Here is a 56,684-nt window from a genome sequence, read left to right as displayed (position 1 = left end):
CTCATAAGGTGTGCGGATCTTGGTGAGCGGCGCGTTCCAGGCCTCGTCCGAATCGATCAGCGCGAAGGTGAGCGCCTTGAGATCACCGTCGGTCTCCTGGAAGACGCCTGCAAGACGATGGATCAGCGCATCCGGCGGCTGATCGGAGATGAAGTGCCGCGCGAATTTCGCCGCGATAAATTGCGCCGTCGATGGCCTGCGTGCGAGATCGATCAGCACAGCCTCGCCTTGGCCGACGCCATACTGCGGATAGGCGCGTCCAAGCAAAAGCTGGGTGCCAGGCTCATGCGTGTCCTGATTGAAATAGAAGCTGCCCGCCTCGCCTTCCTTGCCCTGCGGCCCCACGGAGGTCCAGCCGGTCAGGATGCGCGCGAGGCTCGTCACATCGTCTTGCGAATAACCGCCGCCGACGCCAAGCGTATGCAGCTCCATGATCTCGCGCGCGAAATTTTCATTGAGCCCCCGCTTCGACTTTAAGCCGATCTTCGACTGCGGCCCGATCGATTGCGCATTGTCGAGATAATGCAGCATGGCCGGATGGCTCTCGACGGCGAACAGCATGTCGCTGAACCGGCCAAGCACATGCGGACGGATCGCCTCGCGCTCGAAAGCGCCGACCGTGATGCGCCCGAATTGGCTCTTATTCGCGCTGATGCAGAAATGATTCGACCAGAAGGCGACGAGGCGTTCGGCAAATCCGACCCGCGCTTCGACCGCGCGGCGCAGGCGCGCGGTTGCTTCCGCCTTATAGATCATGCCTTCCGGCGAAGGCGGCGGCGGCGGTTTTGGCGCCATGTCTTTTGGCGTCATCTCCTTTTGCAGCATATCTTGCGGATGCCCGCTCTCCATGGAGGCCTTTTCCATGGCAGGCTTTTCCCTGGCAGGCGCGGTCATGGCATTGGCGACCATCGCCGGAGATGACGCGGCGGCGGCCATATCCGCCTTTTCCTTTTCGAGCCGTTCGCGTTCGGCTTTCTTCGCAGCTTGATCGGCAAAGAGCGCTTGCACCGCCATGGGCGTGCGCGGCAAAGCGGGGCCGGACAAAAGCGTGATACCCGGCTGCGCCAGCTCGGCCTTTAGAAAGCCACGCGGATCGCTCGCAGCAGCCGCGAGATCGCCATCGCCGCGCGCGCCATAGCCAAACCGCGTCAGCGCGATGAAACCTGCCTTTTCGGGACTGAGTGCCATGATGCAGCCATCTCTTCGGACCCTCGCATTGTCGGCCATAGAAGCTGGCTATTTGATGAATAAAAACGTTAAGCCGAAACATTCTTTTTGGAGAATAACCCAGCCATCGTGCTCCGCGTGCGCGCCCGTATCAAAGCGGCGTTGAGCTCGCCGCCGAAGATGAAGATTGTCCCCAACCAATAGAGAAACACGATCGCGATCATCACCGACGCGAGACCGGCATAGGTCGTCACATAATTGCGCGCGAATTCGGCAAGGTAGGATCCAAAGGCGATGCCTGCGATGACCCAAAGCGCGAAGGTCAGCGCGATGCCCGGCAAAATATCGATGAAGCGGCGGTGTCCACTCGGCAGAAATTTGTGCATGACGAACAGCAGGAAGAAAAGCACGACCGTCGCGACGCCGAAGCGCGCGAAGGTGACGAGCCGATAGAGCGGGGCTGCCGCCGGGGCATAATTCAGAACCGCTGCCCAGATCAAAGGCGCGAGCACGACGAGGAAGGCCAAGGTCAGAAGCCCGAAGGCGCCGAGCAGAACGTAGAAGATCGACTCGATCCGCAACAGCCACCAAGGCCGCCGCTCCTTGACGTCATAGGCGCGATTGAGACCGATACGTAGCGCTTCGATCGCGCTCGAAGAGAAATAGATGGCGAGCACGACACCGATCGTCAGCAGCCCGCCATGCGCATTGGTCAGCACATTATGGATCTCGCCCGCGATGGGCGCCGCGACCTGTTGCGGCCAAGTCTCGAGCAAGATACGCGCGGCTTCATCGGCAAGCTGCTGCGATCCGAAAAACCCGGCAAGCGCAGTGACGAAGATCAGAAACGGAAACAGCGAGGTCAGCGTCGATAGAGCGATGTGACTGGCGATCGCCCAGCCGTCATCCTCCGAGAACCGGAGCATCGCGTCATAGAAAATACGAAAGCAAGCGCGCATGGGGATAATGACACATTAGATCACGATGATTTTGGATTAGTTCAAGTCGGGCAAGCCCGACTTGAACTAATCCAAAATCATGAACGTGATCGATCCTTATAAAGAGCGGGATGCGGGCGGAAAACCGCTTCACACTTTTCCTCATCCCGCTCTACGGCAGCGGAGGCGGAGTGCCTGCCCGCGCGAGCGTCGACCTTAGCCCGGCGCGGCGACCGCAGATAAGCCAATAGATGAAACCGGCCGCGGTTCCGGTCAAAAAGAACAGCAAAGCCAAGCGCAATTCGAGCTGCGTTGCGCTCCTTGCATCGGCAAGGTGGAAGGCCGCGCGCATCAACCAAGGCATGGCCGCGGCGAGCCCGCCCGCGGCGCCACCATACCAGACAAGACTGCGCACGGAGGCGACCTCACCGATCAAAGCCGTGACAACGACCGGCACGACGCAAATCATCAAAGCCGCCCACCAGAAAAATCCGGCAAAGAGCGACACCGCCTGGTCCGGCGGCAGATCGTCCGCGTTCCGGCCCAAAAGATCGATAAAGCCGCCGATGGATGCAACGAGCGATGCGCCGCCGCCGAGCGGATCGAAGAGAACGAGAAGCGGCAGAACCAGAAATGCAGTCGCAATCGCCGCGGCCATCCCGGCCAAGACCAAAAATACGCGGCCGATCGCTTCCATCAATTCACTTTCGCCTTCGGCCGCAGAGCCTGTGCCATCTTACAGTTCAAACCTAATCACGCTTAGCTCAAAAAACCCTCATCCTGAGGAGGGTCCGCAGGACCCATCTCGAAGGATCGAGGGTTTTGGGGGCTATAGAAACGATGCCGATTCCTCGTCCTTCGAGACGCGAGCCATAGGGCGTTGCTTGCGACGGGCGTCGCTTCGCAACGCCCTATGGCTCGCACCTCAGGATGAGGAATCGGCCGGTCTGGCCTGAACCCTAGCTCACGAAGATAAGAGCACAATATGTTCGGAACTTGGGCTTTTATAAAGCTCGGCGACCGCCGCCGCGCGGTTTTCCAAAACGGCGCGCTGGTTGAGCGTCCCCTTGTCGGTGATTTCATGCGCGTCGATCGACGGCGGTTCTTCGAGAAGAAGAAGTCGCGCGACACGGTTCGTCGAGCCGGTCGCCTGTTCGTCGAGACAGGCAAGCCGTGTCTGGAAGGCCATGCGCACGTCTTGATGCGCCAGAACGGCGGCGACGGAGGCATCTTTCGCAAGATCCGGCGCCAAAGCCCGACACGCCTCGACATCCGGGAAGACCAGCATGCCGATTTCGTCCTGATCGTGTCCGGCGACCGCGGCATCCCTGACATAGGGCGCGAAAGCCGCGACGAAGGCGGCGCGCAAGGGTCCGGTCGAGACCCAATTTCCGGTCGAGAGCTTGAAATCCTCGACCACGCGGCCATCGTAGACGAAGCCTTCTTCAGGCTTCTCGGGATCGGCGAAACGCAGCGCGTCGCCGGTGATGTAATAGCCTTCCGCGTCGAAACTCTTCGCCGTCAACTCCGGCTCGCGCCAATAGCCCGGGCTGACGTTCGGGCCTTTCAGGCGGACTTCGAGCTTGCCTTCATTCGGCATGAGCTTCATCAAAACGCCCGGCAGCGGCAGGCCTATGCCGCCGGAGCGCCCGGCGAGCGAAAAGAGCGCGGCGGGCGCGGTTTCCGTCGCGCCGTAGCCGGACAGAACCATGATGCGTTCGCCGCAGGCCTCGACCGACGCGGCGTCGAGCCCATCGAAGACCTCCTGGCTCATGCCCGCGCTTGCCACGAAGCTGAACGAAAGGCTGCCGAAGAAATTCTTGGCGAGTTCCTTATCTTGTTGCAGATAAGGCAAAAGCGCGTGAAAGCCGCGCGGCACGTTGAAATAGAGCGTCGGCGCGACCTCGCGCAGGTTGCGCACGCTTTCGTTAATGCCGGCTGGCAGCGGATTGCCGTGATCGATATACATCGTGCCGCCGTGGCGCAGCACGAGCCCCAGATTCTGATTGCCGCCGAAGGTGTGATGCCAAGGCAGCCAATCGACGAGGACCGGCGGCTCCTCGATCAGGAAGGGCATGAAATATTCGATCATCGCCTGATTGGCGCAGAGCATTTTCTGCGTGTTGATGACGCCTTTCGGCAGGCCCGTCGAACCCGAGGTGAAGAGGATTTTGGCAACCGTCTCCGGCTCGACCGCCTCGTGCGCCTTGTTGAGCTTGACGACATCGGCGTCTTCCTCGATCGGCGCGAGCAAAGGCGCAAAGAGCGTAGCAGCGCGCCCGGGCGGCGGATTCTGCGAGACGATCAATTCGACGTCGGGCGGCACGGCGGCTGCGATGGCACCTGAGAATTTCACGCCGTCGCCGACATAGATCACGCCCGGCGTCAGCAGGCCCAAAACATGTTTGAGCTTGGCGAAATCTTTCGAGATCAGCGAATAGGCGGGCGAGACGGGCGCATAGGGCACACCAATATACATGGCGGCAAGCGCCACCAGCGCATGATCGATCGAATTGCCCGACAGCACAGCGACGGGCCGCTCCGGCGACACGTTGCGATTGAGCAAAGCGAGCGCGATGCTGCGCATTTTCTCATAGGTTTCGGCATAGGTTATATTGTTCCAGCCCGGCGCGCCGGGGGCCGGCCGCTCGGCCAGGAAAATATGGCCTGGCTCGGCGCCGCCCCAATAGCGCAGCCATTGCAGGATATTGTCGGAATAGCTTTGCTCTTCCTCGCTGGCATGGCCGAGGATCGTGCCGTCCTCGCGCTGTTCCAAAACGAGATCGAGCGGGCCGAGTTCGACGTTGCGAACCGGCGCTTCTGTATCGGACATAAACCCCTCCGTATTGCGCCGGGGGTTTAGCACGAACGGGGCCATCGAGCACGGTACGAAAAGGATTGGCGATTTCGCCGCATCGCCAGACGAAAGGGCGCTTTTTAACATCGTCTCGATGGTTTTTATGTCCGATAGAAGTTCCACTTCTGTTCTAGCCAGCTTGAAATCTGCCGATTACCCTTCAGCTCAATAATAGGGCGGCGGAAAGAGCGGTATGGCTGACGAAGATCTTCTCGAAAAGCGATTTCGAAACCGGATGCAATCTGGCCCGATCTCATATTCGGTCGAAATGCGGGAACGGGGGCTCGTCCTTGGAGCAGGCACGTGCCTCGCGCGGATGACAGATGACGCTACACGTCCGCGAGGTCTCGAATTCGCGAAAGACGCGGAACGCATCGTCGCTCTTCTCTCCATCTCAGGCGCTCCACGAAATGGCATCGATTCATTTCAATGCATCAAGGCTGCTTCCGACGACTGGGAACGCGGTGATAAGGCCCTCGCCAACATACGCTTGGCGCAGGCTGCCTTGCCACGCGTGGTCGATGCAGCTGACGCTTATCGTCTATTCCTCGCCGAGGAGCTTCTTGATCAGGGCACTTCGCCGCGCGCCTTAATGAAGGCGCTGGGGTTCGACACGGCAGCTCTTGATCTCATCAGATATGATCCCAATCAGCCGCGTGTGCCAGCAGGCAATGGCCGCGAGAGTGGACGTTGGGGTTCCGGTGGCGAAGGCAATGCGGCTAGCGGCGCTGATCGCCCAACTGGAAACGGCAGCAGCGTCACCTATGCATTCCTCGCCCCAACACCTGCAGCTGAGATTGGTGCTCGCACTTTCCTTGCCGGTGCGACTTCAACCACGATCAGAGCGCTCGCTGTCTTTGCGTCGCGCTTCTTCATGCCCACTGCTGTCCTCGGCGCACTCTTTATTCCTACGCCGAATAGCGGCGGTATCACTGAAGGCACACTCCCGGATGAGCCGGACATTCATTTTAAAAAGGATGGACCGGCAGGCACGCTTCGGATCACGACCAAAGCAGCGGACGGCTCCGACGTCTTTGTCATGGCGCATAGTCGGAATGGCCTTTATGTCGACGCCAGGACAGATCAACCCATCGGGCGCGATCTAGGCGAGCAACTCTATTTCGATTTCGATGCCGTTCATGACGCGCTTCGCGCCGGGCTCGCGCCGGGGCAGCGTCTCGCTTCGGACCCAAACTCAGAACCGAAGGATGACGACCCGAAACTTTGTCCAGAGGCAGAGCGCGATACGCCGCATGGCTCCAGCGAAAAGGCCAAAGATTACGAGGACGATGTGCATGCGCGCGTCAATCCTCTGGCGCCGCTCCCGCGTGAATTCGGCGTCAATCTTCTCAATCCCTTCACGGGCCGGATGGTCTTTTTCGAAGATTGCTTTCGCTATGCCGGCGACCTCATCGATGGCGACATGCAGAAGGGCGATCTCGTCGAGGCAAAAGGCCCGAGATATGCTGCGTTAATTCGCGCAGGCGGCAAGCTGGAAGCTAAAGTGAGAGATGAGTTTCTAGAGCAAGCACAAAAGCAACTCCACATTGCGCAAGCGCGAGGCGTCGGCCTCAAATGGTATTTTGCTGAAAAAGAAGCGGCTGATTATGCTCGCGACTTATTTGAGAAGAACAAGCTTGGCGACATAGTCGTGGCGACATGCCGCCGAGGAGCCGCAAATGACCCGTGCCGCCAGTTACGCCATTTCCGCATTTTGGGGCCCGCGTCTCGAAACGCCCGAGGAACTTGCCGGGCGGTGGATCGAGCTCATGGAGCGCCTCCAAGCGGTCGATCCTCTCCTCGCTCATTGGTATGATTCTGATTCCAGAAATGCTCCCATTGTACCCTATGTCGCGGACAAGGTCCGCGTTACCAAAATGATCGCCGCGGGCGTCGTCAGAGACGACGAGGGCAAACCTGACCCCTTTCACGGCTATCACGTCACCGCCTATACCACGGCTGCCTGGCGGCGGAGCCCGCGGCGCCTCTGCGCAGAACTACTCGCCGGCACCCCGTCACCATATCTCACCAATTCGGCCGGTCTCTCGACGGATTTCGATACGGTGCCAGACCCCGCCATCGTCACCTATAAAATCTTTAAGGGCGCGGTCCTCGCGCTCGCCGAATGTTTCGATGCCGCGGGGGTTCGAGCTTATCCATCGGATCTCTCCGGCTTTTGGACCAAAATCGGGGGCCGACGAAAAGCAATCGACCTCGCTTGGATCAGCTATATCGCACCACGCTTCGCAGCTCAGATAACCCCGCCATCGTCTGCGATCGTCGAACACCAGCCCGACGGTGGGCTCCTGATGGCAGCGACGGACAAGACATTCGTGACGTCCAATCCAGCGCATGTCGCCGTTTCGCGCGAGATCGAAGCCGCCTGCGCGCCGTTCAACGCCTTGTCTTTTCCGCCGGGAGAGAAAGCCGGCTAAATAGGCCGATCATTTGTCAGCGCTCATCGGCTCTTTTCGAAGACCCGTCACGGGCACAAAAAACGCCCGGCCAAAGCCGGGCGTATAGGCACCATCGTCGGGAGCTGAATTCGTTTCACCGCATCACCTGATCCGGAAAGTCTGCGACTTTCCTGAGATGCGAGGTTACGCCGGCGCGGCGGCAGGGGGGCCGATCCGCGGCGGCAGGGATTCGATCTTGGCGACGCCGGCTTTCACCGCCGCCTGGACCTTTTCAAAGGCCCTGACCTCGATCTGACGGACGCGTTCGCGCGAAATGTCGAACTCGTCCGACAATTGTTCGAGCGTCACCGGATCGTCCGAGAGACGCCGCGCCTCGAAGATGCGGCGTTCGCGATCGTTCAAAACAGCGAGCGCGCTTGTCAGTGCGCCATGCCGGTTTGCGCTCTCTTCCTGATCGGCCAGGATCTTTTCCTGGCTCGAGGATTCATCGACGAGCCAATCCTGCCATTCGCCTTCGCCTTCTTCGCGCAGCGGCGTGTTGAGCGAAGCATCGCCCGACATGCGGCGGTTCATATCGACGACATCGGTCTCGCTGACGCCGAGCTTTGTCGCGATCAGTTTCACCTGATCGGGACGCAGATCGCCATCCTCAAGCGCCGAGATCTGGCTCTTCGCCTTGCGCAGGTTGAAGAACAATTTCTTCTGGCTCGCGGTCGTGCCCATTTTCACGAGCGACCAGGAGCGCAGGATATATTCTTGAATCGACGCGCGGATCCACCACATGGCATAGGTGGCCAGGCGGAAGCCTTTATCGGGCTCGAAGCGTTTGACCGCTTGCATGAGACCGACATTGCCTTCGGACATGACTTCGCCGATCGGCAGTCCGTAGCCACGATAGCCCATGGCGATCTTGGCGACGAGACGCAGATGCGAAGTGACAAGCTTGTGCGCGGCATCGAGATCTTCGTGCTCACGCCAGCGCTTGGCGAGCATATATTCTTCTTCCGGCGCCAGCATAGGGAAACGCCGGATTTCGTTCAGGTACCGGGAAAGACCGGCTTCCCCGGAAAGAATTGGAAGCGCAGCAGCCATTGGTATTAAACCCTCCTCTCGGGCCCCTTATAATCAGCGAGCCCGCAAACGCCGCCACCAAGTTCCGTCAACGGCGCAACATCCTCATATAGGGATGATTGCCTGGACTGAAAGTGGCCGGCTGCCGCACACGCATTACAAATTGGCAAGCTTTCGCCGGACGTCGTTCTCACAAATCGATAACGAATAAACTGCCTTTCAGTTTGGGCTTTTTTACGCTCGCCCTATCAAAATCCGTTGAACGCGCCGAAGCGAAACAAGAGCCGGCCTTTAACAACGGGTTAAGTGCCTTTCCGTGATTTTGGACCATCGTGGCGGCTGCAGGCCGGCCCGGCCATGCGCTGGATCAAACCGACGGCGTGGCGGCGCTTTGCGAGCATAGTTCGTAAAGCGAGGCGTGTTGAACCCTCTCCCAGAGGGAGAGGGTGGCGCCGAAGGCGCCGGGTGAGGGGTTAGAGTTTCATCCAGACGAGGCGTAACCCCTCATCCGGCCGGCTCTGCCGGCCACCTTCTCCCACAGGGAGAAGGAAAAAGCGCGCCCAGGATCAAAGCCCCGCCGCCAGCGCTGCCCGCAAGGCCTCGAGGTCTTCGGGCAATTCGCTTTCGAAATAGAGCTCTTTCTGGGTGACCGGATGCGGAAAGCCCAGAATACCGGCGTGCAGCGCCTGCCGGTTGAGGCTCAACAGTAAAGCTCTCGCTTTAGGCCCGAGCAGAGGCTCCTTCGTCTTGAAGCCCTTGGCATAGAGCGGATCGCCCAGGATCGGATGGCCGAGATGGGCCATATGGACCCGGATCTGATGCGTGCGCCCGGTCTCGAGCGTGCAGGCGATGAGGCTCGCGATCGGCGCATCGCGCTCCGGTACGGAGAAGCTTTCGAGCACTTCCCAATGGGTAATGGCGTGCCTTCCCCGCGCCTCCGGCACGACCGCCATTTTCTGCCGATCCGTCGGATGCCGGCCGAGCGCCGCCTCGACCGTGCCGGAGGGACGTTCCGGCACGCCCCAGACGAGGGCGTAATAGGTGCGCTCCAGCGCCAGCGTGCGGCCATGGTCGGCGAAAAGCTTGGTCAGGCCGCCATGCGCCCGATCGGTCTTGGCGACGACGAGAAGACCGGACGTATCCTTGTCGAGCCGATGCACGATGCCCGGCCGCCGGACGCCGCCGATCCCCGACAGGCTTTCACCGCAATGGCCGATCAGCGCATTGACCAAAGTACCGCTCTGATGGCCGGCGGCCGGATGGACGACGAGGCCCGCGGGCTTATCGAGGACGAGAAGATGCTCGTCCTCGAAGACGATATTGAGCGGGATATTTTCAGCCCTCGGCACCGGATCGACGGGCTCAGGCGTGATGAGCGTCACGGTCTGGCCGGCGCGCAGCTTCGTCGCGGCGGTGGCGGGCTTGCCATCGACTGCGACCTCGCCTTGGTCGATGAGGCTTTTGAGCCTGGTGCGGGAGAGCCCGGCGGCAGCCGCCGCGCGCACGAGAAAATGGTCGAGCCTTTCGCCTGCGTCGGCGTCTTTGACAAGATAGACGCCCGCTTCCTCCGGCTCGGCCAAAACCTCGTCCGGTTCGAGCCCGTCCTCCTCCGCTAGGAGCAGGATTGCCGCCGCCTCGGCAGCTTCAGCTTCCACGTCCGCTTTCGATATGCGCTTCGCCACCGATGAACCGTCCAGATATTTCTATGTTTTGTTGCGCATGCTTCACCATGAAGCACGCATTTGCTCAAGAAATGGAAAAATCATCTTTCACAGGCGGACGGCTTCTTGCAAACCATGATCGCGCCGCCAAAGCGAGACTATTCCAGTGCCCCTGCCCACCGAGACTTTCGCTCGATCCCCCATGTCGCTTCCAAGGCTTTATTTACGCGTCATCGCGCTTTTAAGGCCGGAAGCGCGGCTCGCCGTGATCCTGGCCGTCTCCAATCTGTTTTTGGCAACCGCGCAATTCGCCGAGCCTGTGCTCTTCGGACGCATCATCGACCGGCTGACCGCCGCCGCCGCGGCGGCGCGCGTCCCGACTTTGGCCGAGCTCACGCCGCTGCTCGCGGCCTGGGTCGGGTTCGCGCTGTTTTCCATCGCCGCCGCCGTTTTGATCGCGCTTCATGCGGACAGGCTCGCGCATCGCCGCCGCATGGCGGTGATGGCGCTTTATTTCGAACATGTCCTGCATCTGCCGCTCAGCTTTCATTCGTCGATCCATTCGGGGCGGCTTTTGAAAGTCATGCTCGAAGGCGCCGCCGGCCTGTTCGGCCTCTGGCTTTCCTTCTTCCGCGAGAATTGCGCCTCGCTCGCGGCTTTGGTGATCCTGCTGCCGGTGTCGCTCGTCGTGAACTGGCGGCTCGCCTCGCTGCTGATCGTGCTTGTTCTCCTCTTCGGCTTTCTGACGGCCTATGTGCTGCGCAAGACCGAAAAGCTGCAAAGATCCGTCGAGCAGCGCCATAGCACTTTTGCGGAGCGGGCGTCGGACGCGCTCGGCAATGTGCCGGTCATCCAGAGCTTCACCCGCGTCGACGATGAAGTGCGCGCGATGCGCGACATCATCAATGCGGTGCTTGCCGCGCAATTGCCGGTGCTGACGTGGTGGGCGCTCGCCGTGGTCGGCGCCAAGGCGGCGGCGACCTTGACCCTGCTCGGCATATTTCTGCTCGGCACCTGGCTCTATCTGCAAGGTCTCGCCAGCATCGGCGAAATCGTCGCCTTCATGAGCTTCGCCACCATGCTGATCGCGCGGCTCGAACAATTGGTCGCCTTTTTCAACTCGCTGTTTCTGCAGGCGCCGAAGCTGCAGGAGTTTTTCGATGTGATCGATACGGTGCCGCGCGTCGCGGATAGCCCAAACGCGAAGGACCCCGGCCGGCTCAAGGGCGCGGTCACCTTCGACCATGTGAGCTTTTCCTATGATGCGCGGCGTCCCGCCATCAGCGATGTCAGTTTCGACGTGATGCCGGGCGAGACGATCGCGCTTGTCGGTGCGACGGGCTCGGGCAAATCGACGACGCTCAATCTACTGCACCGCGTCTATGATCCGCAGCAGGGCCGCATATTGATCGACGGGATCGATATTCGCGACATGAGCCTTGTTGGCCTCCGCCGCAACATCGGCGTCGTGTTCCAGGAGGCTATGCTCTTTGCCCGCTCGATCGAAGAAAACCTGCGGATCGGCGATCCCGACGCCACGCCCGAGGAGATCGACCTTGCGCTGCAACGCGCCCAGGCCGCCGATTTCGTGACCCATCAAAGCGACGGGCTTGCGACCGCCGTCGGCGAACGCGGCCGCTCATTGTCCGGCGGCGAGCGTCAAAGGATCTCGATCGCACGGGCGCTTTTGAAGGACCCGCCGATCATGATTTTCGACGAGGCCACCTCGGCGCTCGACGCCACGACCGAGCGGCAATTGCAGGCAGCGCTCGAATCCGCGACGCAAGGCCGGACGACCTTCATCATCGCGCATCGGCTTGCAACCATCCGCCACGCGAACCGCATTTTCGTTTTCGATCACGGGAAAATCGTCGAACAGGGCTCCTTCGACGAATTGGTCGCCAGGGGCGGCACCTTTGCCGCGCTGGCCAAGGCGCAATTTTTGGCGGTTGAGGCGGAAAAAGCCGATGGCGAACTGGGCTAATCGGCTCTAGCGTAAGGATTAACCTGCTTGAGTGCACCGCGGTAAAAATTCTTGAAGATTATCCTGGCATTGCTATTGCTTCTAGCAGAGTGCCCCTTTTTCCGGCCAAAGCCGAGGTTAGGCTCCTTGCAATTCGGACAGCCGGATCGCAGATTGAAGTAAAGGCGCTGGAATTTCAGGCAAAGCCGCGGCGCGGCAAGCTTGAGAAGGTCTCAGAAGGGCGGCGTGATCGCCCAAAGCAAGCGGCTCGGCCGTTGTAGGCACCGCGGATCATGTTGAACGAGGGATAAGATGCCAGACCAAGAATCTCCGAACAAAAAGGAATTGCTGCCTTACAGCCCCTCGCCTTTTCGCGCAAAAACGGAAGTGCCCTCGGCCGATCGCGCGCCCTATCGCATAGAAGGCGCCGATCATACCAATCCGGAAAACTTTCCGGTCGGCGGTTGCCAGGGGGCGCATACGGCCTACCGCAAGGAAAACGCCCATGGCGTCTTCGCCATGCGGGCGCGGCCGGTGCCGAAGATCGAGCCTACGGCAATCCCCGAGGAGGCCCAGCCAGCTCCGCCCACCGGCGAGCTCTATGCGATCTGCGACCGCCGCGACATTCGCGACCGCATGGGCAAGAGCTTCCCCCTGATGCGCATGTGGACCGACGGCAAGACCCGGCCTTGGGACGTGTTCATCTGCCGCTTCGGCAAGCAATATTTCGCCTATGAGAACGCCTGCCCGCATTCCGGGCAGCGCCTGGATTGGGAGAAGAACAATTTCTTCGAGCCCAACTATCTGAAGGTGCTTCAGTGCGGCAAGCACGGCGCGATCTTCGACGTCGAGACCGGCGTCTGCACCAAGGGCCCCTGCGAAGGTGAGCGGCTGGTACAGATTCCCTGCATCGTCGATGAGGACGATGTCTGCCTCTTGAACGTCAATCTGGTCTTGCAGAGCGACGAGCCGCCGGAGGAAGAGGGCGAGGGCAAGGATCTCGTGCTCGAGAACGACGGCTTCAAACTGCAGTCGACGAAGCGCACCTTCCTGTAAGGCGCTGGTGGCTGGATCTAGACAACGCATCATGGCCGGGCTTGTCCCGGCCATCTTCGTCTTAGGCCGCTTTAAGCAAAGCGCGAATGGCAGGCAGGCGTTTAGCGGCGAACAGCGTACCTGATGTGCGGGTTAAGCCCGCGCTTGACGGTTGAGAGCTGCGTCCCGCCTGTCAGCACCAATCATGCTATTCAGAGGCGGCCATTCATCTCTTGGCGGCGAGCATGGCGAGCAGATCGCTTTAGTCAATGATCGCTTCGCGACCGCCTGCGGCGGCGGCCCCAAGGGCCGTCATTGACAAAAACGATCCGGCTCGCCGAAAATCTCCGCCATCGGATGAATGACGAAATCTGACGCTTACCGGGGCCGACGCCATCATGGCGGGGCGCAAATCGTTTGCATCCAGCAATGCTGTTCGGCGTCAAGCGCCCGCTTCCAACGGCGCTTGGATGGCCGGGTCAAGCCCGGCCATGACGCTTCCCTTCCATTTGCGTGAAAAAGCCGCCGTTACTCTCCGCCCGCCACATTGGCCGGCGCGATCCGCAAGGCGGTGATCCGGTTGCGGATCTTGCGCAGCACTTCAAAGCGGAAATTGTGGAAGGTGAAGACCTGACCCGATTCCGGGATCGCCCGCGCCTCATGAATCACGAGGCCGGCAATCGTCGTCGCTTCTTCGTCGGGCAGATCCCAGGCCATCACGCGATTGAGATCGCGAATCGGCACCGAGCCCTCGACCATGACGGAGCCGTCGGCCTGCGGCCTGACGCCCTGCACGGCCAAGTCATGCTCGTCCCTTATATCGCCGACGATTTCTTCCAAAATATCCTCAAGCGTCACAAGACCCATGACTTCACCATATTCGTCAACGACGAGCGCGAAATGCGTCTTCCGCTTGAGGAAGGCCTGCAATTGATCGTCGACTGAGGTCGTATTCGGTACGAACCAGGCCTCGAGCGCTATATCGTCAACCTTGAGCTTATCGACATCGCCGCAGACATCGACGGCGCGAAGCAGATCCTTCGCGTGCAGAACGCCGATGATATTGTCAGGCCTCTCGCGCCAGAGCGGCATGCGCGTATAGGGCGAATTCACGACTTCGCGCAAAAGTTCCCGCGGCGGCAGATCGGCATTGATCGTGCGCATCCGCGTCCGATGCACCATGACATCCGAAACCTCGAGCTCGTTGAGGTCGAGGAGCCCGCCGAACATGTCGCGCTCGCCGCGCTCGACGCCTCCCTCACGGTGCAGGAATTCGACCGTGCTCTTCAATTGCTCATGGCCGGACAGCATCGATTTCTGCCGCGTGACGTCGATGCCCATCAATTTGAACAGGCTTCGCACCACGGCCTCGATCGCGAGGAGAACCGGGCCGAAGATCGCGACGAAGACCGACATGACCCTGACGACGATCAGCGATATCCGATCTGGATAATTGATGGCGAGCGTCTTCGGCATGATCTCGGCGAAGACGAGCAGCAGAAAGGTCATGATCAAGGTGGCGTAGACCACCCCATTGTCGCCGATGAGAGCGACAAGAACGCTCGTCATGAAAGCCGAGGAACCGATATTGACGAGGGTATTGCCGAGCAGCGTCGCGCCGATGAGGCGGTTGCGGCGCCTGAGCAGCCGATTGACCAGAGCGGCGCGGGGATCCCCGCTCTTCTCCAGCGCGTACATGCGCGCGCGCGACGCCGCCGTCAGCGCGGTCTCGGATGCAGCGAAAAACGCAGCGAGCGCGACACAGAGCAAGATGATGACAAGCGCTAGCCAGAGATCGACCGGCAAACCATCGCCAGCTTCGCCGTGCATGGATTAAAGTCCCGCGTTCAATTCGTCCTTGAGGAAGGCCAAGACCTCGCCGGGATCGACTGTTTTAGCGACGAAGCATTTTCCGATGCCATGCGCCAGGATGAAGGTCAAAGCGCCATGCTCCACCTTCTTGTCCTGATACATCGCGTCCAAAATCTGCTCCGCGCCAGCATCCCAACCGGCAATATCGCGAAAACGTGTCGGTAGTCCGACAGACTTCAGATGGAGGGCGACACGTTCGGCGTCCTGCGCCGGGCAAAGCCCACGCCGCGCCGAGAAGCGGAAAGCACAAGCCATGCCGATGGCGACGCCTTCGCCATGCACGAGACGCGACCCATCATAGCCGGTCACCCGCTCCAAAGCATGACCGAATGTGTGGCCGAGATTGAGTAGAGCCCGTTCGCCGGTTTCGCGCTCGTCTCTCGCAACGACGCCGGCCTTTGCCGCGCAGCTCTTGGCGATGGCGCGCGACCGCGCCTCACCGCCCGCGAAAACCTCCTGCCAGGAGGCTTCGAGCCAATCGAAAAGGGCCAGATCATTGATGAGGCCATATTTGACGATCTCGGCATAGCCGGCGCGAAACTCCCGCACCGGCAGGGTTTCGAGCGAGCCCGTGTCGGCCAGCACCAGCGACGGCTGATGGAAAGCGCCGATCAAGTTCTTGCCATAGGGCGAATTGATTCCGGTCTTGCCGCCGACGGAGGAATCGACCTGTGCCAGAAGCGAGGTCGGAATCTGGATGAAGCGCATGCCGCGCCGCACGGAGGCCGCCGCATAGCCGGCAAGATCGCCGACGACGCCGCCACCCAAGGCGACGACAAGGTCGTTGCGTTCGATCTTGGCGCCTATGATCTCGTCGCAGACACGCTCGAAGACCGAATAGGTCTTTGAGCCCTCGCCCGGCGCGACAATGATTTTCGCGTGTTTGATCTGGGCGGCGTCGAGACCGCGCTCCAGGGCCGGCAAATGGTGCCTGGCGACATTCTCGTCGGTGACGATGGCGCAGGCGGCGCCGGGCGCCAGCCGCTTGATATGATCGCCCGCCTCCTCGATGAGGCCATCGCCGATCAGAATATCATAGCCGCGGCCGCTGAGCTTGACGCCGATTTTTTCGAGTTTCGACACGTTTTTTCCGGATATTGACTTGCCATATCCCGAAGCCAGATCGGGCGAGGCCAAAAAGGCCTCGAGCTGGGCCATCATCTCATCGACCACGTCATCATGCGAACCTTCATGTGACTGGACGGTGATATCGGCTTGGGCATAGACGGGATAGCGCTCCTCGATCAAGCGGCGAAGCGTCACCTCCGGCTCGGCATTGTTGAGGAGCGGGCGTGTCGTGCGCCGCCTGACGCGCCGCCAGAGCACGTCGAAATCGGCTTTCAGCCAGATCGATATGCCTTCGGCTGCGATGCGCTCGCGGACTTCGGCATTCATGAAGGCGCCGCCGCCGGTCGCGAGCACGCGCGGCCCTTCGCCCAGGAGCCGTGCCATCACCCTTTTTTCGCCGTCGCGGAAATAGGCCTCCCCATGCCGCGCGAAAATATCCTCGATCGACATGGCGGCCGCCTGTTCGATCACGACATCCGCATCGACGAAGTTCAGGCCGAGGCGCTGTGCCAGCCGCCGCCCGGTGGAGGTCTTGCCGGAGCCCATCATGCCGACGAGCACGATCGGGCGCCCGCCAAGCGCCGAGAGGACAGGCGCTGCCCGGCGGTCATGCAGGCGTCCGTCGTCGGAAATCGGGGCCGGGGAAATACCGCTACTCATCCGGCAAGATGTAACATGCCGCCCGCCGGGATTTAAGCCGCACTTCCCGATAAAAGGCGAAAACCGCTCCAAAATAGCGCCTTCGGCCAGATTTGGAGGCCGGGGGCGAGGCCATGATCTTCATGACTTGCAAAGAAGATTCAGCTTATGAAAGGGATTGCCGCTAGGCGAGAATCATGAAAGCCAAGCGCTCTCATAAGACTTAATCGTTTCGATTTCTCCCGCGGGCCAGGTCCCTTGCGCCACGTGCCCAGACCTTTTTGCGATTATTGTTTCATGTGACCGGAGACTGCCTGCGTGCCGAGCCTTTTCCGCTTTTTGATCCTCGTCGGCCTCTTGGCGGGACTAGCCTATGCCGGGATGATCGCGCTCGTGACCTTTGTCGAGCCGCAGCCGCGCGAAATGAGCCAGACCGTCCCGCCCGCTCGCCTTAACAAATGAGGCGGCCCATGTCCGATAGAGCGTCTGACGATAAGGCTTCCCTTTCCCTCCTCGACGGTTTTCTCGACATGATCGCGGCCGAGCGCGGCGCCGCCCAAAATACGCTCGACGCCTACCGGCGCGACCTTACCGATTATGTCGCCTTCCTCGCCCGCGCCAAGAAGAAGGCGCTGACGGCGAACACGGAGACGGTCCGCGCCTATCTGCAAGATCTCGACGCGCGCGGCCTCAAGGCGACGTCGAGCGCCCGGAAACTCTCCTCGATCCGGCAGTTTCATCATTTTCTGGTCGCCGAGGGGCGCCGAACGGACGATCCGACGCTTGTGCTCTCCGGACCAAAGCAGGCGAGGCGGCTGCCGAATTGCCTGACCATCGCCGAGGTCGATCGCCTGCTCAATCTCGCCAAGGAAGGTCTCGACGACGCGAACCGCCCGCCGCGCGAGCGCCTGCGCGCGGCCCGGACCGCCTGCCTCATCGAACTCCTCTACGCCACCGGATTGCGCGTCTCGGAACTCGTCAGTCTGCCGAAGCGCGCCGCCTCCACCCGCGATCCTCTGCTGAGCGTCCGCGGCAAAGGCAATCGCGAGAGACTGGTGCCGCTATCGCCGCTGGCGCGGGAGGCTATGAGTTTCTACCGCAAGCTTCTCGACACCGTCGATGCAGGCGCGGCGACAGGCCCCTGGCTGTTTCCAGCCGACAGTGAAAGCGGCCATCTCACGCGGCAAGCCTTTGCGCGCGACTTGAAAACCGTCGCGGCGGCAGCGGGCATCAACACGTCCCGCATCAGCCCGCATGTGCTGCGCCATGCTTTTGCGAGCCATCTTCTGCAAAACGGCGCCGATCTGCGTGTCGTACAGGAATTATTGGGCCATGCCGATATTTCGACGACCCAGATCTACACCCATGTGCTCGACGAGCGCATGAAGGCCATGGTCCGGGATCTTCACCCGCTCGGAGATGAGGACGCGCGGTTTTAGGCGAGGTTTGCCGCCGGCCGGCCGGCGAGCCAGGCCTTCAAAAAGGCGTCGGACCAGCGCGCCACCGCGCCATCATGCAGGAACCAGCCTTCGAGATGGCGGTGGCGCGGATGCGCATTGGGCAGAATCGTGCGCTCGGCGCCTTGCACCGTCCATTTGCACATCATCGCGTAAGTGACTTCCGGATGGAACTGGAAGCCATAGGCGCAGGAGCCATAGCGGAAGGCCTGGGCCTCGAAATCATGCCCGGCGGCGAGCAACGTCGCACCCTTCGGCAGATCGAAGCCCTCGCGATGCCATTGATAGACTTTTTCGGGAAACGGACAGGGACAGAGGCCATGGCCGTGCTCGGTCGGACGGATCGGATAATAGCCGACTTCGACCTTGCCTTCCGGATGCGGATAGACGCGATGGCCGAGATGTCGGGCGAGCATTTGCGCGCCAAGGCAGATGCCGAGGAAAGGCTTATCCTCGCGCAACGGCACTTTGAGCCAATCCATTTCCCGGCAGAGCCATTCGTCTTCGTCATTGGCGCTCATCGGGCCGCCGAAGACGATCACGCCGGCATGGCCATCTAATGATTTGGGAAGGACGTCGCCGAAACGCGGCCGCCTGACATCAAGTTCATAGCCCTGCGCTTCGAGCAGGCGCCCGAGGCGACCCGGCGTGGAGGCTTCCTGGTGAAGGACGATAAGAACCTGACCGAGCGGCGTCTTTTTCTTGTCCATTTTCTCCGTTGCGTTCCCCATCGAGGGTTTAGGCAGGACGCCGCCGAAAACCCCAATAAAAAGGACGCATCCTCAAGATCATGAATGTCTGTCGATTTGACAGCGGGTCCGCCAACAGCGCGGGACCCAATCGGGTCACTTACCCTTCAGCTTCTGTCCTTGCATATGCGCAACGACGGGCAAAATCAGGGCGTCGGGTAGTAATGGCATGATTATGGTAAAAATTCTATTGATCACACCCGGTACGACCACGCGGCGCTTTGCCACAAGCCCGGCATAGCCCGCCTCCGCCACCTCCATGGCGCTCGCACCCGCGAAACGCGCAATATTTGGGGCGACTTCCATTTTCGCGCGCGCCTGAAATCCCGTCAGGGTCACTCCAGGGCAAAGAAGCGTGACCGTCACCCCATCGCGACGCAATTCCTGCCATAGCGCCCGGCTGAACGAGCGCACGAAAGCCTTCGACGCATAATAGACGGCCATGCCTGGCCCCGGCAGATAGGCGGCAATCGACGCGACATTCAAAATGCCGCCCTTGGCCGCCCGGATGTGCGGCGCGAAGCGGAGCGTGAGCTCGACGAGCGCCCTGACATTGAGATCGACCATGCCGAGTTCGTCTTGCGGATCGAGATCGGCCGCCTCACCCGCAAGGCCGTAACCGGCATTATTGACGAGGATGTCGACGCTGGCATCCGCCGCCTGAAGCTGCGCCGCGACCGCCTCGACCGCGTCTTTTCCGGTGAGATCGACCGGGATTACCAGAGGCCGCGGCCGGCTGGTCGCCGCGATTTCATTCGCCAGAGTCTCAAGCTTGTCCTTGCTGCGGGCGACCAAAGCGAGGTCGTGACCGTGATAGGCAAAGACCCTGGCAAGGTCGGCTCCAATCCCGCCGGAGGCGCCGGTTACCAAAGTCACACGCCTTGCGCTCACGCCTCGCCTCGCGCCGGCTTCGGCGACCAAGGCCCCTCGGGCGCTGCTTCAGAGCGCGTTTCGGCTGCCACTTTCTGGCGCAAAAGCACCCGGTCGCGGTTCGACACGCCGAGGAGTTCGGCGACGCGCCAGACGGTATTTTCCTCGATTTCGTCGACGGTCCCGTCGGCGAAGGCCATATCCCACATCATCTCGATGATCCTGTGGCGGCCCTCGTCATCGAGCTGACGCTTCAGGACATGGGTGAAATGATAGAAATCGACGGCTTCGCGGTCGCTTTGCTGCGCTTCCCGGATCAAGGCTGCGGCCTCCCCGGCGTCGAGGCCGAAGCGCTCCTTGACCAGAGTTTTCAACCGCCGGCTTTCCGCCGCATCGGTGACTCCGTCGGCATCGGCGACATGGACGAGCAAGGCGACGGCGGCAACGCGGTAGTCGTCTTCACCGAACCGGCGCGGCGTCTCGGTTTGGCCGAGATCAGCCAATAGATTTTTCAATGCGGCGAACATGAATCCTCCGTCTCGGCGACGGCCCAATGCAAAGCCAGAACGGGCGCGGCGCGATCGCGCCCAAATCGATATAAGTATGCGCGGCGTAAAATGCTCGCCATGCGGAACCTTAGCGGATCGGCAGACAGGTCCAATCGCCTTCCGGATGATGAAGGGCGCGACGCTGCCCGCTGATCCAACGATTGCAGGCCGCTCTCGACGGAAAGCAGACCTTCTCATCATACCAATCGAGCGTCCGGCCATAGGCCGTGTTGACGAACCGGCCGCCGGCAAAATGCCCGAGCCAGATGCTCGGCCAAGGCAGCGAAATCGTCGGCCCCCAATCCTCGAAAACGCAGGGAGCCCCGTCCGGCGGGACAAAGGCGCCGGGCACGAGGGTCACATCCGGAACCTGTCCAAAGGCAGCGGACAAGGGAGCCACTGTTGAGCCAAGCATCGCCGCGAATGCCAAGGCGCGCGCCATCTGTCGCATGGATCCCCCCTGTCCTACTCAATCCCCATGCGCTTCAAGCGCGAAAGACCCTGGAGGGCAAGCAGAAAGTGCGGCCGGCCCATAACCATTGCGCGAGCCGCAAAGGAGGCCATCAGGGAAAGTAAACCGGAGAGTAAGTGGGAAAGGGACAGCAGGTCGGCCAGGGCGCCAGGCTCCGCGCCCAATATTCCGAATTTGGCACTGAATAGTCCATCGGGGAGATAGGCGCATAGGGCGTGCCGGGGAACTCGACCCAACGCCATACGCCGTGAGCCCGGTCCCGATAGGCATGCGGATAGGGATGCTTAGCCCGATATGGACCATTGGCGGCGTGAGCCGGAACCAGCATGACCCCGGCCATCAATATATACGCGGCGGCGCGCAGCATTTGTCGCATGGATCCCCCGTCCGTCTCGTCGCGCATGTGCTTTAAGCGCGAACGATCATGAAAGACGAGCGGAAAGTGCCGCCGCCTCATGATCATTGTGTGACAGTCACGGGAAGGAGGGAATGTAAGGGTAGTAGGGATCGGGGCAGCAATTGGGGAAAACCTCCCAGGCAGCAGGCGGCGGGAGCGGCGGTCCATAGCCCGCCGGCAGATAGGTCACCCAGCCATAGCCCGGATAATAGGGAGCCGGATATGGATAGGGCTCCGGGTATGCAGGCGGAGGCGGCGGATTCGCGCGCGGTGGCGCATATAAAATATCGGCGGCGTGAGCCGGAGCGAGCGTCATGCCCGCCATCAATGCGAATGCCGCGGCTCGCAACGTCTGTCGCATGGGACCATCCTTCGGTGCATCTTCAGGCGCGATACACGATCGCTTCTGCGGCTCAGTTTCAACGACGGATGTTAATCGCGCTTTAAACCCGCGGGCCGACGAAGCGCGAAAGCATGAGATGACGCAAACTGCTTACCAGTGGAAGAACGGATCCGACTGCCAGGACTGGACCGTGTTCGGCGCGTAACCGGCCGGAGCATAGGCCAAGCCGGCTTGCGGCTGGTGGTGCGAGCGCGCCGCATAATGGGTGCCCGCATGGGTCCGATGCGCTTTCGCAAACATGGTGCTGCGCGGCGGCGCGCCCGAAATCGAAATCGAGGCGCCTTCGGCCTGGACCATTTGATAGAGCTGTTGCGCATGGCCGGGCGAAAGGCGGATGCAACCATGCGAGGCGGGACGGCCGAGCTGCGCCACCGAATAGGTACCATGGATCGCATAGCCGCCGGCGAAGAAGATCGAATAGGGCATCGGCGACATGTGATATTTCTTGGAGTAATGCATCCGCTGCAGACTATAGGGCGCGAAGGTCCCGTTCGGCGTCACATAGCCCGAGCGGGCCGTGGACACCGGCCAAGTGTAACTGCCGCTGTTCGAGGTGACATTCATGGATTGATGGGTGAGGTCGATATGGACCTGGACAGTCGCTTGCGCGCTCGTCATCCAAAGCGCGCTGCACATCATTATCAAAACGCCAATCACGCTACGCATCGTCAACTCCTACACGCGTGGGTCGCTGAATATCCACCGTCCATTTCAAGATGATTACCGTTTTGACGGCGCGGGTAAACGACGAAGTTAAAACAAGGTTGACGCAAGTGGTTTATGACAAGGTCGCAAAATCAGATGACTTGAGTCGATAGAAGCTGCTTTTGCTGAATTCCGTTCGGGCTTACTTGTCCGTTACTCTACGCCGTCGATCGATTCATGAAGGGCTCGTCATGCGCCGTCACATGCTGTTGATCCAAACCTGTCTGATCGGTCTCTGTGCCGTGACGGCCCTTGGTCTTCCTTCAAGCGCGAAGGCGCAGGACCGCGGCACGCTGACACCCGTCACGCTTCCGCCGCTGCCGCATCCAAACGATCCGTCGACGCCTGCCAAGGCCGTCTTCGGCCGCGAGACCGCGCCGGCTCCGCTTGCGGCGCGAGCCATCGGCTTTTATTCGCGCGGCTGCCTCGCCGGCGCCAAGGCGCTCTCGGTCGATGGACCGACATGGCAGGTCATGCGCGTGTCGCGCGACCGCTATTGGGGCCATCCGGACCTCATCGCCTTTCTCGAGCGCTTTTCGAAGAAAGTCGCGCAGGTCAGTCATTGGCCGGGCATTCTCGTCGGCGACATGTCGCAGCCGCGCGGCGGTCCGATGCTGACCGGCCATGCCTCGCATCAGATCGGGCTCGACGCCGATATTTGGCTGACGCCCATGCCGGACCACCATCTGCCGCGCGAGGACCGCGAGGAGATGATGGCGACCAATGTCGTGCGCGCGGACCGCCGCGACGTCGATCCGGCGAAATGGACTCCGGATCATCTCGCCGTCATCAAGGCCGCGGCGCAAGACCCGGAGGTCGAGCGCATTTTCGTCAATGCCGCGATCAAGAAAGCGCTGTGCCGCGAAGCGACGGGCGACAGATCCTGGCTCGCCAAGGTCCGCCCCTTTTGGGGCCACGACTATCATTTCCACGTGCGGATCGTCTGTCCCAAAGGCAGCGATGCCTGCGAAGATCAAGATCCGGTTAGCCCCGGCGACGGCTGCGATGCCTCGCTCGCCGGCTGGTTTAAAGAGTCGATCCTGCATCCAAGGCCAAGCCCTACGCCGCCGAAACCGCGGCCGCCTCTGACGCTGGCGCAACTTCCGGCCGCCTGCCGCAGCATCGTCGTCGTCAAATAAAAAACGCTTCACCATCGGGTGAAGCGCCTTTTTGTTTCATCCGACGAAGGCTGCCCCGCTCCTCGGATACGGGGCCGCTTTTCGCCTCAGCCTCACATGTGAGGATGATGATGCGGCATATGCGGTTGATGATGCATCAGCATATGAGGATGATGGCGGCGATGGACGACGACGGCCGGATGATGATTACGGTGCACGCTGCGCCCGGTCGTCATCTGCTGATCCTTCATAGACGTCTGTCCACTTGTGGCGGCCTGCGCGGCGGTGACGCTCAAAAAGCCGCAAGCGGCCATGATCGCGAGTGTATGTCCGATTTTCATGATGGTTTCCTCCACATCCTGATGATTCAATATTTAGGAAGAGTCGCGGCTCCCTTGGGAGACGGGAGTTGTCGAAAGGCCTTCTGTCTCGGACGCGAGTTTCCCCCTTTTGGCGACGAATAAAATTCGCCCCGCTGACAACGCCGCAGCAATGAAAACGTTGCCTTAGGTATTGGCCGTTCGATGCGGCATGCAGAGGCGAGGCGCCTCAATGCTCTTCCGTCTTGTCGGCCGGCCCGGAAAAACGATCGGTCAAGGCGAGAAGAAAAGCCGATACGACGAAGACCAAATGAATACCCACATACCAACCGAGATCGCGATCCGACGTGTCCTTCACACTCATGAAGGCGCGCAGCAATTGGATCGCCGAAATCGCCACGATCGACGACATGAGTTTCAGTTTCAGCCCGGCGAAATCGATTTTGCCCATCCACTCGGGCCAATCCCTATGTTCGGCCTGAGTGATCCGCGAGACGAAATTCTCATAGCCCGAACAAATCACCAGCACGATGAGCGATCCCGTCAAAGTGAGATCGATGAGGCCGAGCACCGCGAGAATGATCGACGATTCGCTGGCGTCGATGGCGTGCGGGACGGCTTCGGCGAAAGCCCAAACAGCTTTCACCGCCAGAACCGCGAGGCTCAGCGCCAGGGCAATGTAGAAGGGAATGAGAAGCCACCGGCTGGCGAAGAGAACTTTTTCGAGCGTGCTTTTCAGCAAGGATCAATGCCCCACATGCGGACAGGGCGGCACATGGTCAATCCAAGTGCCGCTAGAGCGGGATGAGGAAAAGTGTGAGCGGTTTTCCGCTCGCATCCCGCTCTACATTTATGAAATCGATCACGTTTTATGATCTATGCGCCGCGCGGAGATCTATTCCGCCGCGATGCCCGTTCCGATGGGGCAGGAAACACCTGTCCCGCCAAGGCCGCAATAGCCATCCGGGTTCTTGGCGAGATATTGCTGGTGATAGGCCTCGGCATAATAGAAGGGCGGCGCGTCGAGGATCTCGGTGGTGATCGGCCCGAATCCCTTCGCCTTGAGAGCCGCGCCGAAAGCCGCCTTGCTCGCTTCGGCCGCGGCGCGCTGCGCCGCATTGGCGACATAGATGCCGGAGCGATATTGCGTGCCGACATCATTGCCCTGCCGCATGCCCTGCGTCGGGTCATGCGCCTCCCAAAAGGTCTTCAACAGGGTTTCATAGGAAATGCGCTTCGGATCGAAGGCCACAAACACCACTTCGTTATGGCCGGTGAGACCGGAGCAGACTTCCTCATAGGTCGGGTTCGGCGTCAGACCGCCGGCATAACCCACGGCGGTCGCATAAATGCCGTCGCCCAATTGCCAGAATTTGCGCTCGGCGCCCCAGAAACAGCCAAAGCCGAAAACTGCTGTCTCGATGCCGTCTGGAAACGGCGGCTGCAGCGGATTGCCGTTGAGGAAATGACGTTCGGCGGTCGGCATGGCCTCCGCTCGTCCCGGTAAAGCCTCGGCGGCGGAGGGCATCGCAAGATGCTTGCGGAATGAAAACATGGCGGCGTCCCATACAGGAAACAGGATTTTCCCTTAAATAGGGCTTTCCGGCGCCAGTATAAAGAGCAACGCCCCTAACGCGTGGCCTAGTCCGCCCCAGCCGCCTTGGCAGCCTGAAGCGGAAGATGCTCGCCTCGAATCGGTCCGGTGCTCGTAAGTCTTTTTATTCGCATCGGATTGGTCCGAAAACCGCTTCGCACTTTTCGGTCCGATGCTCTACCGGTTGGAATAGCCGATCTTGGGTGCCGGTTTGCGGGTGAGCGCCAGAAGGATCAGGCCGCAGAGACCGACAATCAGCCAGGTCGGCATGAGAAACAGGGTGAGCAGGACGGGATCCCAGAGAAAGGGATGAATATTCCGCTCGACCGCCGGCTTCAGCAGCGGAAATTGATGGGGAAAGAAGGAAATCACCGTCTGCCCGAACGGCGTCAGCGACAGCGCGCCGCCGGCGATCGATCGCGTCCCGTCGATGATGAGCGAGGCAAAAGCCGCAGCGACGGCAAGAATACCCATGAATCGGAAGAGCAAACGCAGCATTGTTCGCCTGAGGAGACGTAAGAGCATCGGACCCAAAAGTGGGAACCGGTTTTGGGACCAATCCGATGCTCAAACAAAAAGAAAGAGCGGTGGCAGCCATCCTATCTTGGCCTGGACGACATTACTCGCAGAAAAACCACGGGAAAATCAATAAGGCGCATGCCCGGAAGGGGGCCGGATCAAGACTTGCGCTCAGGTCTTTCGTGACTATAGTGCGCGCACATTCGCGAGGCGTGACATCGCGGCCTTTTTCGCGAACAGTTCGGTCTCGAACCTTCCTCGCAAATGAATGGCCCGGCGCGCGAAAGAGCGGCTTTTCCAGGCCGCTTAAGCGAGTTCCCGGAGGGGTGGCCGAGTGGTTGAAGGCGCACGCCTGGAAAGTGTGTATAGGTGAAAGCCTATCGCGGGTTCGAATCCCGCTCCCTCCGCCAGCTAATTTGAAGCTACTAAATGCTTTATAGACCACTTAGTTAAGTAGACGCTTTTTGGGCGATACCCCTCACGCGCCCCTTACATTATACCCCTCACCGTTTCTTTGCTGTGACCGCTGTCTATGTCAGCTTGCTGCAATGAACTCAGCTCGGGTAAACGAAATGCCGCTTCCTGATGGCCGCGCTTCCCGCTTCTCCCAAATCTATATCGACAGAGGCGGCGCTCTACGCGATGACGCAAGGATGCGACAGCGACTTAGCGCAAGCCTGCCAGAAAGAGGCATCGATAATTTAGCAAAAGAACTGCATTCCGAGCTTGGAATCGTCGTGCGCTTTGGCCCCTATGGCGTCTACTGGAACGACTTCTATGAGGAAGCAGAATTACGTGATGTGCTGGATAGTGTAACCCTTATATTTAACATCCTAAACCGCGATCACTTGTTTGAGAGACGAGCGAAAGATTATCTGAAAACCGTTTCCCGAATTTTTGCTGAGCAGAATGTTGGCTATAAGGTAGATGATCTGGGGGTCGTTCATTTCGTTGTTGATGAAGAATTTGAGCGAGGTCGGAACACGTGCATTGCTGCTTTGCACTTGCCTCGCTATGTCGCTGTAGCTGCCAACCTCGACAAGGCGTTTTCTGTTCTGGATACTACGCCACCCGACGGAAAATCCAGCGTGCGTTCGGTATTCGACGCATTAGAGGGTTTGTTTCGGCTTATGTTTACTAACGCCCATCGATTAGGGGGAAGCGAAATTGATCAGTATCTCCGGCCCGCGATTGCGAGAACCTATATGCCGGGGTCTGCTGATTTACGGGCTGCCGGAAAGTTTTTGGATTCGATGAAGGATTGGGTAGAGACCGCACATTTCTACCGGCATGAGCAAGGCAAGGAAGAGCCCGCCCAGCCGCCCCTTGATATTGCTGTTGCTCTAATTAGCACCGGGACAGGCTTCCTTCGGTGGCTCGCGGAGCTTGATCAGAGAGGTAGTCCGAATACCTAGGGAAGTATCTGGCTCAGTTGGTGATCTGTGAGCGCGCTTTAAATGCGCCCCGATTTGAAGCGATTTGAAAGAGGTGTCACTGTGGCATTAATCAAAAATTTCACGCGCAAAGACCGCGATCGGGTTTCTCTCCATGAAGAAATCCAAGCGACTTACACAAGTTTTGAACGGGACGGTCGGGTTGTCCTGCAAATCGACACCTACGGGCGAGATACTCGTCAGGTCCCCGGCAAGCAGAGCCAAACGATACAACTCGATCATGACGGGGCCGAGGCGCTTTGCGGCATCCTAAAGCGTGAATTTCATTTCTGATTGATACCGTATGGGATCAATCAGACACGACTCAAGCTTCTCGCAAGCGCCTGCCAGTGCGGACGTATCAAACATTCCTCACGGGCTTCCCAAAATATAGCGGCGATTGCGCTCCTGAATGGGCCGCGCGTTCATCGCATAGATCGTTTTGAAGGCGTCGATATCGGCCTGCGCCACGTCGATCGGGTCGGCATAGACGATCCAATTGACGATCTCCGAACAGGGCGGCGTCGTCAGCGAGCCCTCATAATAATAAGTGCTGCTTTTGCCCGGCAGAAAGGCTTTCGGGTCGATGTCGGATTTCGCAAGCTGGCTGCCGGCCTGCTTCGGCGCCTGCGCCATGACGGCGGCAAAAGCGTCGTTGGATTTGCCGGGTTTGAGAAAGACGCCGATGACCGCGAGCTGGCCGTCCGGCCCCGCATGCACGAAATGCGCTTCCATCGCCGTGCGCACGCCGGCGACCGTGTGTTCGCTTGGCGCGTGAAAGTGAAACTGTTTCAGCTCGAATGTTTTGCCGTCGAGCACCAGACTGCCTCCTGGCGCGGCGTCGGCCTGGATCGTATGGCCATTATTGGCGATTTTGAAGGGCTGGGGCTTCCAATCGATCTTGAGCGCCGGCAGCTCCGCGTGGATCGCGTTGGTCAGGTCGATCGGCGATTGCTGGCGGCCGGTGGCGCAAGCCTCGAAGGTCTTATCGAGTTCGCCCCATTTCGGCGCCTCCTCATAATTCCAATGCGGGCCTTCGGCACGCGCCGCCATCGCGCAGACCGGACAAGCGAATAAGCCTCCAAGCATGGAGCGGCGCGACAGCGGCATGACAATTCCTCCCATTGAGTCTTGATATCGATTTTTTAGGGTCACTGTGATTTCGGATTGAATCAATCCCAAATCACAGTGACTTATTTTCATGGTTTAGAGGTGGGCTGATGCAATCAAGTTGACGCAAACTCCGTCAACTTGATTGCATCGCAAAACCGCCCACACCTTGTCCCCATCCCGCTCTAGCATGATTGAGGGCGAGATTGCAGCCGCGCTTACGATGCCTTTGTCCTTTGTATGTGTCATGACATGCTGCCGGTTCATTAGGTGGAAGAGCGATTCGCCTCGGAGAGGACCAATCCCATGACTTTGAGCCCTATCGGCCCCCGAGCGGTGATGGCCCTTTTCGCGCTCTTCGCCTTTCCGGCCTTGGCAGAGGAGAAAAGCCCGGATCAGGCGCAAGCCAGCGGCAAGCAAAGCCCTTCGGTCTGGGCCATCCCAGGCATCAACGCGCTGCCGGATGACGCGCATGGCAAGCTCGTGCGGCGCGGGCGCGACCTCATCACCATGACCTATGCCTTCATAGGCCCCCACGCCCTCGACAAGGACAATCGCTTTGCCGGCAACGATCTCGCCTGCGGCAATTGCCATCTCCAGGCAGGCACGAAGAAATTCGGCCTGCCTATCTATGGGCTCTATTGGGATTTCCCGCATTACAGCGGACGGACGGGCGCCAATATTTCGATCGAGGACCGTATCAATTCCTGCATGACGCGGAGCATGAACGGGCGCCCGCTTCCCGTCGACTCGCCGGAAATGCAAGCGCTGACGGCATACGTCAAATTTCTCTCGACCGGTCTCACGAAAGGCGACCAGCTCGCGGGGCACGGCGCGGGCAGCATGCCGGAACTCGATCGCGCCGCGGACCCGAAGCACGGCGAGTTGCTCTATACGGGCTCGTGCCTCGACTGCCACAATATCAACGGAACAGGCATTGCCCGAAGCAAGCAGGCATTGAGCCTCGGCTATGCCGTGCCGCCGCTGTGGGGCGACGACAGTTTCAACGACGGAGCGGGCATGGCGAGGCTCATCACGCTTGCGAATTTCCTTCATTCCAACATGCCGCATGGAGCCGATTACCGAAACCCGAACCTGACGATAGAAGACGCGTGGGATATCGCGGCCTATGTGGAATCGCAGGCGCGGCCGCATAAATCAGGGCTCGAACACGACTTCTCCGACGACCTCCTGAATAAACCCGTCGACGCGGCCTATGGGCCTTACGCCGATCAGTTTCCGGAAGCGCAGCATAAATACGGACCCTTCGCTCCGATCCGCGCGGAATTGGCGCGTCTGAAAGCCGAGGAAAAACGATCGCAGGATGCAAAATGAAGCGGTTTGAACGGAGCTGGATCGGCAGTTCTACTTAGCGGCCGCTGTGGATTGTTTCGCTTCAAAGCCGATCCAGTCGATTTTCACCGATCGTGCAATCGGCCGTCAACTTTTGGGTGCTTGGATGGCAGCTTAACACGCGTGTGTTTTGCGGAACGGCGTTTGGGATGGCCATGTTCAAGCTGCGCGACCTTGTGCGTCCTCGTGCGAAGCGGCCGGAGCCTCATCCGGCGGATGCCGAACAAGCAGCAAATTTGAATCGCAGAATCTCGAAACTGCTCAACACCAATAAAACACCCTCCGCTATCGCGGAAAGAACGATCGAAACAAGAAGCGAAGAACGCTTCGTTCCTCTATGGACAGCGACATCGTTCACTTTGAAAAACGGCAAGAGATATGATGCGCGCATCATGAACATGTCGCGGTTTGGCGTCGCACTCGATGCGGATTTTTCGAACATTCCGGTCAGAGATATTACCTTTGTCGGAAAGCACGCCGTGACGCATATCCGCAGCCTCAGACCGGGCGCGGTTTTCAAGTTCAAAATCCCGCTTGAAGACAAGCACTGCGACCCGTCGATCATTCTTTGAATGCTTGCGCGTGGGCAAGGCAGAGATGACGCTTCGGCTGTCTGGTATCAGCTTGCCGTATCCATGCATTCATCCGCTTTTTCAATGTGAAGATCTGACGAATTGTCGACATCCATCTGTCGCGCTAAAGCTGCGTCATTCGCAAACATGTATCGGTCCGGCCACAGGTCGCGGATATCGAACGGCGCATACATCCGTAAAACTGCTTTCTGATGGATTCAGATGGGTCGACATGGCAGCCTCCATTTCAGTGGATTGGGGGATTTATTATGATCCGACATTTGCTTTTATCTTCGATTGCCGTTGCAGCTTTGACGGGCACCGCTTTGGCTGCCGACCTTCCCTCTCGCAAGGCGCCGCCGGTTTTCATACCGCCGCCGATCTTCACTTGGACCGGCGTCTACATCGGCGGTCAGATCGGCTATCAATGGGGCACGACCAATCCGAGCGAATATGGCCCGGGAAGCATTTTTGTCTCGAGCCTCTCGAGCTATAATGCGAGCGGCGTTGTCGGCGGCGCGCATGTCGGTTTCAATTATCAAGTCAGCCAATTTGTTTTCGGTCTTGAAGGCGATGTCGACGGGACGAGCTACTCGGGTTCCAGCAGTTTCTTCGGAGCTGTCCCGGCCGCCTTCACTTCCTACAACTCACGCATCAACGCCGAAGGGTCGATTCGCGGCCGCGTCGGCATTGCTTGGGATCGCGCGCTCTTCTACGCGACCGGCGGTGTTGCCTTCGCGAATATCCGCACGTCCTATGCGTCAACCGGCACGCCTGGCGTGCCGGCTCCTCTTGGTGCACTAGCCTTGCCAGCTATCCCGGCCACACCGCCCGGAGTTGACTCGTTCTCAAACAGCCGCACGGGCTGGACCGTTGGCGGCGGTATCGAATATGCCGTCACCAATAATTGGTCGGTGCGCGCCGAATATCGCTATACTGATTTCGGTCGCCTCACTGATGGCCTCGCAGCGACCTATGCGGGATTTGTCGTCCGCACGCATGTCACCGACAATGCGGTGCGCGCCGGCTTCAGCTACAAGTTCGATTGGTATACGCCGCCGCCGCCGGTCGTCGCCAAATATTGAGATTCTCTCTCGAGCCGAGGTCCGTCTCGGAAAACTTGCGCCGGCAGTTGCGACTGCCGGCATTTTCGTGCCGGGTTCGTTGGCGGAATGGCGTTCGGTCGATGTTGGCGCGGGTTTGGCACCGGGCGGCAGCACTCGGCCAAGCTGAGTGCCAAGCTGGCGGCGGCGAAAATCCAAAGCGTCCCCAATCCCAGAGAAATTAAGCCCCGCGCCCCCTGTTTTACCGGCGGAAAATAAGTATATTTATGGATGCGCCTTTTGCTGTCCTCGGGGTGCTGAGATTTCTACCTTTATGGCGTTCGGCACCGCCAATGGAAGCAGGGGTGGTGAAAAGGTCTAATCCCATCGCCCAAATCATCCCGAAAATGCGTGAAAATCCCTTCGTCCAGTGTTCTCCTGCCGGGCAGCGTGCATCTGCCGATGCCGCGGGTGCTGCTCAGAAGGTGACTGCCGGTGGCGGCCAGGCCGCGCAAAAAGACGCGAAGCAACGGCGGCAAATCCAAGATACCGCCAGTTTGTTCTCGGCCATCGTCGAATCGTCGGATGATGCCATCATCAGTAAGACGCTCGCGGGCATTATCACGAGCTGGAACAAAAGCGCCGAACGCCTTTTCGGCTATAGCGCCGACGAGGCCATCGGCCAGCCCATAACGATACTCATCCCGCCCGATCGTCTCGAGGAAGAACCGAGAATCATCAAGCGCATCGAGGTGGGCGAACGCGTCGATCATTTCGAGACGATCCGGCGCCGCAAAGACGGCAGTCTGCTCGATATTTCGCTGACCATCTCGCCCATTCGCAATGACGAGGGGATGATCGTCGGCGCCTCCAAGATCGCGCGCGACATCACCGACAGCAAGCGCGGCCAGGAGAAACAATTGCTCCTGCTCCGGGAGATGAACCACCGCGTGAAAAATCTTTTCGCGCTCGCGACCGGCCTTGTGACCCTCAGCGCCCGCTCGGCCGAAACGCCGGAGGCGCTTGCCGCCGCGATCCGGGAGCGGCTATCGGCGCTCGCCCGTGCGCATGATCTGACCTTGCCTAGTCTTCAGGCAGACGAGGTCAAGCCCAATCGGGAAACCACGCTCACCGCGCTCCTGAAAACGATTCTCGCTCCCTTCCAAACGGAGGGGCGCCTTATTCTCATCGATGGATGCGATGCGGCGGTCGGCGAATCGTCTTTGACGAGCCTTGCCCTGCTGCTGCATGAATTCGCCACCAATTCCGCAAAATATGGGGCGCTGTCCTCGCTTAAGGGCAAGTTGCACGTGCATCTCGCCGCGGCGGATCAGGACATTCACGTGATCTGGACGGAGTCCGATGGACCGCCATTGCCGGAAAAGGCCGGACCGGAAGGTTTCGGAAGCAGGCTCGCGCGAGCGACCGTCCAAGGCCACTTGCAGGGCACGATCGATCACGAATGGAAACAGGAGGGGCTTGTCATCAAGCTCCGCGTCCCGATGGAGCGCTTGGGCGCATAACCCGGGCACCTGATCTCGCCCAGGCGAAATATGCACGGCGGCAGGGCCGGCAGACGCCGATCACCATAAATTGTCGAAATCCAAGCGATTTAAGCGCTATCCGCCCAGCGGGCGATAGGCGTTTAGGACGGCTTTTGGTAGTTTGAGGCTATATCGCGCATGGCAGACCCGTCCTGCGCCCCCGGGCATTTCGTCAATGGCAGTCCAAGAGCCGCAGCCTTCTTCCGCACTCATCGCCGGGGACGCGGACGGCTTCCTCGCCATAGAGGCGTCCGGCCTCGGCACGTGGCGCTGGGATCTTGCGAGCAATCTCGTCCATCTGTCGGGGCGCGCGCGCGAATTGATCGGCACTTCCGACGCGGCCTTAGCCTATCCGGCCTTTCTCGAAAGGCTTTATCAGGACGACCGCAATGGCATCGATCATGCGCTACGGCAAAGTTTTGCCAAGGGCGAAAGTTTTGATCTCGATTTCCGAACCGTGCCCACCGATGGCAAGAGCCTCTGGCTTCGCATGCGCGGCGCCAGCTTTCCGGCGCGTGGCGAGCAGCGCGGGATTCTGATCGATATCGTCCAAAGGAAAGCGTCGGAAGAAGCCAATAGCAGGCTTGCCGCCATCGTGGCTTCGTCGGAAGACGCCATTATCGGCAAATCGCTCGACGGCATCGTCACCGATTGGAACCGCGGCGCCGAGGCGATTTTCGGCTACGGTGCCGACGAGATCGTCGGCCAATCGATCTCGATTCTTCTGCCTCCCGGACAAGAGGGCGAAACTGACATCATTCTCGACCGGATCAAGCGCGGCGAGCGGGTCGAACATTTCGAGACGCGCCGGCTTTGCAAGGACGGGGAGATCATCGATGTCGCGGTGACGGTCTCGCCCGTCTGGGATCATGCCGGACGCCTGCTCGGCGCATCCAAGGTCGCGCGCGATATTACCGCTGCCAAACGCGCGCAAAGCGCGCTAGCCGAGCGCGAAGCGCATTTGCAATCCGTCCTCGACACGGTCCCGGACGCCATGATCGTCATCGACACGGCGGGAATCATGCAATCCTTCAGCGCCACGGCCGAACGGCTATTCGGCTATTCGGCGGCGGAAGCCATCGGCCAGAACGTCAGCGTTCTCATGCCCCAGCCCTATCGCGAACAGCATGACGGCTATCTCAACCGCTACCTCCTGACCGGCGAAAAGCGGATCATCGGAATAGGCCGCCTTGTGGTTGGTTCACGCAAGGACGGTTCGACCTTTCCGATGGAATTGTCGGTCGGCGAAATGCGCTGGGGCGAGCGCCGCTTTTTTACCGGATTCGTCCGCGATCTGACGGAACGGCAGCAGACCCAATTGCGGCTGCAGGAATTGCAGGCCGAACTCATCCACATGTCCCGGTTCTCGGCGCTGGGCGAAATGGCCTCGACCTTGGCGCACGAGTTGAATCAGCCGCTGACCGCCGCGGCGAGCTATTTGAACGGCGCGCGGCGGCTTATGGACGGCGGCCAGGCCGAGACTCTGCCGACGGCGCGCGACGCCATCGAGCACGCCGCCGAGCAGGTCTTGCGGGCGGGCCAGATCATCCGCCGCTTGCGCGACTTCGTGGCGCGGGGCGAAAACGAACGGCAGATTGAAAATCTGCCCAAACTCGTCGAAGAAGCCAGCGCGCTCGCGCTCGTCGGCGCCAAGGAAACCGGCGTCAGGGTCATGTTCCAGCTCGACGCGCGCGCCGAATTCGTTCTGGCCGACAAGATCCAGGTCCAGCAGGTTTTGCTCAATCTGATGCGCAATGCGATCGAAGCCATGCAGGAAGTGACGAAGCGCGAACTGACGATCTCCACTCATGCCTTGGACGGCGAGACCGTGCGGATCGACGTGGCTGACACTGGGCCGGGCATCGCCGAGGAGATCGCGAAACAGCTTTTTCAACCCTTCGTCACGACCAAACGCGAAGGCATGGGAGTCGGGCTCTCCATTTCGCGGACGATTATCGAAGCCCATGGCGGCCATCTTTGGGCCGAACCTAATCCGGGCGGCGGCACCATCTTTCGCCTGACCCTCAAGACCATCGGCCCGGAGGAGCTGGACGATGGCAAGTAGTGCTGTTGTGCATCTGATCGATGATGATGAAAGCGTGCGGCAGGCCTTGGCGTTTCTGTTGACGACGGCCGGGCACGCGGTGCGGGTCTACGAATCGGGAACAGCCTTTCTCGATGCGCTCGCAACCCTGCAGCCCGGATGCATCATCAGCGATGTGCGCATGCCGGGCATCGACGGCCTTGAACTGCAGCGGCGTCTGAAGGGCCTCGATATCAACCTTCCCTTCATCATCATGACGGGCCATGCCGACGTGCCGCTCGCCGTCGAGGCGATGAAGGCGGGCGCGATCGATTTCATCGAAAAACCCTTCGACGACGAATTGCTGCTATCGGCAATCAACACGGCGCTCGCCCGCTTTTCCGAGGCGGGGCATCGCGAGGCGGAAATCGCCCAAATTCAGACGAAACTTCAGTCTCTGTCGGCCCGCGAGCGGCAAGTATTGCAAGGGCTCCTCGCCGGGCATCCGAACAAGACCATCGCCTATGACCTCAATCTCAGCCCGCGTACGGTCGAGGTCCATCGGGCCAATGTCATGACGAAAATGGGCGCGACCAGCCTTTCCGATCTCATCCGCATGTCGCTTCTCGCCAAAGCCCTCCCCGGCGATTAGAGCATGACCCCATAAAGTTGCAGACTTTTTGGACAAGATCATGTGTTAAAACAAACGATTAGAACGTGACGACGATTCAACTCAAAGCGGTCACGTTCTGAACCCTCCGCCCAATCCCGCATTGTCCGGTTGCGCTATATCAAGGCGCCCACCCCCGCTCTTTCTCTAAAAAGCGATTTGCGAAAAAAGTGCGGCTTGCGGCGGAGTTCCCCAAATCATGGCCCCAAGATTATGACTCACGGTCAGGAGATAGTCCTTGTCGTCGACGACGACTTGGCCGTCCGCGAATCACTTAAATTCGCCTTGGAGCTGGAGGGACTCACCGTGCGCGTCTGCGGCAGCGGCGAAGAATTGCTGAATCACCCGGATCTGCCGGCGGCGCGCTGTATCCTGCTCGACTATAAAATGCCGGTGATGGACGGGCTCGAAGTTCTCGAGCAGCTGGCGGCGCGGAAGACGCCGGTTCCCGTCATTCTCATCACGAGCCGCGCCACCAATGCCATTTTGCGCCGCGCCAAAGCGGCGGGCGTTCGCCGGATTCTGGAAAAACCGCTGCTCGATGGGGCCCTCCTCGACAATATTCAGGCTGTTTTGGGTGGCGCCGACCCCCTCTAGCCGACCCTGCGGCAGGCTGCCCTAGGTAGAATCCCTAGGTGGCAAAGCGTAGGACCTAACCGAATATTCTGGGGGTGGAACACCCGATAGACAGAACGGGTCAACCTTGCACGCCAACGAGGCCCCCGATGTCAGCACAACTCGCCATCCCGTCCAATCCTGTTTCCACGGCCGATCAAGCTCTGCTCGCCCGCACGTCTTGGTTAAAAACGGTCGATGGCGGGGCGGCGAGCGGCGGGCTTCAGCCCTCGGGATCGGTTCAGCATTTTGCCCAGGACCGGGAAATTTACGGCGAAGGCGACAATGCCGGGGTTTTCTTCAAGGTGGTTTCGGGTGTCATTCGGACCTGCAAATTCCTGAGCGACGGACGCCGCCAGATCGACGCTTTCCACGTTGCCGGCGATATTTTCGGCTTCGAAATGGGCTGGGAACATACGCTTTCGGCCGAGGCCGTTTGCGATTGCACGGTGATCCCCTATCGCCGCCGCGGCATCGAAACCGCCAATGACGAAGTCCTGTCACAGCAGCTTTTCACTTATGCCATGCGCAGCTTCACCCGGGCGCAGGAACATTCTCTGCTGCTCGGCCGCAGAAGCGCCGTCGAGAAAGTCGCCGCCTTCCTCATCGAATGGGCTGAACAATCCCCCGCCGGCACCGTTGTCAGCTTGGCGATGACGCGCCAGGACATTGCCGACTATCTTGGCCTCACCATCGAAACCGTGTCGCGGACGCTCTCACAGCTTGAGCGCGACGCGCTGATCGAACTCCCCACCGCCCGGCAGATCCGGCTGAAGGATATGGCCGCGCTGCAACACATGAACGCCTGAATCACGATTGGTTTGGATTTGAATCGATCCAAACTTTGAACGTGAAAATGTCATCAGACTCACATCGACGAGGTGGAGCATAACCTGACCGGACGTCGGATCTGGACGATGTCCGGTCTGGTTATGCTCCCGCCTTGAGCCGGAACCATCGTTGCGGATAAGGCTTCCTGATCTGACCGAATCGAGAGGGACGGCAATGACGACGGGTCTCATTGACATGCCGGATCGAGACGCAAAGCCGCTATCCCAAGACGAACTCGATCTCATCCAGGCTTGGTGGCGCGCGGCGAATTATCTGTCGGTCGGCCAGGTTTATCTTCTCGACAATCCGCTGCTACGCGAGCCGCTCACGCTCGCAGATGTCAAGCCGCGCCTGCTCGGCCATTGGGGCACGACGCCTGGCCTCAATTTCATCTATGCGCATTTGAATCGCCTCATCAAAGCACACGATCTCAACGTGCTTTTTATCGCCGGCCCCGGTCATGGTGCGCCGGGCGTCGTGGCCAATTGCTGGCTCGAGGGCACCTATAGCGAGGTCTATCCCGAGATTTCGCAGGATGAAGAGGGGATGCGCCGCCTTTTCCGGCAATTCTCCTTCCCGGGCGGCATCCCGAGCCATGCTTCGCCGGACACGCCCGGATCGATCCACGAAGGCGGCGAACTCGGCTATTCCCTCTCGCATGCCTTCGGCGCGGTCTTCGACAATCCCGATTTGATCGCGGCTTGCGTCATCGGCGACGGCGAGGCCGAAACGGGGCCGCTCGCGACCGCTTGGCACGGCAATAAATTCCTTAATCCCGTGAGTGACGGCGCAGTTCTGCCGATTCTGCATTTGAACGGCTATAAGATCGCCAATCCAACCGTGCTCGCCCGCATCAGCCATGGCGAACTCGATGCTTTATTGCGCGGCTATGGCTACGCGCCGATTTTCGTCGAAGGCGACGATCCGATGCTGATGCATCAGGCCATGGCCGCGGCTTTGGATAGCGCGGTCGCGGCGATAGAAGCCATTCAGCAAGAAGCCCGCGCGGGCGGACCGGCGGTAGGACGCCCGATCTGGCCGATGATCGTGCTGCGCAGCCCCAAAGGCTGGACCGGACCCAAAACCGTCGACGGATTGAAGACCGAAGGATTCTGGCGCTCGCATCAGGTGCCCTTCACGCTCGATAAGCCGGAACATTTGAGCCTGCTCGACGACTGGATGCGAAGCTATAAGCCCGACGAGCTCTTCGACGAGAAAGGCGCCTTGCGCGCAGAGATCGCGGCGCTCGCACCGTCCGGCACCCGCCGGATGAGCGCCAATCCGCATGCCAATGGCGGCGCTTTGATGCGGCCATTGCGGCTGCCGGATTTCAGCGCCTATGCCGTCACCGTACCGCATCCGGGCGAGCCCGAGGCCGAAGCCACCGCCGTCATGGGCGCGTTCCTGCGCGACGTGATGCGGGATAATGCCACCGCCCGGAATTTCCGGGTGTTCGGTCCGGACGAGACCGCATCGAACCGGCTGCAAGCGCTTTTCGAAGTCACCGACCGCGCCTGGGATGCGGAGACGATTCCCGAGGACACTTATCTCGCGCCCAATGGCCGCGTGATGGAGATTTTGAGCGAGCACACCTGCCAGGGCTGGCTCGAAGGCTATCTGCTCACCGGCCGCCATGGCCTGTTTTCCTGCTATGAAGCCTTCATCCACATCGTCGATTCGATGTTCAACCAGCACGCCAAATGGCTGAAAACCTCGCGCGAAATCGCCTGGCGTCGGCCGATCGCATCGCTGAACTATCTTTTGACCTCGCATGTCTGGCGGCAGGATCACAACGGCTTCAGCCATCAGGACCCGGGCTTCGTCGATCATGTCGTGAATAAAAAGGCCGATATCGTCCGGGTCTATTTTCCGCCGGACGCCAATACCCTTCTCTATGTCACCGACCATTGCCTCAGAAGCTGGGACCGCATCAATGTCATCGTCGCGGGCAAACAGCCTTCGCCGCAATGGCTCAACATGGACGCCGCGATCAAACATTGCACGCAGGGCATCGGCATCTGGGAATGGGCGAGCAACGATCGCGGCAGCGAGCCGGATGTCGTCATGGCCTGTGCCGGCGATGTTCCGACTTTGGAGACCCTGGCCGCGGTCGATCTTCTGCATCAGCATGTGCCGGATCTCAAAGTGCGCGTCGTGAACGTCGTCGATCTGATGACTCTGCAGCCGAAGAGCCAGCATCCGCATGGCCTGGCCGATAAGGATTTCGACGCGCTCTTCACCAAGGACAAGCCGGTGATCTTCGCCTATCACGGCTATCCCTGGCTCATTCACCGGCTTGCCTATCGCCGGACCAATCACGGCAATATGCATGTCCACGGCTACCAGGAAGAAGGCTCGACGACGACGCCTTTCGACATGGTGGTGCGCAACGAGCTCGACCGCTTTCATCTTGTCGCCGATGTCATCGACCGGGTGCCGAAGCTTGGCGCCGCGGCCGTCTATGCCAAACAGGCGATCCGCGACAGGCTCATCGAGCACAAGCGCTATATCGCAGAGCACGGCAAGGATATGCCGGAGATCAGCGACTGGCGCTGGCCGCACGAAGCTTAGACAATTGCATGAACGAATGGCGGTGTGCTCACCTTCTCCCCTCGCGGGAGAAGGTGCCGAGCGAATGCGAGGCGGATGAGGGGGCAGCATCTTAACCCTCACCCGGTCGGCTCCGCCGACCACCCTCTCCCGCAAGGGGAGAGAGTTGGTACGGCCTCATTAATTGGCCGTCCGTAGAGCCGCAGACTTCCATAACCCCCGATCACGCGCCGTTGATCGCCAAATTGCGTCAGGTCAAAGCCGCGATAAGGGCGAGGTTCCAGGCTCGAAATCTCGAAAAGGGAGATCGACATGGAATTGATGGACGCAATAAGGCATCGCCGCTCGGTCCGCGCTTTCACCGATGCGCCGGTTCCGAAAGAGGTTTTGCTCGGTCTCGTGGATGCCGCTACCTTGGCGCCCAGCGCGAATAATGCCGAACACTGGCACTTTACGATCATTCAGAACCAAGCCTTGCTCGATCGGATTTCCGACGCGTCAAAGGCACATATGCTGAAGGTGACGGATTTGGCCTCTGCCGGAAGCCGTGTGCGCGAGCATTTGACCGCAGCGTCCGACTTTCACGTTTTCTACCATGCCCCTGCGGTTATTCTGATTTCCACGCTCAGCGGCGATTTCGCCATTGAAGATGCCGCGCTCGCCGCCGAGAATTTGATGCTCGCCGCGCGTGGTCAAGGCTTAGGGACATGCTGGATCGGTTTTGCTCAAAAATGGCTGGAGACGGCCGAAGGCAAACAGGCTGTCGAACTCGATCCGCATTATATTCCGGTTGCGCCAATCATCGTGGGTACGCCGAAGGGCGAGACGCCGCCTGTGCCGCGCAAGACGCCGGCCGTGCATTGGATCGATTGAGGCCGCGGAAGACCTAAATCCGAACCGGCGGATCTCAGCCGGTTCGGCGGCAGGTATCCGCCCTACGACTGTATATTCACGAATGCTTAGGCGGCTGCCGGAAGCTGTCGGCACAAAGCTTGAAGAGCTGCCATCCGCAATCGAAGACGAGATCGTTGATCGTCCGCATATGGCTGATCAGCTTTTTGGAATTCTCTTGCATTTGGTTGCCGAAGGCGGAGAGCGCCGCGCCGGCGTCCCCGTCGAATTTGACGGGCGTGAGAGCTTTCGAAGCCTGTTCCGCTTCCTGCTGCAGAAATTCGGTTTGGTTCTCTCCAATGGCTTTCGCGGTCTTGGCCACGATCTCATTGGCCGACGTCAGGATTTCGGCATTGCGTTCCTGCACCTCGAGAAATTTTGCCGGAAACGAACCGTCAAGGCCCGGGACTTTCGTTTCGAATTGCGATGCGTCGGTCATGTGCTTCTCCTGCGCATCGCGTGACGACATAGGGATGTCACCATCTCAGCGTCTGATGCACGCGCATGCACGCACATAACCGATGCAACCGCCTTGATCCTGATCAAAACAGCACACATCGGCCGGCGTCGGAGCCTTTCCTTCGCTGTGTTTGACTCCGATCAATGGAAATGAACCGCGCCGCGCCTAACTTTCAAGAGACGGCAGCGACCGTCCTTCCTCTTCGTGCGCAGCCTCGCGGACGAAGAGGTTTTCTCCCCGCAGGAGTTCGCATGCTCGATTTAATCGCTGCCGATAAGCGCTTCAGCCTGACATACCAGCCCGATCATCAAAATGAAGCCGGTTCCGCGCAGCTCGCGCCGGAAGCAAAGATTGAAACGGACAATCAGTCAGGCGGCAATACACTCGACCGGCTTTTGCATGCCGCGCAGGCGCGTTTCACCGGCTCATTGTCCCCGGTGTCGCTGACGCTTGCCTATCTCGACTGGGGCCTGCATCTCGCCAATGCTCCCGGACGGCAGATCGAACTCGCCGAAGAAGCGGCCCAGCAATGGGCGCGCCTCGCATCGCCGGCGCAATGGACGACACCCAAGCCGGAGGACCATCGGTTTCAGGACGCAGCTTGGTCGCAGCCGCCATTCAACTTTATCGCGGAGGCATTTCTTCTCGGCGAGGAATGGTGGCGCGATGCGACCACCGGCTTGCCGGGCGTTGCAAAATCACATGCAGACGTCGTGTCTTTTGCCGCGCGGCAGATGATCGACATGTTTTCGCCGTCGAATTTTCCCTGGATGAACCCAGAAGTGTTGCGCGCGACGGTTAGCCGATCCGGCTGGAACTTCGTCAAGGGCGAACGCAATTTAGCAGAAGATCTGCGCCGCACCGTCAACCACCAGCCGATGGAGGATGCAGGGAGCTTCGTCGTCGGCAAGGATGTCGCGGTCACGCCCGGCAAAGTGGTGCTGCGCAACGAACTCATGGAACTCATCCAATATGCGCCCGCGACAGAGCAGGTCCGGCCCGAGCCGATCCTGATCGTGCCGGCCTGGATCATGAAATATTATATTTTGGATCTCTCGCCGCACAATTCCTTCATCCGTTATCTCGTCTCGCAAGGTTACACGGTCTTCTGCATTTCGTGGCGCAATCCGGGGCCTGAGATGCGCAACACAGGCTTCGACGATTATCGCCGGCTCGGCGTCATGGCGGCTTTGGACGCGATCGAGGCGATTTGCAAAGATGCGCCAGTTCATGCCTGCGGCTATTGCATCGGCGGCACATTGCTGTCGATCGCCGCGGCGGCCATGGCGCGTGACGGCGACAATCGCCTGGCAAGCGTGACGCTGCTCGCGGCGCAGACGGATTTCACCGAAGCAGGCGAGCTGCAGCTCTTTACAGATGAAAGCCAGCTTGCGCTTTTGGACGATGTGATGTGGAAGCAAGGCTATCTCGACAGCAAGCAGATGGCCGGCGCCTTCCAAATGCTGCGTTCGAACGATCTTGTCTGGTCGCGGATCATCAAGACCTATCTTCTGGGCGAACGCGAACATCCCTTCGATCTGATGGCCTGGAACGCCGACGCCACGCGCCTGCCCTATAAGATGCATTCGGAATATTTGCGCGACATGTTCCTCAACAATGATCTCGCCGAAGGCCGCTTTATGGTCGAAGGCCGGCCGATTGCGATCTCCGAGATCAGGCTTCCGATCTTTTCGGTGAGCACGGAGACCGACCATGTCGCGCCCTGGCACTCGGTCTATAAGATCCATCTTCTGAACCAGGGCGACATCACCTTCGTGCTCACCTCCGGCGGCCATAATGCCGGCATCGTCAGTGAGCCCGGTCATAAGAACCGGCATTACCGCATCGCTCGCCGCAAGCCCGGCGCGCCTTATCTCTCAACCGAGGATTGGAAGGAAGCCGCCACGCAAGAGGAAGGCTCCTGGTGGCCCAAATGGGTCGCCTGGCTCGATGCGCGATCGAGACCGTCGATCGCCCCGCCGCCGCAAGGCGCCCCGGACAAAGGCTATGCGCCGATCGCCGATGCGCCCGGAACCTATGTGCGCGAAAGCTGAGCGAGGAGACCCATCGTGAATATTCAGAGCCCCCTCGCATCCCAGGCGATGATCGAGAACAAGACGTTCGACGAGATCGCGGTCGGCGATAGCGCCAGTCTCACGCGCGTGACGACGCAGCAGGATATCGACCTCTTCGCGGTCATCAGCGGCGACGTCAATCCGGCGCATATGGACAAGGCCTATGCCGACACCGACATGTTCCACAAGATCATCGCGCATGGGATGCTGGGCGCCGGCCTGATTTCCAGCGTGCTCGGCACGAAACTGCCCGGACCCGGCACGATCTATCTCGGACAGGACCTGCGCTTTTTGCATCCCGTCAGCATCGGCGACACGATCACGGCCACTTTGACGGTGACGGAAAAACGCCCGGAGCATGGCGACCTCACGCTCGATTGCCGATGCACCAATCAGAAAGGCGAAGTGGTCATCAGCGGCACCGCGCATGTGCGTGCGCCAAAAGAGAAAGTGAGACGACCGCGCGTCGAACTTCCAGACGTGCAATTGAGCCGCCACGAACGGTTGCGCACGTTGCTCGCGAGGACGGCCGGCGGCGAACCCATGCTGACCGCCGTCGCACATCCTTGCGACGCCAATGCGATTGGCGCCGCGGTCGAGGCGGCACGTGTCGGCCTCATCACGCCAATCCTGGTCGGCCCGAAGGCGAAGATCCTCAAGGCAGCCGAAGACGCGAAGGTCGATATTTCGCCCTTCCGCCTGATCGACGTGCCACACAGCAATGCCGCGGCGGCGATGGCTGTCGATCTGGTGCATAAAGGCGAAGCGGCGCTTTTGATGAAAGGCTCGCTTCATACGGACGAACTGCTTCACGCCGTGCTCGCGCCGGAAGCCGGTCTTCTCACCAAGCGCCGGCTGAGCCATGTCTATCTGATGGATGTGCCAACCTATCCGCGGCCTTTGCTCGTGACCGATGCGGCGGTTAACATCGCGCCTACACTCGAAGACAAACGCGACATTGTGCAAAACGCCATCGACCTTGCGCATGTCATGGGAATTGAGATGCCGCGCGTCGCGGTGCTTTCCGCCGTCGAAACGATCAACCCCAAGCTGCGCTCGACGCTCGATGCCGCCGCGCTCTGCAAAATGGCCGATCGCGGACAGATCACCGGCGGTCTTTTGGACGGACCGCTCGCCTTCGACAATGCGATCAGCCCCGCGGCCGCGGCGGAAAAAGGAATCATATCGCAAGTGGCAGGCGTCGCCGATATTCTGGTCGTGCCCGATCTCGAATCCGGCAATATGCTGGCAAAGCAGCTTATCTATCTTGCCGGCGCGGATGCCGCCGGCGTCGTGCTCGGCGCGCGCGTTCCGATCATCCTGACAAGCCGCGCCGATGGCGAACGCACCCGCATGGCCTCCTGCGCCGTCGCGGTGCTGATCGCACGCGAACGCGCCAAGGCAGCGCAAACGGCCGTCGGAGTCTGAGCATGGCCGACGCTATCCTGACGCTCAACGCGGGCTCGTCGAGCCTTAAATTCTCGCTTTTCGAAATCGGGGCCTCGGGGGCTCTGACGCTCGTTTCGCATGGCCTGTCGGAGCTTGACGGCAAGGAGCAGCATTTTCTGGCCAAGGATCCATCCGGCAAAGTGCTCACCGAAGAGCGCTGGACTCCCAAGGATCAGCATTTCCAGCCTGTCCTCGAACATCTGATCGAGTGGACCGAAGGCCATCTCGGCCAGGACCACCTGATCGCCGTCGGCCATCGCGTCGTCCATGGCGGCCCCGATCACGACCGGCCCGAACTCGTGACGAAGCCTCTGCTTGATGCGCTGGACCGTCTGGTTCCGCTCGCGCCCTTGCACGAACCACATAATCTCGCACCGATCCGCGCCATCATGGCGGCCCGTCCGAACCTGCCGCAGGTCGCCTGTTTCGATACCGCCTTCCATCACACGATGCCGGTCGTCGCGACACGCTTCGCCTTACCCCGTGAATATGAGGAAGCGGGCGTGCGCCGGTACGGCTTCCACGGCCTCTCCTACGAATATATCTCCCGCCGCCTGCGCGACATCGCGCCTGCCCTCGCCAATGGTCGTGTGATCGCCGCGCATCTCGGCAATGGCGCGAGCCTCTGCGCCATGCAAGACGGGCGCAGCATGGATACGACCATGGGCTTCACCGCGCTCGACGGGCTGATGATGGGCACGCGCTGCGGCGCGCTCGATCCAGGTGTCATTCTTTATCTTGAGCAGGAACGCGGCCTAACGGCGAAGCAAGTCGAGGATCTGCTCTATAAGCAATCTGGCCTGCTCGGCGTCTCCGGCGGGATAGCAAGCGATATGCGGACTCTGCTCGCCAGCAAAAATCCTCACGCGGAAGAGGCCATAGAGCTTTTCGTGTTCCGGATCGTGCGCGAAACCGGTGCGCTCACAAGCTCGCTCGGAGGGCTCGAAGGCATCGTCTTCACGGCGGGCATAGGCGAACACGCGCCGGAAATTCGGGCGCGCGTTTGCGCGCGACTTGGCTGGCTCGGCGTCGTTCTCGATGAAAAAGCCAATGCGCGCGATGCCGATCTCATCAGCGCGCCGCAAAGTCGCGTCGCGGTTCGTGTCATTCCAACCAATGAGGAAGCCATGATCGCGCAACATACACTGGATACGATCAAACAGGCTGCGCCGGCCGGACTTTAAGGACCTCACGCATGACACATGAAAGCGAACCGACTTTAGCCGCGCCTCTCGTCGACCTTCGCGGCAAGCGCGGCTTGATCGTCGGCATTGCCAACGATCAGAGCATTGCGGCCGGCTGCGCCGAAGTTTTCGCTCAGGCCGGTGCAAGACTCGCCGCGACCTTCCTGAACGCGAAGGCCGAACCCTATGTCCGCGCCGTCACCGACAGGCTCCAATGCGAGATCGTGCTGCCCTGCGATGTCCGCGAGACCGGTCAGCTCGAGGCCGTCTTCGACGCGGTCAAGGCGCAATGGGGCGGTCTCGACTTTCTATTGCATTCGATCGCCTTCGCGCCGCGCGAGGATCTGCATAGCCGCGTCACGGATTGTTCCATGGACGGCTTCGACATTGCGATGAACATTTCCTGCCATTCCTTCATCCGCATGGCGCATCTGGCCGAGCCCTTAATGCCGGATGGCGGCTGCCTGCTCGCCGTGACCTTCTACGGCTCAGAGCGCGTCGTCGAACATTATAATCTCATGGGTCCGGTCAAGGCGGCGCTCGAAAGCAGCATGCGCTATATCGCGGCCGAGCTTGGCCCCAAGGGCATCCGCGCCCATGCGATCTCGCCCGGTCCGATCAAGACGCGGGCTGCGAGCGGCATCGAGCATTTCGACGAGCTTTTGGCGGAGGCGGCTTCGCGCGCGCCCGAACATCACCTGGTCGAGATCGCCGATGTCGGCAATCTCGCGGCCTTCCTCGTCAGCGACGCCGCGCGCCGCATCACCGGGACGATCATACCCGTCGACGGCGGCGAACATCTCGCAGCTTGACACGGTTTTATCCTACGGCTCAGCTTGTTGACGCGGATCAAAGCGGCGAACCTATAGGCCTATTATCGTTGCATTTTAACGGTCGAAGGATCGAGTTTCGACAGGAGCAACTATGAGCTACGCGACATTGATGGTCCATTTGGATCTGAATGCATCGAATGAAGGAATTTTGCAGTTAGCCGGCGATCTTGCCGAGCGTTTCGAGGCGAGCGTGATCGGCATCGCCGCCTGCCAGCCTTTGCAGATGATCTATGGCGACGGCTACATGCTGGCCGATATCGTCGAGCAGGATCGCGTTGAGATGGAAAAGGAGATGCTGGCGGTGGAAGATCGCTTCCGGGCGGCTCTCCACAACCGCGCCAAAGAGATTCACTGGCGCTCGACCATGACGCTTGCGCCAATCGCCGATTATATCGCGCATCAGGCCCGGGCGGCCGATCTCATCATCATCGACCCCAAGGGCGGCGATTCCAAACTCGACCCGTCGCGCCGCGTCGATGTCAGCGATTTCGTGATGCGCGTCGGCCGTCCCGTGCTGCTTGTGGGCACTGGCGAAACGACGCTCAATCTGCAGAACGCGCTCGTTGCCTGGAAGGATACGCGCGAAGCGCAGCGCGCCGTTGCAAACGCTTTGCCGCTTTTGAAGAAAGCCGCGCATGTGACCGTCGTCGAGGTCGCCGCGGAAGAGGATTTGGCGCATGCCCGCGAGCACGTGAACGACGTGAGCGAGTGGCTGAAGCACCATGGCATCGCTGCGGAGCCTTTCGCCGCCGTCACCGGCGAAGACGATGCGGGTCGCCTCGAAATGATCGTGAAGGAGAAAGGCGCCGGACTGGTGGTTGCCGGCGCCTATGGGCACAGCCGCGTCCGCGAATGGATCCTCGGTGGGGTCACCCGCGACCTGCTGATGGGCAAGGGCCGCAGCACTTTGGTCTCGCACTAGGGCCTATATAAAACGTCTGGCGCATCCCTTCTCCCGCTTGCGGGAGAAGGTGCCGAATAAAATGAGGCGGATGAGGGTGCCCTCAACCCGCAACCACCCCTCATCCGTCATGCTTCGCATGCCACCTTCTCCCGCTTGCGGGAGAAGGAACGCGCTCAATCGTTGAGGCTGTCATGCACGCCATGGTGCTGAAGAAACTGCGCACGCCGCTGGAATGGACCGAGCTGCCCGACCGGGAGCCCGGGCCAGGCGAGATCCGCATCAAAATCACGGCCTGCGGCGTCTGCCGCACCGATTTACATGTGGTCGATGGCGAATTGCCTCACCCGAAACTGCCGATCATTCCGGGCCACGAAGTCGTCGGCAGAATCGACGCGATGGGCGCTGGCGTCGAAGGCTTGCAAATGGGCGAGCGCGTCGGCATTCCCTGGCTCGGCCACACCTGCGGGGTCTGCTCCTATTGCGTCTCGCAGCATGAGAATCTCTGCGATCATCCGCTCTTCACCGGCTATACGCGCGACGGTGGCTTTGCCACCGCGCTGATCGCCGATGCGCGCTTCGCCTTTCCGCTCGGCGAAACCGGCGATGATGTCGCGCTCGCGCCTCTGCTCTGCGCAGGCCTGATCGGCTGGCGCTCTTTGGTCATCGCGGGCGAGGGTAAGAAATTGGGCCTCTATGGCTTTGGCGCCGCCGCCCATATCATCGCGCAAGTTGCGATATGGCAGGGACGGCAGGTCTTTGGCTTCACCCAGCCGGGCGATGTCACGACGCAGGCTTTCGCGCGGCGTCTGGGCGCCGTCTGGGCCGGGGGCTCGGACGAGAGCCCCCCCGAACCGCTCGATGCCGCGATCATCTTCGCACCCGTCGGAAGCCTCGTGCCTGCCGCGCTGCGCGCCGTCCACAAAGGCGGCCGTGTCGTCTGCGCCGGCATTCATATGAGCGATATTCCGAGTTTCCCTTATGAGATTTTGTGGGAAGAACGCCAGCTCGTGTCCGTCGCCAATCTCACCCGCCAGGACGGCATCGATTTTCTGAAGCTCGCACCGCAGGTCGGGATCGTGACCGAGACGACGCGCTATCCGCTGCAAAAAGCCAATGAAGCACTGGCCGACCTGCGCGCCGGACGTTTCGACGGTGCCGCTGTGCTTGTGCCTTAGGAGACTGACTCAAACGATAGGGCGCCGTTCCTTCTCCCCTTGCGGGAGAGGGTTTGCATACGTCGATTTCGCAATGTTCCAATCCAAACGCATCATGCCGAACCAATCAGCGCCAAAGCCTCAGCCTTAAGTACCTCCGTGCTCTTTGAAGCATCGAGTCTGTGCCACGTGATGTCGCCCAAATCTTCTTGCGCCTGACCGGCGACGACATCGGCCGTGGCATCCGAGGCATCGCCCCGCCGCTCATTTACACGTTTCGTCAAAAGATCGAGCGGCGCCTCGAGCCAGATACCGGTGAAGCAAAGGCCAGCCGCGGCCGCGAGATCGGCCAAAACCTTCCGGCCTTCCGGCTTCGTATAGGTCGCATCGAGGATAACGCCGCGCCCAGCTTTCAACCCCGTTTCTGCGAGCTGTTTCAGCCGCTCATAGACCTGGGCTGAGATTTCGGACCGGTAGGCTTCCGCCGGCAAGCGCTCCATTTCGTCGCCGCCAAACATGTTCTTCCGCTCAATGTCGCTGCGCAAATGGAGCGCGCCTGGCGCCGCGCCGATCGATGGCGCGAGCGCCGCGCAGAGCACGCTCTTGCCGGTTCCCGAGAGACCCCCGACCGCGACGAGACATGGCGCGACGGGATCGAGGAAGCGGCCCGCGGCCTCCAAATAGGATCGCGCATTGTCGCGCAGGCCTGTCTTTGCCGGGTCGAGCCTGCTTTGCGCGGCCATGACGATGGCGCGTATCGCCGCGCGAAGGGCGAGGAAGAGCGGCAAAAGTGCCAAGCCTTCGATTTCGCTTTGCGCGTCGTCTGAGGCCCAAAGATAGCGGTTCAACAGGAGATTGGCGTCGGCGGCAAGGCCGCGGTGCCATAGATCCATGATCAAAAAGGCAAGATCGTAGAGAATATCCGTGACGGCGAGGGCTTCGTTGAATTCGATGGCGTCGAAGAGTACAGGCGCGCCGTCGATCAAGACGATATTGCGCAAATGAAGATCGCCATGGCAGCGCCGCACCTTGCCTTTGCCACCACGCCGCAAAAGCAGCGGTTCGCCCTGATCGAAGGCCGTGATCAGCCGCGCCCGGAACGCACCTGAATCATCCTCCGATGCGAAGACGTCCGTGCGATCGCAAAGCTCGTCTACTGTCGCAACCAAGGCGCGCCGCAGCGCAGCCGTCGCAGCCTCACCGTCGCGAATCGGCGCCTGCCGATGCGCGGCGCTCACGGCCGCGGCAAGCCGCGCGAGAAGCGTGGACTCAAACGGCCCTTGTTCCGCGAGACGATCGAGCGTCGCTTCCTCATTGAAACGGCGCAGATGAACGGCCCATTCGACGGGCTCGCCATCGCCGCCAAGGTGAAGCCCATGCGCGGCGCGCGTGATGGGCACCGTTTCAAGATAGAGAGCCGGGGCATTGTCGCGATTGACCGCGATCTCAGCTTCGCAGGCCGCCTTTCGTTTCTCGAGAGTCGAGAAATCCATATAGGAAAAGTGGACCGCGCGTTTCACCTTATAGACGTCGTCACCCGCCAGAAACACGACGGCTCCATGTGTGTCGATGCGCTTGATCGGCGCAGACAAGCCATAGGTCGCGGCATCGCCGAGAAACGCAAAGACGGCACTTTGATCCGCGGTCTCGGCTTTATCTGGCGGCTGCATCTGTCATCACGCCATCTCATGGAAGAACCAGCGCCGGACGATATAGACGAGACCGAGATAGGCAAGAGTCGTTAAGGCCAGCGCACCCAGAAGCCCGGCGGATAAAGGCACGAAGCCAAACCAGGCGCCAAGCGGCGTGAAGGGGACCAGCACGGCGAGGCTGACGGCGGCAAGCGAGCTGAAGGCCAGCGCCGGATGCGGCAGATTGCGGAAGGGCTGCGCCGTACGAATGATGAAGATGACAAGCACCTGCGTCGCCATAGATTCCACGAACCAGCTCGTATGGAACAAGGTTTCGTCCGCCTTGAAGACGTGCAGCAAAAGCCAAAAGGTGACGAAGTCGAAAATCGAGCTCAGCGGCCCGACAATGAACATGAATTTCCGGACCGCCTTCAAGTCCCAGCGCCGCGGCTTGGCGACCATGGCCTCGTCGACATAATCGAGCGGGATGGTCGTTTCCGAGAAATCGTAAAGCAGATTGTTGAGGAGGATTTGAATCGGCAGCATGGGCAGGAACGGCAGAATGATGACGCCGCCGGCCATCGAGAACATATTGCCGAAATTCGAGCTCGTGCCCATCATCACATATTTGAGGATATTCGCGTAGGTCCGGCGGCCTTCGCGCACACCTTCCGCCAGCACGTCGAGATCCTTGCGCAGCAAAATCATGCTCGCCGCTTCCTTCGCGACGTCGACGGCGGTATCGACGGAAAAACCAACATCGGCCGCGTGCAGCGACGGCGCATCATTGATGCCGTCGCCGAGATAGCCGACGACATGGCCTCTCGTTCGGAAAGCGGTAATGATGCGCGATTTCTGTTGCGGCGTGACACGGCAGAACAAGGTCGTGTCGTCGAGCCGTGCCGCAAGCGCCTCGTCGCCAAGCTTGTCGAGCTCTGGCCCCGTCAGCGTCCCTTTGATGTCGAGGTCGAGGTCGCCGCAGACATGACGCGTCACCTGCTCATTGTCGCCGGTCACGACCTTGACGGTAACGCCAAGCCCCGCCAATTCGGCGATAGCGGCTTTGGCACCCGCTTTAGGCGGATCGAGAAAAGCGAGAAAGCCCACGAAGGTAAGTGCGCTCTCATCTCCAACGCGGGCATGGCAGCAAGTGGCTTCGACATCGCGCGACGCGACGCCAAGAACGCGAAAGCCTTCCTTGCTAAGCGCGGCAAAGGTTTGCTCCGCGATTTCACGCGCCACGGCATCGAGTGGCAGCAACTGAGAACCTTCAATCGCATAATGCGATGAAAGACGCAGCACGTCTTCGGGTGCACCCTTGACGACGAGAAGCCGGCGGCCAGCGTTTTCGAGCAAAACCGAGACACGCCGCCGCTCGAAATCGAACGGCACTTCATCGATCTTCGTCCAGCCTGAAAGATCGGCGACTTTGGCCGCCAGGATCGCTTCGTCTAGAGGGCTTTTGATCCCGGTCTCAAAGGCGGCATTGAGCTCCGCCATTTGCATCACGCTGTCGCTCTCATGCCCGGCGAGATCGACTTCACGCACGAGCTTGATTTTGGCATCGGTCAAAGTGCCGGTCTTGTCGCTGCACAAGATATCCATACTGCCGAGATCGTGAATGGCAGAGAGGCGTTTCACGATCACCTGCTTGCGTGCCATGCGCATGGCGCCATGCGCGAGCGTGACCGAGATCACCATGGGCAAAAGTTCGGGTGTCAGTCCGACGGCGAGCGCCAAGGCAAAAAGAAAGGATTCGAGCGGCGGCCGGTGGAAGGCCAGATTGACGAGCAGCGTGAAGAGGACGAGAAAAATCGTGATCCGGACGATCATCAGCCCGAAATCGCGGACCCCGATTGCAAAGGCCGTGGGCGGCGGCGGTTTTTGAAGCGCGCCTGCGATCGATCCCAATTGTGCATTTTTCCCGGTCACGACGATCAGCGCCTTGGCGGTTCCGCTGACGACCGAGCTTCCCATGAAGACTTGATGACGCGGCAGCAGCGCGGCTTGCGCGTGATCGGCGGCGCCCGCGACCGCTTCCTTTTCGGCCGGATAGGGTTCGCCGGTGAGAAGCGCCTCGTTCACATAGAGGTCACGCGCTTCGATCAGGCGGCAATCGGCCGGGATCAGATCGCCCGCCGCGAGCGAAATGACATCGCCCGGCACGAGATCGCATGCCTCCACCTCTATCTGGCGTCCGTCGCGAAAGACCTGCGCGGTGAGCGACACCTGTTTACGCAGCGCCTCCGCCGCGTCCTCGGCACGGCGCTCCTGCACGACATCGAGAATGACCGACATCAGAACGATGACGGTGATGATGACGAAGCTCGGCACATCGCCGGTCAGGGCCGATACCCCGGCCGCGGCGATGAGGATCAAGACCAGCGGATTGCGGAAGCGGCCGAGGAATTTGATCAGCAGTCCCGTCGGCCCGTGTGTCGCGATGACGTTTTGACCGTAAGCGGCAAGCCGCGCCGCAGCCTCGGCACTGCTGAGACCAGCCTGGGACGTCCGCAGCTCACGCAGAAGCTCGGGGAGCGCCAGGGCCGCGGCATCGGAAGACGCCGGCGGCTCCGCTGCGCCTGGCGCAGACGTGGTGCCAAAGAGAGATATGCCCGGTTTTGCGCGATCGAACCAATGAAACATGAGGGCTCCAAACGAACCGGCGCGCTCCTGGCAAGTCCGGCATCCGTGCGGCAACAGGCAAAGCATAGAGCGGATTTGTAACAATCCGGCATTGGCCAAGAGCCGTCAGCTTATCCGCTTTGAGGCCGATCAGCTTGATTCTCATCAAAAGCATTCATCATTCCGAGATATCGGCAGGCGAAACTATTCCGGTGGATTGTCCGCATCGGCGTGGAGCGGAGAATGTTCAACTTGAATCAATTCACCACGCCATGTCTTTATGAACGCATCGAATTCTTCCCAAAGCCGGTTTTCAGCTTTGGGTTCGGTGCTTGGCTTACCGGCATTGACTTCGGTCAATCCATCGAATTGGCTTTGGAATAGGTTCAACGACAAACGTGAGCTGGAGCATGTCATGACATCAACCGACAAATTTGAATCGGCCGCCCCATGGTCCGCAATCACTTTCGATGAGATCCATAGAGATCTTTCACGCAACTGGTGGGCCGTAGGGCTTCGCGGCATTTTCGGCATCCTCTTCGGATTGGTCGCCTTCTTCATGCCGGCCGTGACGATGCTGTCGCTGGTCCTGGTTTTCGCCGTCTATCTTCTGGTCGATGGCGTTTTTGCCATCGTTGCGTCCGTGCAGGAGGCACGGCGCGGCAGGCCCTGGGGCTGGCTGACTGTAGAGGGTATCGTTGATATTTTGACGGCCACGGCCGTCACCACATGGCCTGGAGAGACGGTATTGATCTTCGTGCTGCTCGTCGCGGCTTGGGCGCTTGTCTCGGGCGGATTCATGATCGCCGCGGCCGTCCGGTTGAGACAGGATCACGGCCGCTGGTGGCTTCTCGCTGGCGGTATCGTCTCCGTGCTTTACGGGATCTTGCTGGTGATCGCGCCCATCATCGGCGCCATCGTGCTGACTTGGTGGCTCGGCGCCTATGCCATGGCTTTCGGCTTCTTCCTTCTGGGTCTCGCCTTTCAGCTGCGCTCGCAGCACAAAAAGGCGACCGCGCCTGGAGCAGCGCCGGAAGCCGCCCATTCCGCGTAAAGACACTGGAAGCTCGGCTGCCACCTAGCTTTTTCAAAATATTGTGAGAGCGCCATCACGGCGCTTTCGCATGCGATGCACTATCTTCGAAATGTTACAGCTGAAACATTCGAAGCAGAGCGAAGCAAAATGCCCCAGCCCAATGCAGCGAAATCCGGCACGTTCAAAATTGCCGGCGAAACGGAAGTCAACCGCCTCGGCTTCGGCGCGATGCGCCTGACTGGCTCCGGCATCTGGGGCGAACCCCTGGATCGTCCCGAGGCGATCCGTACCTTGAAGCGCCTGCCGGAGCTTGGCATCAATTTTATCGATACGGCCGATTCCTATGGACCGGATGTATCGGAGCGGCTCATCTGCGAAGCGCTTCATCCCTATAAGGGCATGCTCATCGCCACGAAGGGCGGCTTGGCACGCACCGGGCCGGATGTATGGGTGCCCTTGGGGCGGCCCGAATATCTCGTCCAGCAGGTGCACAAAAGCCTGCGCAACCTCGGCGTCGAACAGCTCGGCCTTTGGCAATTGCACCGGATCGACCCCAAAGTCCCGCGCGACGAGCAATTCGCAACGATCAAGTCGCTCCTCGACACGAAGCTCATCCGCTATGCGGGCCTGAGCGAAGTCTCCGTCGAAGACATCGAAGCCGCCTCGAAGGTCTTCAAGGTGGCGACCGTGCAGAACCGCTACAATCTCGTCGACCGGAAAAGCGAGGACGTGCTTGCCTATTGCGAACAGCATGGGATCGGTTTCATCCCTTGGTACCCGCTGGCCGCCGGCAATCTCGCCAAGCCCGGATCGATCCTCGACGCCATTGCGAAACGCCACGGCGCCGCGCCCAGTCAGGTCGCGCTGGCCTGGGTCTTGAAGCGCAGCCCGGTCATGCTTCCCATTCCCGGCACATCGAAGGTCTCGCATCTCGAAGAGAATGTGGCGGCCGTCGATATCGCGCTGACCGACGAGGAATTCAAAATTCTCGATCGCGAAGGCATGGCCGAATCGACAGTTTGACGGCAGATCGACCCGCGCGCCGGGCTGTCGTCTCGGACAGCCCGCGATGCTTTTAGCTGCAATGTCTCCGTCATAAATGCCGAGGGTCTTTGATTCTCGGCAAAAACATTTCAATTTGAACCGGCCCGAACCCAAAAGGAGCCGGCTCAATGCTTTATGGACACCAAGCCGGCACGATCGTCAGACTGCGCCGGAGTCTTGCCACCCTGTTCGACGATAATGCGCGGCAGAACAGGGCCACCCGATATTTCAATGCCGCATTGGCATTCCTGATCATCGTCAGCGTCGGCGCCGTCATCCTTGAATCGGTCGAGCCCATTCGCGCGCGCCATCCGAGGCTCTTCATTTATATCGAGCATATCGCCACGGCGATTTTCGTTCTGGAATATGCGCTGAGGGTCTGGACCGCGGTCGACCTGCACAAAGGCCCCGTCCCGCACCCCTTGCGGGACCGGCTGCGCTATATCACCAGCTTTTTCGGCCTCATCGATCTGATTTCGATCCTGCCGGCCGCGCTCGGTTTGCTCGGCGCCGGAGATTTCCGTGTGCTGCGCCTGGTGCGCCTGTTGCGCATGCTCAAACTGACGCGGCATTCGACTGTCTTTGCGATGATCTGGAACGTATTGCGCGAGGAGGCCCATGCGATCGGCGCTTTGGTGTTCATCCTTTTCCTGACCGTGACGATCAGCGGCGCGCTCATGTATATGATCGAGGGCGAAGAACAGGCGACGCTTTTCACGTCGATTCCGGTCTGCATGTGGTGGGCGATCGAAACCCTGACCACGGTCGGCTATGGCGATATGATCCCGGCGACCGCCGCCGGTCGCATCCTCGGCGGCGCGGTGATCATCGTCGGAATCGTGACGCTCGCGCTTTTCTCCGGTCTCATCACCGTGAGCTTCATCGACCAATTGCGCCTGCGCCGCGACCGGCCGAATGTGAAGACCACATCGACCGAAATCGAGATCGTACAGATCGATGCCGGCGGCGCGACATGCCCGCATTGCGGCGGCACGTTGCGCCATGGCGAGGTGTAAGGCATCGCGCCATGCGATGCCTCTGCATGGCGAAACGCCGAAGACGTCAGACTGGCCGCACGGCAGCGCGGCCGGGCCCGTGGATTACGCGGGCGATCTCCTGCATCGTTGATGTCGGGAGCGGAAAGTCAGGCGTCGGGCCTGGCTTGCTCGGCGTATAATCGCCCTTCGCCCAGCGCGCCAACTCCGCATGCGCTGCTTGCGCGGCAGTCTCGTAGATTTCCAGTTCCGCTGGCGGATCGCAGACGAATTCGAGCAGCATATTGTTCGGGTCGCGCACATAAAGCGAATAGCAGATGCCGTGATTCATGCCACAACAGGCGAGACCGAGATCGTCGAATTTCGTCTTCAACGTATTGATGTGGTCAAAGTTGCCGACGGAGACCGCAATGTGATGATCGATGCCGTCCTGCGGCAGTTTGTTCGCGGGCCCGTAGGCATCGGGCAGAAATTGGAAGAAGGCCAGAAATCCGCCGTCACCCATTTCGAAGAAGCAATGCAGAAAAGGTATCTCGCGATCGCCGGTCGGAAGCATTCCGCTCATCGCGACCGTCATCGGCATGCCGATAATGTCTTCATAGAAATGCCGGGTCGCCTCCATATCGTCGGTCCTGACGGCATGGTGATGCAACCGGCAAACCTGATTGCTGTTGCGCCGGATGTCGCGGGTCGCCTGCAGGACAACGCGCTTCGCCACATCGGCCTCAAACTTTTTTAGATTCGCGTTCAAACCCATCCTGAATCTCCTCCTCAATCGAGACATCTCGACATTGGAAAGAGCGCGTGACCGCGTTGTTG

At 60.2% G+C, this 56,684-nt stretch carries 52 protein-coding genes and 1 tRNA gene (1 of these 53 cut by a window edge); 29 read left to right on the top strand and 24 right to left on the bottom strand.

Features of this window, described 5'->3' with window-relative positions:
* The 4 genes from A3OQ_RS0104125 to A3OQ_RS0104110 all read right to left on the bottom strand — a co-directional run.
* Positions 1 to 1,188, bottom strand: the 5' portion of a protein-coding gene (locus A3OQ_RS0104125; RefSeq protein ID WP_020174091.1) for a DUF1800 domain-containing protein. It extends 345 nt beyond the left edge of the window; only the first 1,188 of its 1,533 coding nucleotides appear in the window; its start codon is at positions 1,186 to 1,188; its stop codon lies beyond the left edge, outside the window.
* A 68-nt stretch (positions 1,189 to 1,256) separates the two neighbouring features.
* Complete coding sequence (locus tag A3OQ_RS21305) at positions 1,257 to 2,126, bottom strand: YihY/virulence factor BrkB family protein (protein WP_020174090.1); 870 nt, start codon at positions 2,124 to 2,126, stop codon at positions 1,257 to 1,259.
* Positions 2,127 to 2,277: 151 nt separating this feature from the next.
* On the bottom strand, positions 2,278 to 2,805 hold the full coding sequence (locus A3OQ_RS23365) for a hypothetical protein (RefSeq protein ID WP_152428312.1): 528 nt from the start codon (positions 2,803 to 2,805) through the stop codon (positions 2,278 to 2,280).
* Positions 2,806 to 3,069: 264 nt separating this feature from the next.
* On the bottom strand, positions 3,070 to 4,938 hold the full coding sequence (locus A3OQ_RS0104110; protein WP_020174088.1) for a feruloyl-CoA synthase: 1,869 nt from the start codon (positions 4,936 to 4,938) through the stop codon (positions 3,070 to 3,072).
* A 529-nt stretch (positions 4,939 to 5,467) separates the two neighbouring features.
* Here A3OQ_RS0104110 and A3OQ_RS24625 point away from each other — a divergent pair.
* Complete coding sequence (locus tag A3OQ_RS24625) at positions 5,468 to 6,778, top strand: hypothetical protein (protein ID WP_161607299.1); 1,311 nt, start codon at positions 5,468 to 5,470, stop codon at positions 6,776 to 6,778.
* Positions 6,666 to 7,397, top strand: a complete 732-nt coding sequence (locus A3OQ_RS0104100; RefSeq protein ID WP_341872092.1) for an Imm52 family immunity protein — start codon at positions 6,666 to 6,668, stop codon at positions 7,395 to 7,397. The genes A3OQ_RS24625 and A3OQ_RS0104100 overlap by 113 nt, the downstream gene beginning before the upstream one ends.
* A gap of 165 nt (positions 7,398 to 7,562) precedes the next feature.
* Here A3OQ_RS0104100 and rpoH read toward each other — a convergent pair whose 3' ends face one another.
* Both rpoH and A3OQ_RS0104090 read right to left on the bottom strand, forming a co-directional pair.
* Positions 7,563 to 8,471, bottom strand: coding sequence for an RNA polymerase sigma factor RpoH (rpoH, locus tag A3OQ_RS21295; RefSeq protein WP_051116014.1), 909 nt, complete (start codon positions 8,469 to 8,471; stop codon positions 7,563 to 7,565).
* Between the two features lie 545 nt (positions 8,472 to 9,016).
* Entirely contained in the window at positions 9,017 to 10,030 is a 1,014-nt protein-coding gene (locus A3OQ_RS0104090) for an RluA family pseudouridine synthase (protein WP_051116076.1), read from the bottom strand.
* A 283-nt stretch (positions 10,031 to 10,313) separates the two neighbouring features.
* Between A3OQ_RS0104090 and A3OQ_RS0104085 the strand changes: the two genes are divergently transcribed.
* The gene (locus A3OQ_RS0104085; RefSeq protein WP_020174083.1) at positions 10,314 to 12,095 is read left to right on the top strand and encodes a glucan ABC transporter ATP-binding protein/ permease; all 1,782 of its coding nucleotides are present in this window, start codon (positions 10,314 to 10,316) and stop codon (positions 12,093 to 12,095) included.
* A gap of 291 nt (positions 12,096 to 12,386) precedes the next feature.
* Positions 12,387 to 13,130, top strand: coding sequence for a Rieske (2Fe-2S) protein (locus A3OQ_RS23360; protein WP_020174082.1), 744 nt, complete (start codon positions 12,387 to 12,389; stop codon positions 13,128 to 13,130).
* Positions 13,131 to 13,637: 507 nt separating this feature from the next.
* Here the strand turns inward: A3OQ_RS23360 and A3OQ_RS0104070 are convergent.
* Both A3OQ_RS0104070 and aroB read right to left on the bottom strand, forming a co-directional pair.
* Positions 13,638 to 14,939, bottom strand: coding sequence for an HlyC/CorC family transporter (locus A3OQ_RS0104070; RefSeq protein WP_020174080.1), 1,302 nt, complete (start codon positions 14,937 to 14,939; stop codon positions 13,638 to 13,640).
* 3 nt (positions 14,940 to 14,942) lie between these two features.
* Entirely contained in the window at positions 14,943 to 16,709 is a 1,767-nt protein-coding gene (gene aroB, locus A3OQ_RS23935) for a 3-dehydroquinate synthase (protein ID WP_020174079.1), read from the bottom strand.
* Between the two features lie 297 nt (positions 16,710 to 17,006).
* On the opposite strand from aroB, the gene A3OQ_RS0104060 reads away from it, so the two are divergent.
* Both A3OQ_RS0104060 and A3OQ_RS0104055 read left to right on the top strand, forming a co-directional pair.
* On the top strand, positions 17,007 to 17,150 hold the full coding sequence (locus A3OQ_RS0104060) for a hypothetical protein (RefSeq protein ID WP_020174078.1): 144 nt from the start codon (positions 17,007 to 17,009) through the stop codon (positions 17,148 to 17,150).
* An 8-nt stretch (positions 17,151 to 17,158) separates the two neighbouring features.
* On the top strand, positions 17,159 to 18,127 hold the full coding sequence (locus tag A3OQ_RS0104055; RefSeq protein ID WP_020174077.1) for a site-specific tyrosine recombinase XerD: 969 nt from the start codon (positions 17,159 to 17,161) through the stop codon (positions 18,125 to 18,127).
* On the opposite strand, the gene A3OQ_RS0104050 is transcribed toward A3OQ_RS0104055, so the two are convergent.
* The 6 genes from A3OQ_RS0104050 to A3OQ_RS21280 form a co-directional block, all read right to left on the bottom strand.
* Positions 18,124 to 18,855 (bottom strand): glutamine amidotransferase, encoded by a 732-nt coding sequence (locus A3OQ_RS0104050; RefSeq protein ID WP_020174076.1) that lies wholly within the window; start codon positions 18,853 to 18,855, stop codon positions 18,124 to 18,126. The genes A3OQ_RS0104055 and A3OQ_RS0104050 overlap by 4 nt on opposite strands.
* Before the next feature lie 135 nt (positions 18,856 to 18,990).
* Entirely contained in the window at positions 18,991 to 19,785 is a 795-nt protein-coding gene (locus tag A3OQ_RS0104045) for an SDR family NAD(P)-dependent oxidoreductase (protein ID WP_026595471.1), read from the bottom strand.
* A complete protein-coding gene (locus A3OQ_RS0104040) occupies positions 19,782 to 20,291 on the bottom strand; it encodes a tellurite resistance TerB family protein (protein WP_020174074.1) in 510 nt (169 codons plus the stop codon). The genes A3OQ_RS0104045 and A3OQ_RS0104040 overlap by 4 nt, the downstream gene beginning before the upstream one ends.
* A gap of 109 nt (positions 20,292 to 20,400) precedes the next feature.
* Positions 20,401 to 20,763 (bottom strand): hypothetical protein, encoded by a 363-nt coding sequence (locus A3OQ_RS0104035; RefSeq protein ID WP_026595470.1) that lies wholly within the window; start codon positions 20,761 to 20,763, stop codon positions 20,401 to 20,403.
* A 494-nt stretch (positions 20,764 to 21,257) separates the two neighbouring features.
* Positions 21,258 to 21,542: a hypothetical protein gene (locus A3OQ_RS21285; protein ID WP_020174070.1), complete on the bottom strand. Its 285-nt coding sequence runs from the start codon at positions 21,540 to 21,542 to the stop codon at positions 21,258 to 21,260.
* Between the two features lie 132 nt (positions 21,543 to 21,674).
* The gene (locus A3OQ_RS21280) at positions 21,675 to 22,250 is read right to left on the bottom strand and encodes a L,D-transpeptidase (protein WP_152428311.1); all 576 of its coding nucleotides are present in this window, start codon (positions 22,248 to 22,250) and stop codon (positions 21,675 to 21,677) included.
* Positions 22,251 to 22,480: 230 nt separating this feature from the next.
* Between A3OQ_RS21280 and mepA the strand changes: the two genes are divergently transcribed.
* Complete coding sequence (gene mepA / locus A3OQ_RS0104010; RefSeq protein ID WP_020174068.1) at positions 22,481 to 23,428, top strand: penicillin-insensitive murein endopeptidase; 948 nt, start codon at positions 22,481 to 22,483, stop codon at positions 23,426 to 23,428.
* A gap of 92 nt (positions 23,429 to 23,520) precedes the next feature.
* Here mepA and A3OQ_RS0104005 read toward each other — a convergent pair whose 3' ends face one another.
* From A3OQ_RS0104005 to A3OQ_RS0103990, 4 genes are all read right to left on the bottom strand, one after another.
* Complete coding sequence (locus A3OQ_RS0104005) at positions 23,521 to 23,748, bottom strand: hypothetical protein (protein WP_152428310.1); 228 nt, start codon at positions 23,746 to 23,748, stop codon at positions 23,521 to 23,523.
* A gap of 208 nt (positions 23,749 to 23,956) precedes the next feature.
* Positions 23,957 to 24,469 carry a TIGR00645 family protein gene (locus A3OQ_RS0104000; RefSeq protein ID WP_020174066.1) on the bottom strand — a complete coding sequence of 171 codons (513 nt, stop codon included), beginning with the start codon at positions 24,467 to 24,469 and terminating at the stop codon, positions 23,957 to 23,959.
* A 153-nt stretch (positions 24,470 to 24,622) separates the two neighbouring features.
* The gene (msrA, locus tag A3OQ_RS0103995; RefSeq protein ID WP_020174065.1) at positions 24,623 to 25,282 is read right to left on the bottom strand and encodes a peptide-methionine (S)-S-oxide reductase MsrA; all 660 of its coding nucleotides are present in this window, start codon (positions 25,280 to 25,282) and stop codon (positions 24,623 to 24,625) included.
* Positions 25,283 to 25,498: 216 nt separating this feature from the next.
* On the bottom strand, positions 25,499 to 25,819 hold the full coding sequence (locus A3OQ_RS0103990; protein WP_020174064.1) for a hypothetical protein: 321 nt from the start codon (positions 25,817 to 25,819) through the stop codon (positions 25,499 to 25,501).
* A 341-nt stretch (positions 25,820 to 26,160) separates the two neighbouring features.
* Here A3OQ_RS0103990 and A3OQ_RS0103985 point away from each other — a divergent pair.
* The 3 genes from A3OQ_RS0103985 to A3OQ_RS23930 all read left to right on the top strand — a co-directional run bounded on the left by A3OQ_RS0103985 (position 26,161) and on the right by A3OQ_RS23930 (position 27,567).
* Positions 26,161 to 26,250: transfer RNA gene (locus A3OQ_RS0103985), tRNA-Ser, on the top strand.
* Positions 26,251 to 26,412: 162 nt separating this feature from the next.
* A complete protein-coding gene (locus A3OQ_RS0103980) occupies positions 26,413 to 27,255 on the top strand; it encodes a hypothetical protein (protein ID WP_020174063.1) in 843 nt (280 codons plus the stop codon).
* A 42-nt stretch (positions 27,256 to 27,297) separates the two neighbouring features.
* The gene (locus A3OQ_RS23930; RefSeq protein WP_244427089.1) at positions 27,298 to 27,567 is read left to right on the top strand and encodes a methionyl-tRNA formyltransferase; all 270 of its coding nucleotides are present in this window, start codon (positions 27,298 to 27,300) and stop codon (positions 27,565 to 27,567) included.
* 78 nt (positions 27,568 to 27,645) lie between these two features.
* Here the strand turns inward: A3OQ_RS23930 and A3OQ_RS0103970 are convergent, their stop codons facing one another.
* Positions 27,646 to 28,383: a carbonic anhydrase gene (locus A3OQ_RS0103970; RefSeq protein WP_051116013.1), complete on the bottom strand. Its 738-nt coding sequence runs from the start codon at positions 28,381 to 28,383 to the stop codon at positions 27,646 to 27,648.
* Between the two features lie 339 nt (positions 28,384 to 28,722).
* On the opposite strand from A3OQ_RS0103970, the gene A3OQ_RS0103965 reads away from it, so the two are divergent.
* The 10 genes from A3OQ_RS0103965 (at position 28,723) to A3OQ_RS0103915 (ending at position 40,457) form a co-directional block, all read left to right on the top strand.
* Positions 28,723 to 29,718 carry a c-type cytochrome gene (locus tag A3OQ_RS0103965; RefSeq protein WP_020174060.1) on the top strand — a complete coding sequence of 332 codons (996 nt, stop codon included), beginning with the start codon at positions 28,723 to 28,725 and terminating at the stop codon, positions 29,716 to 29,718.
* A 167-nt stretch (positions 29,719 to 29,885) separates the two neighbouring features.
* Positions 29,886 to 30,308, top strand: a complete 423-nt coding sequence (locus A3OQ_RS0103960) for a hypothetical protein (protein WP_020174059.1) — start codon at positions 29,886 to 29,888, stop codon at positions 30,306 to 30,308.
* Positions 30,309 to 30,577: 269 nt separating this feature from the next.
* Positions 30,578 to 31,393: an outer membrane protein gene (locus A3OQ_RS0103950; RefSeq protein WP_020174057.1), complete on the top strand. Its 816-nt coding sequence runs from the start codon at positions 30,578 to 30,580 to the stop codon at positions 31,391 to 31,393.
* Positions 31,394 to 31,719: 326 nt separating this feature from the next.
* Positions 31,720 to 32,874: a PAS domain S-box protein gene (locus tag A3OQ_RS0103945; RefSeq protein ID WP_244427087.1), complete on the top strand. Its 1,155-nt coding sequence runs from the start codon at positions 31,720 to 31,722 to the stop codon at positions 32,872 to 32,874.
* 196 nt (positions 32,875 to 33,070) lie between these two features.
* Positions 33,071 to 34,960 (top strand): PAS domain S-box protein, encoded by a 1,890-nt coding sequence (locus A3OQ_RS0103940; RefSeq protein ID WP_020174055.1) that lies wholly within the window; start codon positions 33,071 to 33,073, stop codon positions 34,958 to 34,960.
* Positions 34,950 to 35,570: a response regulator FixJ gene (fixJ, locus tag A3OQ_RS0103935; RefSeq protein ID WP_040579864.1), complete on the top strand. Its 621-nt coding sequence runs from the start codon at positions 34,950 to 34,952 to the stop codon at positions 35,568 to 35,570. Before A3OQ_RS0103940 ends, fixJ begins: the two co-directional genes overlap by 11 nt.
* 231 nt (positions 35,571 to 35,801) lie before the next feature.
* Complete coding sequence (locus A3OQ_RS0103930; protein WP_020174053.1) at positions 35,802 to 36,185, top strand: response regulator transcription factor; 384 nt, start codon at positions 35,802 to 35,804, stop codon at positions 36,183 to 36,185.
* Positions 36,186 to 36,313: 128 nt separating this feature from the next.
* Positions 36,314 to 37,012: a helix-turn-helix domain-containing protein gene (locus A3OQ_RS0103925; RefSeq protein ID WP_020174052.1), complete on the top strand. Its 699-nt coding sequence runs from the start codon at positions 36,314 to 36,316 to the stop codon at positions 37,010 to 37,012.
* A 217-nt stretch (positions 37,013 to 37,229) separates the two neighbouring features.
* Positions 37,230 to 39,605 carry a phosphoketolase family protein gene (locus A3OQ_RS0103920; protein ID WP_026595466.1) on the top strand — a complete coding sequence of 792 codons (2,376 nt, stop codon included), beginning with the start codon at positions 37,230 to 37,232 and terminating at the stop codon, positions 39,603 to 39,605.
* 291 nt (positions 39,606 to 39,896) lie between these two features.
* Positions 39,897 to 40,457, top strand: a complete 561-nt coding sequence (locus A3OQ_RS0103915) for a nitroreductase family protein (protein WP_020174050.1) — start codon at positions 39,897 to 39,899, stop codon at positions 40,455 to 40,457.
* 76 nt (positions 40,458 to 40,533) lie between these two features.
* On the opposite strand, the gene A3OQ_RS0103910 is transcribed toward A3OQ_RS0103915, so the two are convergent.
* Positions 40,534 to 40,914 carry a phasin family protein gene (locus tag A3OQ_RS0103910; protein ID WP_161607297.1) on the bottom strand — a complete coding sequence of 127 codons (381 nt, stop codon included), beginning with the start codon at positions 40,912 to 40,914 and terminating at the stop codon, positions 40,534 to 40,536.
* 272 nt (positions 40,915 to 41,186) lie between these two features.
* Between A3OQ_RS0103910 and A3OQ_RS0103905 the strand changes: the two genes are divergently transcribed.
* From A3OQ_RS0103905 to A3OQ_RS0103875, 6 genes are all read left to right on the top strand, one after another.
* Positions 41,187 to 42,989, top strand: coding sequence for a PHA/PHB synthase family protein (locus A3OQ_RS0103905; RefSeq protein WP_020174048.1), 1,803 nt, complete (start codon positions 41,187 to 41,189; stop codon positions 42,987 to 42,989).
* A gap of 48 nt (positions 42,990 to 43,037) precedes the next feature.
* Positions 43,038 to 44,438, top strand: coding sequence for a bifunctional enoyl-CoA hydratase/phosphate acetyltransferase (locus A3OQ_RS0103900; RefSeq protein WP_020174047.1), 1,401 nt, complete (start codon positions 43,038 to 43,040; stop codon positions 44,436 to 44,438).
* 2 nt (positions 44,439 to 44,440) lie between these two features.
* The gene (locus tag A3OQ_RS0103895; protein ID WP_020174046.1) at positions 44,441 to 45,643 is read left to right on the top strand and encodes an acetate/propionate family kinase; all 1,203 of its coding nucleotides are present in this window, start codon (positions 44,441 to 44,443) and stop codon (positions 45,641 to 45,643) included.
* 11 nt (positions 45,644 to 45,654) lie between these two features.
* The gene (fabI, locus tag A3OQ_RS0103890) at positions 45,655 to 46,455 is read left to right on the top strand and encodes an enoyl-ACP reductase FabI (protein WP_020174045.1); all 801 of its coding nucleotides are present in this window, start codon (positions 45,655 to 45,657) and stop codon (positions 46,453 to 46,455) included.
* Between the two features lie 112 nt (positions 46,456 to 46,567).
* Positions 46,568 to 47,398: an adenine nucleotide alpha hydrolase family protein gene (locus A3OQ_RS0103885; protein ID WP_020174044.1), complete on the top strand. Its 831-nt coding sequence runs from the start codon at positions 46,568 to 46,570 to the stop codon at positions 47,396 to 47,398.
* 173 nt (positions 47,399 to 47,571) lie between these two features.
* A complete protein-coding gene (locus A3OQ_RS0103875) occupies positions 47,572 to 48,555 on the top strand; it encodes a zinc-dependent alcohol dehydrogenase family protein (RefSeq protein WP_020174042.1) in 984 nt (327 codons plus the stop codon).
* Positions 48,556 to 48,647: 92 nt separating this feature from the next.
* On the opposite strand, the gene A3OQ_RS0103870 is transcribed toward A3OQ_RS0103875, so the two are convergent.
* The 3 genes from A3OQ_RS0103870 to A3OQ_RS24620 form a co-directional block, all read right to left on the bottom strand.
* Positions 48,648 to 50,204: a bifunctional aminoglycoside phosphotransferase/ATP-binding protein gene (locus A3OQ_RS0103870; RefSeq protein ID WP_020174041.1), complete on the bottom strand. Its 1,557-nt coding sequence runs from the start codon at positions 50,202 to 50,204 to the stop codon at positions 48,648 to 48,650.
* Between the two features lie 6 nt (positions 50,205 to 50,210).
* Entirely contained in the window at positions 50,211 to 52,811 is a 2,601-nt protein-coding gene (mgtA, locus tag A3OQ_RS0103865) for a magnesium-translocating P-type ATPase (RefSeq protein ID WP_020174040.1), read from the bottom strand.
* 183 nt (positions 52,812 to 52,994) lie between these two features.
* A complete protein-coding gene (locus A3OQ_RS24620) occupies positions 52,995 to 53,150 on the bottom strand; it encodes a hypothetical protein (protein ID WP_161607296.1) in 156 nt (51 codons plus the stop codon).
* A gap of 55 nt (positions 53,151 to 53,205) precedes the next feature.
* Between A3OQ_RS24620 and A3OQ_RS0103855 the strand changes: the two genes are divergently transcribed.
* The 3 genes from A3OQ_RS0103855 to A3OQ_RS21275 all read left to right on the top strand — a co-directional run bounded on the left by A3OQ_RS0103855 (position 53,206) and on the right by A3OQ_RS21275 (position 55,886).
* Positions 53,206 to 53,844, top strand: coding sequence for an HdeD family acid-resistance protein (locus A3OQ_RS0103855; protein ID WP_020174038.1), 639 nt, complete (start codon positions 53,206 to 53,208; stop codon positions 53,842 to 53,844).
* Positions 53,845 to 53,973: 129 nt separating this feature from the next.
* Entirely contained in the window at positions 53,974 to 54,849 is an 876-nt protein-coding gene (locus tag A3OQ_RS0103850; protein ID WP_020174037.1) for an aldo/keto reductase, read from the top strand.
* Between the two features lie 149 nt (positions 54,850 to 54,998).
* Positions 54,999 to 55,886, top strand: coding sequence for an ion transporter (locus A3OQ_RS21275; protein WP_020174036.1), 888 nt, complete (start codon positions 54,999 to 55,001; stop codon positions 55,884 to 55,886).
* Between the two features lie 46 nt (positions 55,887 to 55,932).
* Here the strand turns inward: A3OQ_RS21275 and A3OQ_RS23355 are convergent, their stop codons facing one another.
* The gene (locus tag A3OQ_RS23355) at positions 55,933 to 56,622 is read right to left on the bottom strand and encodes a VOC family protein (RefSeq protein WP_020174035.1); all 690 of its coding nucleotides are present in this window, start codon (positions 56,620 to 56,622) and stop codon (positions 55,933 to 55,935) included.
* Positions 56,623 to 56,684 lie beyond the last annotated feature (62 nt).

It is taken from the genome of Methyloferula stellata AR4 (genome assembly GCF_000385335.1).
In the GTDB taxonomy this organism is placed as follows: Bacteria; Pseudomonadota; Alphaproteobacteria; order Rhizobiales; family Beijerinckiaceae; genus Methyloferula; species Methyloferula stellata.
Note: the sequence above shows the minus strand (reverse complement) of the source record. Positions and strands in the feature narration are given on the sequence as shown.

What these genes read in the sequence shown, in the direction of transcription:
- A3OQ_RS21305 (WP_020174090.1), bottom strand. Translation starts at nt 2,126, where the DNA reads ATGCGCGCTTGCTTTCGTATTTTCTATGACGCGATGCTCCGGTTCTCG.
- A3OQ_RS0104110 (WP_020174088.1), bottom strand. Translation starts at nt 4,938, where the DNA reads ATGTCCGATACAGAAGCGCCGGTTCGCAACGTCGAACTCGGCCCGCTC.
- rpoH (WP_051116014.1), bottom strand. Translation starts at nt 8,471, where the DNA reads ATGGCTGCTGCGCTTCCAATTCTTTCCGGGGAAGCCGGTCTTTCCCGG.
- A3OQ_RS0104085 (WP_020174083.1), top strand. Translation starts at nt 10,314, where the DNA reads ATGTCGCTTCCAAGGCTTTATTTACGCGTCATCGCGCTTTTAAGGCCG.
- A3OQ_RS23360 (WP_020174082.1), top strand. Translation starts at nt 12,387, where the DNA reads ATGCCAGACCAAGAATCTCCGAACAAAAAGGAATTGCTGCCTTACAGC.
- A3OQ_RS0104070 (WP_020174080.1), bottom strand. Translation starts at nt 14,939, where the DNA reads ATGCACGGCGAAGCTGGCGATGGTTTGCCGGTCGATCTCTGGCTAGCG.
- aroB (WP_020174079.1), bottom strand. Translation starts at nt 16,709, where the DNA reads ATGAGTAGCGGTATTTCCCCGGCCCCGATTTCCGACGACGGACGCCTG.
- A3OQ_RS0104055 (WP_020174077.1), top strand. Translation starts at nt 17,159, where the DNA reads ATGTCCGATAGAGCGTCTGACGATAAGGCTTCCCTTTCCCTCCTCGAC.
- A3OQ_RS0104050 (WP_020174076.1), bottom strand. Translation starts at nt 18,855, where the DNA reads ATGGACAAGAAAAAGACGCCGCTCGGTCAGGTTCTTATCGTCCTTCAC.
- A3OQ_RS0104040 (WP_020174074.1), bottom strand. Translation starts at nt 20,291, where the DNA reads ATGTTCGCCGCATTGAAAAATCTATTGGCTGATCTCGGCCAAACCGAG.
- A3OQ_RS0104035 (WP_026595470.1), bottom strand. Translation starts at nt 20,763, where the DNA reads ATGCGACAGATGGCGCGCGCCTTGGCATTCGCGGCGATGCTTGGCTCA.
- A3OQ_RS21285 (WP_020174070.1), bottom strand. Translation starts at nt 21,542, where the DNA reads ATGCGACAGACGTTGCGAGCCGCGGCATTCGCATTGATGGCGGGCATG.
- A3OQ_RS21280 (WP_152428311.1), bottom strand. Translation starts at nt 22,250, where the DNA reads ATGCGTAGCGTGATTGGCGTTTTGATAATGATGTGCAGCGCGCTTTGG.
- mepA (WP_020174068.1), top strand. Translation starts at nt 22,481, where the DNA reads ATGCGCCGTCACATGCTGTTGATCCAAACCTGTCTGATCGGTCTCTGT.
- A3OQ_RS0104005 (WP_152428310.1), bottom strand. Translation starts at nt 23,748, where the DNA reads ATGAAAATCGGACATACACTCGCGATCATGGCCGCTTGCGGCTTTTTG.
- msrA (WP_020174065.1), bottom strand. Translation starts at nt 25,282, where the DNA reads ATGTTTTCATTCCGCAAGCATCTTGCGATGCCCTCCGCCGCCGAGGCT.
- A3OQ_RS0103990 (WP_020174064.1), bottom strand. Translation starts at nt 25,819, where the DNA reads ATGCTGCGTTTGCTCTTCCGATTCATGGGTATTCTTGCCGTCGCTGCG.
- A3OQ_RS0103980 (WP_020174063.1), top strand. Translation starts at nt 26,413, where the DNA reads ATGCCGCTTCCTGATGGCCGCGCTTCCCGCTTCTCCCAAATCTATATC.
- A3OQ_RS23930 (WP_244427089.1), top strand. Translation starts at nt 27,298, where the DNA reads ATGCGCCCCGATTTGAAGCGATTTGAAAGAGGTGTCACTGTGGCATTA.
- A3OQ_RS0103970 (WP_051116013.1), bottom strand. Translation starts at nt 28,383, where the DNA reads ATGCCGCTGTCGCGCCGCTCCATGCTTGGAGGCTTATTCGCTTGTCCG.
- A3OQ_RS0103965 (WP_020174060.1), top strand. Translation starts at nt 28,723, where the DNA reads ATGGCCCTTTTCGCGCTCTTCGCCTTTCCGGCCTTGGCAGAGGAGAAA.
- A3OQ_RS0103960 (WP_020174059.1), top strand. Translation starts at nt 29,886, where the DNA reads ATGGCCATGTTCAAGCTGCGCGACCTTGTGCGTCCTCGTGCGAAGCGG.
- A3OQ_RS0103950 (WP_020174057.1), top strand. Translation starts at nt 30,578, where the DNA reads ATGATCCGACATTTGCTTTTATCTTCGATTGCCGTTGCAGCTTTGACG.
- A3OQ_RS0103940 (WP_020174055.1), top strand. Translation starts at nt 33,071, where the DNA reads ATGGCAGTCCAAGAGCCGCAGCCTTCTTCCGCACTCATCGCCGGGGAC.
- fixJ (WP_040579864.1), top strand. Translation starts at nt 34,950, where the DNA reads ATGGCAAGTAGTGCTGTTGTGCATCTGATCGATGATGATGAAAGCGTG.
- A3OQ_RS0103930 (WP_020174053.1), top strand. Translation starts at nt 35,802, where the DNA reads ATGACTCACGGTCAGGAGATAGTCCTTGTCGTCGACGACGACTTGGCC.
- A3OQ_RS0103925 (WP_020174052.1), top strand. Translation starts at nt 36,314, where the DNA reads ATGTCAGCACAACTCGCCATCCCGTCCAATCCTGTTTCCACGGCCGAT.
- A3OQ_RS0103920 (WP_026595466.1), top strand. Translation starts at nt 37,230, where the DNA reads ATGCCGGATCGAGACGCAAAGCCGCTATCCCAAGACGAACTCGATCTC.
- A3OQ_RS0103915 (WP_020174050.1), top strand. Translation starts at nt 39,897, where the DNA reads ATGGAATTGATGGACGCAATAAGGCATCGCCGCTCGGTCCGCGCTTTC.
- A3OQ_RS0103910 (WP_161607297.1), bottom strand. Translation starts at nt 40,914, where the DNA reads ATGACCGACGCATCGCAATTCGAAACGAAAGTCCCGGGCCTTGACGGT.
- A3OQ_RS0103905 (WP_020174048.1), top strand. Translation starts at nt 41,187, where the DNA reads ATGCTCGATTTAATCGCTGCCGATAAGCGCTTCAGCCTGACATACCAG.
- A3OQ_RS0103900 (WP_020174047.1), top strand. Translation starts at nt 43,038, where the DNA reads ATGATCGAGAACAAGACGTTCGACGAGATCGCGGTCGGCGATAGCGCC.
- A3OQ_RS0103895 (WP_020174046.1), top strand. Translation starts at nt 44,441, where the DNA reads ATGGCCGACGCTATCCTGACGCTCAACGCGGGCTCGTCGAGCCTTAAA.
- fabI (WP_020174045.1), top strand. Translation starts at nt 45,655, where the DNA reads ATGACACATGAAAGCGAACCGACTTTAGCCGCGCCTCTCGTCGACCTT.
- A3OQ_RS0103885 (WP_020174044.1), top strand. Translation starts at nt 46,568, where the DNA reads ATGAGCTACGCGACATTGATGGTCCATTTGGATCTGAATGCATCGAAT.
- A3OQ_RS0103875 (WP_020174042.1), top strand. Translation starts at nt 47,572, where the DNA reads ATGCACGCCATGGTGCTGAAGAAACTGCGCACGCCGCTGGAATGGACC.
- A3OQ_RS0103870 (WP_020174041.1), bottom strand. Translation starts at nt 50,204, where the DNA reads ATGCAGCCGCCAGATAAAGCCGAGACCGCGGATCAAAGTGCCGTCTTT.
- mgtA (WP_020174040.1), bottom strand. Translation starts at nt 52,811, where the DNA reads ATGTTTCATTGGTTCGATCGCGCAAAACCGGGCATATCTCTCTTTGGC.
- A3OQ_RS0103855 (WP_020174038.1), top strand. Translation starts at nt 53,206, where the DNA reads ATGACATCAACCGACAAATTTGAATCGGCCGCCCCATGGTCCGCAATC.
- A3OQ_RS0103850 (WP_020174037.1), top strand. Translation starts at nt 53,974, where the DNA reads ATGCCCCAGCCCAATGCAGCGAAATCCGGCACGTTCAAAATTGCCGGC.
- A3OQ_RS21275 (WP_020174036.1), top strand. Translation starts at nt 54,999, where the DNA reads ATGCTTTATGGACACCAAGCCGGCACGATCGTCAGACTGCGCCGGAGT.
- A3OQ_RS23355 (WP_020174035.1), bottom strand. Translation starts at nt 56,622, where the DNA reads ATGGGTTTGAACGCGAATCTAAAAAAGTTTGAGGCCGATGTGGCGAAG.